This window comes from Colwellia sp. 75C3 (genome assembly GCF_002836255.1).
Classification (GTDB): domain Bacteria; phylum Pseudomonadota; class Gammaproteobacteria; order Enterobacterales; family Alteromonadaceae; genus Colwellia.
The window spans coordinates 287,408-345,078 of the sequence record NZ_PJAU01000061.1 but is presented as its reverse complement, the minus strand read 5'-3'; the positions used below and the strand labels follow the sequence as shown (position 1 = coordinate 345,078).

At 37.6% G+C, this 57,671-nt stretch carries 38 protein-coding genes and 1 pseudogene (2 of these 39 running past the window's edge); 20 read left to right on the top strand and 19 right to left on the bottom strand.

The features are described from left to right. Together CXF85_RS22620 and CXF85_RS22615 are read left to right on the top strand one after the other, a co-directional pair. On the top strand, positions 1–497 hold the 3' portion of the coding sequence (locus CXF85_RS22620) for a vWA domain-containing protein (RefSeq protein WP_101230906.1). 676 nt of this gene lie to the left of the window's left edge; only the last 497 of its 1,173 coding nucleotides appear in the window; its start codon lies off the left edge, out of view; the stop codon is at positions 495–497. Between the two features lie 72 nt (positions 498–569). Then, the gene (locus tag CXF85_RS22615) at positions 570–1,097 is read left to right on the top strand and encodes a DUF3750 domain-containing protein (protein WP_101230905.1); all 528 of its coding nucleotides are present in this window, start codon (positions 570–572) and stop codon (positions 1,095–1,097) included. Positions 1,098–1,684: 587 nt separating this feature from the next. Here CXF85_RS22615 and CXF85_RS22610 read toward each other — a convergent pair. The 4 genes from CXF85_RS22610 to CXF85_RS22595 all read right to left on the bottom strand — a co-directional run bounded on the left by CXF85_RS22610 (position 1,685) and on the right by CXF85_RS22595 (position 10,474). After that, positions 1,685–6,136 carry an FG-GAP repeat protein gene (locus CXF85_RS22610; protein WP_101230904.1) on the bottom strand — a complete coding sequence of 1,484 codons (4,452 nt, stop codon included), beginning with the start codon at positions 6,134–6,136 and terminating at the stop codon, positions 1,685–1,687. Between the two features lie 2 nt (positions 6,137–6,138). Beyond that, complete coding sequence (locus tag CXF85_RS22605; protein ID WP_101230903.1) at positions 6,139–7,083, bottom strand: CsgG/HfaB family protein; 945 nt, start codon at positions 7,081–7,083, stop codon at positions 6,139–6,141. Positions 7,084–7,086: 3 nt separating this feature from the next. After that, positions 7,087–8,034, bottom strand: coding sequence for a hypothetical protein (locus CXF85_RS22600; protein WP_232771311.1), 948 nt, complete (start codon positions 8,032–8,034; stop codon positions 7,087–7,089). 1,429 nt (positions 8,035–9,463) lie between these two features. Beyond that, entirely contained in the window at positions 9,464–10,474 is a 1,011-nt protein-coding gene (locus tag CXF85_RS22595; RefSeq protein ID WP_101230901.1) for a LacI family DNA-binding transcriptional regulator, read from the bottom strand. Between the two features lie 164 nt (positions 10,475–10,638). Between CXF85_RS22595 and CXF85_RS22590 the strand changes: the two genes are divergently transcribed. The 5 genes from CXF85_RS22590 to CXF85_RS22570 all read left to right on the top strand — a co-directional run bounded on the left by CXF85_RS22590 (position 10,639) and on the right by CXF85_RS22570 (position 16,687). Further along, entirely contained in the window at positions 10,639–11,682 is a 1,044-nt protein-coding gene (locus CXF85_RS22590; protein WP_101230900.1) for a UDP-glucose--hexose-1-phosphate uridylyltransferase, read from the top strand. Then, on the top strand, positions 11,682–12,854 hold the full coding sequence (gene galK / locus CXF85_RS22585; protein ID WP_101230899.1) for a galactokinase: 1,173 nt from the start codon (positions 11,682–11,684) through the stop codon (positions 12,852–12,854). The genes CXF85_RS22590 and galK overlap by 1 nt, the downstream gene beginning before the upstream one ends. Positions 12,855–12,957: 103 nt before the next feature. Further along, positions 12,958–14,532 (top strand): sodium/sugar symporter, encoded by a 1,575-nt coding sequence (locus CXF85_RS22580; RefSeq protein ID WP_101230898.1) that lies wholly within the window; start codon positions 12,958–12,960, stop codon positions 14,530–14,532. A 98-nt stretch (positions 14,533–14,630) separates the two neighbouring features. Then, positions 14,631–15,656, top strand: coding sequence for a UDP-glucose 4-epimerase GalE (galE, locus tag CXF85_RS22575; protein ID WP_101230897.1), 1,026 nt, complete (start codon positions 14,631–14,633; stop codon positions 15,654–15,656). After that, positions 15,656–16,687: an aldose epimerase family protein gene (locus CXF85_RS22570; protein ID WP_101230896.1), complete on the top strand. Its 1,032-nt coding sequence runs from the start codon at positions 15,656–15,658 to the stop codon at positions 16,685–16,687. The genes galE and CXF85_RS22570 overlap by 1 nt, the downstream gene beginning before the upstream one ends. 170 nt (positions 16,688–16,857) lie before the next feature. Here CXF85_RS22570 and CXF85_RS23245 read toward each other — a convergent pair whose 3' ends face one another. Beyond that, on the bottom strand, positions 16,858–17,031 hold the full coding sequence (locus CXF85_RS23245; protein WP_232771310.1) for a hypothetical protein: 174 nt from the start codon (positions 17,029–17,031) through the stop codon (positions 16,858–16,860). 54 nt (positions 17,032–17,085) lie between these two features. Here CXF85_RS23245 and CXF85_RS23240 point away from each other — a divergent pair, with 54 nt between their 5' ends. Further along, complete coding sequence (locus tag CXF85_RS23240; RefSeq protein WP_269801215.1) at positions 17,086–17,301, top strand: hypothetical protein; 216 nt, start codon at positions 17,086–17,088, stop codon at positions 17,299–17,301. Positions 17,302–17,756: 455 nt separating this feature from the next. On the opposite strand, the gene CXF85_RS23365 is transcribed toward CXF85_RS23240, so the two are convergent. From CXF85_RS23365 to CXF85_RS22545, 4 genes are all read right to left on the bottom strand, one after another. Beyond that, positions 17,757–18,287, bottom strand: coding sequence for a prepilin-type N-terminal cleavage/methylation domain-containing protein (locus tag CXF85_RS23365; protein ID WP_101230895.1), 531 nt, complete (start codon positions 18,285–18,287; stop codon positions 17,757–17,759). A 1,058-nt stretch (positions 18,288–19,345) separates the two neighbouring features. After that, on the bottom strand, positions 19,346–22,450 hold the full coding sequence (locus CXF85_RS22555) for an efflux RND transporter permease subunit (RefSeq protein WP_101230894.1): 3,105 nt from the start codon (positions 22,448–22,450) through the stop codon (positions 19,346–19,348). Continuing rightward, on the bottom strand, positions 22,447–23,778 hold the full coding sequence (locus CXF85_RS22550) for an efflux RND transporter periplasmic adaptor subunit (RefSeq protein ID WP_101230893.1): 1,332 nt from the start codon (positions 23,776–23,778) through the stop codon (positions 22,447–22,449). The genes CXF85_RS22555 and CXF85_RS22550 overlap by 4 nt, the downstream gene beginning before the upstream one ends. After that, a complete protein-coding gene (locus CXF85_RS22545; protein WP_101230892.1) occupies positions 23,771–24,418 on the bottom strand; it encodes a TetR/AcrR family transcriptional regulator in 648 nt (215 codons plus the stop codon). The genes CXF85_RS22550 and CXF85_RS22545 overlap by 8 nt, the downstream gene beginning before the upstream one ends. Positions 24,419–24,996: 578 nt before the next feature. Between CXF85_RS22545 and CXF85_RS22540 the strand changes: the two genes are divergently transcribed. Beyond that, positions 24,997–25,668, top strand: coding sequence for a response regulator (locus CXF85_RS22540; RefSeq protein WP_101230891.1), 672 nt, complete (start codon positions 24,997–24,999; stop codon positions 25,666–25,668). Here the strand turns inward: CXF85_RS22540 and CXF85_RS22535 are convergent. From CXF85_RS22535 to CXF85_RS23025, 3 genes are all read right to left on the bottom strand, one after another. Next, positions 25,661–26,506 carry an alpha/beta fold hydrolase gene (locus CXF85_RS22535; protein WP_101230890.1) on the bottom strand — a complete coding sequence of 282 codons (846 nt, stop codon included), beginning with the start codon at positions 26,504–26,506 and terminating at the stop codon, positions 25,661–25,663. The genes CXF85_RS22540 and CXF85_RS22535 overlap by 8 nt on opposite strands. Before the next feature lie 98 nt (positions 26,507–26,604). Further along, on the bottom strand, positions 26,605–28,653 hold the full coding sequence (locus tag CXF85_RS22530; protein WP_157829173.1) for a sensor histidine kinase: 2,049 nt from the start codon (positions 28,651–28,653) through the stop codon (positions 26,605–26,607). Between the two features lie 536 nt (positions 28,654–29,189). Then, positions 29,190–29,342, bottom strand: coding sequence for a hypothetical protein (locus CXF85_RS23025; RefSeq protein WP_198555743.1), 153 nt, complete (start codon positions 29,340–29,342; stop codon positions 29,190–29,192). 228 nt (positions 29,343–29,570) lie between these two features. On the opposite strand from CXF85_RS23025, the gene CXF85_RS22525 reads away from it, so the two are divergent. Next, positions 29,571–32,195, top strand: a complete 2,625-nt coding sequence (locus CXF85_RS22525) for a hypothetical protein (protein ID WP_157829172.1) — start codon at positions 29,571–29,573, stop codon at positions 32,193–32,195. Positions 32,196–32,374: 179 nt separating this feature from the next. Continuing rightward, the gene (locus tag CXF85_RS22905; protein ID WP_157829171.1) at positions 32,375–32,536 is read left to right on the top strand and encodes a hypothetical protein; all 162 of its coding nucleotides are present in this window, start codon (positions 32,375–32,377) and stop codon (positions 32,534–32,536) included. Between the two features lie 265 nt (positions 32,537–32,801). Here CXF85_RS22905 and CXF85_RS22520 read toward each other — a convergent pair whose 3' ends face one another. Beyond that, positions 32,802–33,509, bottom strand: coding sequence for a hypothetical protein (locus tag CXF85_RS22520; RefSeq protein WP_101230887.1), 708 nt, complete (start codon positions 33,507–33,509; stop codon positions 32,802–32,804). Between the two features lie 298 nt (positions 33,510–33,807). Continuing rightward, entirely contained in the window at positions 33,808–34,296 is a 489-nt protein-coding gene (locus tag CXF85_RS22515) for a hypothetical protein (RefSeq protein ID WP_101230886.1), read from the bottom strand. Between the two features lie 765 nt (positions 34,297–35,061). Here CXF85_RS22515 and CXF85_RS22510 point away from each other — a divergent pair. Both CXF85_RS22510 and CXF85_RS22500 read left to right on the top strand, forming a co-directional pair. Next, positions 35,062–35,718, top strand: a complete 657-nt coding sequence (locus tag CXF85_RS22510; protein ID WP_101230885.1) for a hypothetical protein — start codon at positions 35,062–35,064, stop codon at positions 35,716–35,718. 392 nt (positions 35,719–36,110) lie between these two features. Next, on the top strand, positions 36,111–36,428 hold the full coding sequence (locus CXF85_RS22500) for a hypothetical protein (protein ID WP_101230883.1): 318 nt from the start codon (positions 36,111–36,113) through the stop codon (positions 36,426–36,428). A 99-nt stretch (positions 36,429–36,527) separates the two neighbouring features. Here the strand turns inward: CXF85_RS22500 and CXF85_RS23445 are convergent. Beyond that, positions 36,528–36,773 (bottom strand): annotated as a pseudogene (locus CXF85_RS23445) (ATP-binding protein); the annotation flags it as partial. Positions 36,774–37,012: 239 nt separating this feature from the next. Then, a complete protein-coding gene (locus CXF85_RS22490) occupies positions 37,013–37,276 on the bottom strand; it encodes a hypothetical protein (protein WP_101230881.1) in 264 nt (87 codons plus the stop codon). Between the two features lie 413 nt (positions 37,277–37,689). Between CXF85_RS22490 and CXF85_RS22485 the strand changes: the two genes are divergently transcribed. Both CXF85_RS22485 and CXF85_RS22900 read left to right on the top strand, forming a co-directional pair. Continuing rightward, positions 37,690–48,654 carry an immunoglobulin-like domain-containing protein gene (locus CXF85_RS22485; protein WP_198555742.1) on the top strand — a complete coding sequence of 3,655 codons (10,965 nt, stop codon included), beginning with the start codon at positions 37,690–37,692 and terminating at the stop codon, positions 48,652–48,654. A gap of 71 nt (positions 48,655–48,725) precedes the next feature. Beyond that, the gene (locus CXF85_RS22900) at positions 48,726–48,902 is read left to right on the top strand and encodes a hypothetical protein (RefSeq protein WP_157829170.1); all 177 of its coding nucleotides are present in this window, start codon (positions 48,726–48,728) and stop codon (positions 48,900–48,902) included. Between the two features lie 349 nt (positions 48,903–49,251). On the opposite strand, the gene CXF85_RS22480 is transcribed toward CXF85_RS22900, so the two are convergent. Then, positions 49,252–50,121, bottom strand: coding sequence for a LysR family transcriptional regulator (locus CXF85_RS22480; protein WP_101230879.1), 870 nt, complete (start codon positions 50,119–50,121; stop codon positions 49,252–49,254). 102 nt (positions 50,122–50,223) lie between these two features. Here CXF85_RS22480 and CXF85_RS22475 point away from each other — a divergent pair, with 102 nt between their 5' ends. Together CXF85_RS22475 and CXF85_RS22895 are read left to right on the top strand one after the other, a co-directional pair. Continuing rightward, positions 50,224–50,817 carry a LysE family translocator gene (locus CXF85_RS22475; protein ID WP_101230878.1) on the top strand — a complete coding sequence of 198 codons (594 nt, stop codon included), beginning with the start codon at positions 50,224–50,226 and terminating at the stop codon, positions 50,815–50,817. A 51-nt stretch (positions 50,818–50,868) separates the two neighbouring features. Continuing rightward, the gene (locus CXF85_RS22895) at positions 50,869–51,051 is read left to right on the top strand and encodes a hypothetical protein (protein WP_157829169.1); all 183 of its coding nucleotides are present in this window, start codon (positions 50,869–50,871) and stop codon (positions 51,049–51,051) included. 253 nt (positions 51,052–51,304) lie between these two features. On the opposite strand, the gene CXF85_RS22470 is transcribed toward CXF85_RS22895, so the two are convergent. Beyond that, on the bottom strand, positions 51,305–51,817 hold the full coding sequence (locus CXF85_RS22470) for a YgjV family protein (protein WP_101230877.1): 513 nt from the start codon (positions 51,815–51,817) through the stop codon (positions 51,305–51,307). 123 nt (positions 51,818–51,940) lie between these two features. Beyond that, positions 51,941–52,513, bottom strand: coding sequence for a Crp/Fnr family transcriptional regulator (locus CXF85_RS22465; protein ID WP_101230876.1), 573 nt, complete (start codon positions 52,511–52,513; stop codon positions 51,941–51,943). 395 nt (positions 52,514–52,908) lie between these two features. On the opposite strand from CXF85_RS22465, the gene CXF85_RS22460 reads away from it, so the two are divergent. The 3 genes in view from CXF85_RS22460 to CXF85_RS22450 are tightly spaced (each overlapping or abutting the next) and all read left to right on the top strand, a layout consistent with a single transcriptional unit that may run on beyond the window. Then, positions 52,909–54,096: an efflux RND transporter periplasmic adaptor subunit gene (locus CXF85_RS22460; protein ID WP_101230875.1), complete on the top strand. Its 1,188-nt coding sequence runs from the start codon at positions 52,909–52,911 to the stop codon at positions 54,094–54,096. Beyond that, a complete protein-coding gene (locus CXF85_RS22455; protein ID WP_101230874.1) occupies positions 54,096–57,215 on the top strand; it encodes an efflux RND transporter permease subunit in 3,120 nt (1,039 codons plus the stop codon). The genes CXF85_RS22460 and CXF85_RS22455 overlap by 1 nt, the downstream gene beginning before the upstream one ends. Continuing rightward, a protein-coding gene (locus tag CXF85_RS22450) for an efflux transporter outer membrane subunit (RefSeq protein ID WP_101230873.1) crosses the window boundary here: on the top strand, positions 57,208–57,671 show its start. The gene runs 949 nt beyond the window's last position; the window shows 464 of its 1,413 coding nt (coding positions 1–464); the start codon lies at positions 57,208–57,210; the stop codon falls past the right edge of the window. Before CXF85_RS22455 ends, CXF85_RS22450 begins: the two co-directional genes overlap by 8 nt.

Here is a 57,671-nt window from a genome sequence, read left to right as displayed (position 1 = left end):
AACGTCATAACGCAGTAAAAGTATTAATGTTCTTTGATATTGGTGGCTCTATGGATGAATATATTCATACCTGCGAAGAGTTATTTTCAGCAGCGCACAGTGAATTTAAGCATTTAGAATTCTTTTATTTTCATAACTGTGTCTACGAAAAAGTGTGGCGAGACAATGAAAGACGTTACACCGAAACCATTGATATAGAAGAAATCATAAGAACCTTTGGCTCTGATTATAAAGTAATATTTGTTGGTGATGCCACCATGGGACCCTACGAAATAATTGCGCCAGGCGGAAGTGTTGAGCACTGGAATGAAAAACCAGGCAGTGACTATATGAATAGAATAACCAGTCATTTTACTAAAGTTGCTTGGTTAAACCCACAACCTGAGCCGCAATGGTCATATTATCATTCTATATCACTGATCAATCAGTTGATTGACAGCAAAATGTTTCCGCTAACGGTTGATGGTATAGGGCGAGCAATAAAAGAAATCAGCTAAGCCAAATATTGCAACAATCGAACAGTGTAAGGCAATTGAAATTTATAAATTAACCAGTGTATGGGAAGGAATATGAGATATTTTAGTATTATCTGCGTTGTCTTACTTATCAGTGCTTGTTCGAATAATGATTGGCGTACAGCGAGTAGACAGCCTGCAGGTATTGCAACGGCGCCAAGTGAAGACAACAGAGCAATTATTGAATTTTATGCGGCGAATGCTTTTAGTTGGCGTGGCTGGTTTGCTGTTCACCCTTGGATCGCAATTAAAGCAGAGAAAGCGACTGAATATAGTGTTTATGAGGTTATAGGCTGGCAAGTAAAACGTGGGTTACCTGCAATTAGGCAATATCAAACCCTTACACCAGATAGATACTGGTATGGCTCAAAACCTGATTTATTACTTTCGATTAAAGGTGATAAAGCCTCATTACTCATTCCTAAGATTCAGCAGGCTATCGCTCTTTATCCTTGGATAAATGAGTACAGTGTTTTCCCAGGCCCTAATAGCAATACTTTTGTCGCTTGGATAGGCCTTCAAGTCCCTGAGCTTGAATTAGAGCTTCCCTTTAATGCCATTGGCAGTGGCTACGCGGATTAACTGTCGTTTGAGTAAAGCAGTGTGCCTGTTTGCGATGTTATATATAATTACGTCATAAACAGGCACAACAAAAATCGAAGACTGACAGTTTTTATACTTATTATTCTTACATAAAAATCATAAATATTTCGATTTTAATTCATTTTATAATGGCAACAATCGTCAAATACCTTTTCAAGTGAACCTCTACTTTTTTGTACGCGAAACTATAGTGCTGAGTAATATACCTCTTATCTACTCGTAATTGGACAATTACATCTGTGCTCCCAATTGCATAAGCTACGAGTAACTAAATCAATACTTCAGCTTCTAGCCAGAGACATTAGCTTTTGAGTTACTAACGGCAGTTCAGAGCCTATAGCTGCCCTTAATAATATTACCTTTAATACTTTTTTTGCTAGCATAACGAATTAGATGCAACGAGGGACAACTTTTCGACCTTATAGATGACATAAATTATTTCCTAAGAAGTTATCACTTTTATGTTGCTAGACATACTAATGAATAGGGTTCAGCTGCTTAATAACACTTAACACTATTCTTATTCCCCTGTATTTTTATATAAAATTCTCTTTATATGATTAGAATTACAAGTCGTATCTAAATACGTCTTTCCTTGAAAGAACTAGCACAGCAGGATCTTTACCTGTTTTTAACAATACCTGATTACCAAACTTCCTAGTTTTAGTTCTATCCTTGGCTACAAGCTGTGATGAAAGCCGCCATTGATTATTGTATTTGGCATAAACAAACACCGAGCCACTTTGCCATATAGGTGTTTTAGAGTCACCGTTAGTTGGCTCACCTACCACTAAGGTATTTTCATTTACTGCAACAGAGCTGCCAAATGAAGAGTTACTAGAATTTGGCGCTAATATTTCTGTTTGTTGCCATTCATTATTTTGTATCGAAAAAATATAAGCTTCACCTATTCGTTTATCTCCTCCATAACGGTTACCGATAACTAAGGTATCATTCCATATAGCTAAAGCATTTCCGAAGTATTCAAAGTTGTGTTTTTGATCTTTTCTTTCTAGATATTTATCAGGTTGTAATATCTGCGTTTGATGCCAAGATCCTTCTTCATTTTTGTAGATTGATACTTTCTCCCGTGAACTAACCGCAGCCCAGTCATTCGTCATAACAACTTGATCACACCTTGCGTTTATTCTCTTTTGTTGGATCCACTTAATACCTACCTTTTTAAAACTATATATTCCATCTTGAAAACTACAAATCAACGCTTGTTTATCGGTTATGGCAACTGATATGCCAAATCTTCGGTTAGAAATAGCATCTTCGGGGTTCAGAGTTGAGGCTAACTCCCAGGCGTTTCCATTACGATGGTAAATTTCAACATATCCAGCGTTATTGACCTTTTTTGCCTTTTCAAGGGCTTCTAATATACTGTGATGTTCAGAGTCGCTATATTCTGGAAAATCAGTTTTTAATTGTGTTCGCAATTCCCGAGGATTATTGAATAAAGGGATCCCTTTAACCGATAGGTAACCTCTGTCGAATAATTGTTCGATTACGGTATTGAGGTTTCTTTTTTTCGCAAACCAAGCATTGAAGTCAGACTCTCTCAGTGGCCCAATGGCCGATTTTTGAGAAAAATCTTTAATTGCGAATTGTTGACTGACATCAAATTGGTATTCTTCTCTTCTAATTTCAAATCTAAGGCCATCGGCAAACATGCGTTCTATAATATTTTCAGGTTGCTGTAGTCGGTTAGCTTGAAAGGGGGAAACTTCGATTAAAGAGTACTTATCATGAGAAGCTGCTTCTACCACTTTATTTTCTTCAGGTTCTTTAATTCCAAGGCTTGTTGAAGTAGCTGACACCCATCGCATGTCACCAGATAACTTTCCGCCATTCCCAAAGGAAAACTTCTCTGGGTTTTTAGGATTACGGTTTCCTGAGTACGGGGTTTTTGCTGTGGTGTGTAGCTTCCATTTACGGGTATTTTCACCCAGACTATAATTTGTTTTACTGTTGTTATAGTAGAAATAGGCGTTATAAGCGTTAACAGTTTTATCGTCGTCAAAAGTTTTATAGGAACTTCTTGGACTATAGGTGATATATATTTCTGAATTTTCCTTATTTGAAAAAACTAAATAACCATTTTTATCAAAGCCCTGGTGGGCATAATCACCATTAACATGAGGCAAGTCGAAATTATCGATGTGGAAAGCACTTTTCCCAAAAGAGGTTAGTATTTTAGCTGACTGAGCTGAGTCACCAATATTGTGATACAAATAAGAAAAATCAATTGCTGTTTCTGCGGACAGCCCATAAAAGTCTGTAAAGTAAGGGAGATAACTTTCTGCAACTTTGATCTTGTTAGATTTTATCCGTTTTTCAAAAATACCTAATGCCAGCTTCATAAATTTTGATTTTTCAATGGGCACTATATTTCCTGAGCCCACGCTAGCGATCATTTCATCCTGCTCTTGTGTTATAAAAGGAGCAATTGGATAGGTGTTGGCAATTAAGTATGGATATACTTTAGGGTATTCTAGAGCTACTTCAGCGAGTAATGATTTTCGTAATAAGGCTATATTTTCGTTTTTAAACGCTAATTTTGCAAAAGACTCCATAGGGATCACGTAGTGTTGAGGTTTTGATAAACCTCGAGGATCTTCCATAAGCTGAATACAGTGTGCTCGTATGAGATCTCGATAAGCATACGCTATTCGCTTTGCATGTTCTTTTGATTTATCTGAACGCCTCTCATCAAGAAGCAAGTCCAACTTAGTTTTATATTTTTTAACAAAGTACGCATCAGAAACTAAAGAATGTTTAAACATTTCCGAAGTGTTGGCCTCGTGTACGCGATCTATTGCATCGGCGGCGAGGAATATCAGGCGATCTCTTTGTTCAATATCTGGTGTAACGTTAATATACCAACCACCACGTCCTGTGATATTTTTCGGTTTGGTATTTTCTACTATCCAAGAATTAATCATTTGTCCCGCACTACAGCGAGCTATTTCTGTTTGACATAAACTGTGACTAAGAAATATTAGCGAGCGTAAATAGGAGTTATCTAAAAATGCGCTTGAGGAAAAGCCATCTACTGCGATTTCAAGGTTGGATCGCCTTCTTTTTTGAGACTCTAATCGTACTTCGTCATAGATATCAATTGATGGTAATCTTGTTTTATCCATAATATAAACATTGCTTGCCATGCGGGCAATGTCGGAATGAATGACGGCTTCAGCATTGTGTTTATCTGTTTGAAAAGAATTGCTCTGCCACCCTGGGGTATAATAAAAATATCTAAGCTTCTCAAATATTTGAATGGAAATATCAGGTGAGAAATTTTCAAGTTTCAATTTTTCTGGACGTAAAAATACCTGCTTTGCGTACACCGTTTCATTAAACCTAGGATGGTTATCTCCCAATAAATACTTATTTTTGTGGAGCATCAGGTTTATCTGCTCTGCTTGTTCTGGTGCTACAAGCGAATAAAATGCCGATGCACTAATATTTTTTCGTAATTTCATCCGTTGCCTGCTTAGCCATCTAAAAGCTATATCTGAAGCACCCTCGGCTTGACTAATTAAAACCTCTCTCGTCATTTTATCTGCTGAGTCAGTGTCACCTTCTGCACTCTTAATTTTAGCAAGGGCAAGTTTAGAGAATTGATTACCTGGATTGCTTGCGTAAGATTGTTCTATTAATAATTTGGCGGACGTAATTATTTTAGGATCTGTAGTCGTAGTAAAGCCATTAATATCAAACTCAGAAAAGTCTCTTTTTCCTGAAAGGAGTTTTTTTATTGAGCTTTGTCCTCGCACACCTATCGCTTCAATAAGTAGCCTCTTAGACTCTGCAATATTTTTATCGGTAATATCACTATTAACGTTAGGTAAAAAATCGACAATGGTTTCTTTAATTAATAGGAATGCTTGATCCCAGTTCTCGGCATTTAACACCACAAGCTCGCGACCTTGCTCTAATAGGTCAATATACAAATATATTGACAGTGCATGCTCCGCATTAGGACCATTTACTCTGTATTTACCATGAATTAAATAATTAGTATTTGCTCTTCTGGATTCTTGGGACTTATCAGGAAATTGAAACATTCTAAGATATTCTTCGAAAAACAGCGGAAACATTTGTGTTCTAGATAAAATTGAATACTTATTGTCAGTGACAAACTCTTCTATGAGTCGATCTGTAATAACTCTCCCTTGGTTTAATTGAGTGTCGTTGTCGCTAACATCAATAAAGTGACCAAATGCAATCTTTTTTAGAATTGAAGTGGTTTGGGATTTTTGTACTAGTTTGCTGTTTGCTAACCATTGATGGACAAGGATAGTCGACTGTTTAATAGTGTCTTGAATAGAGTTTATCGAGAAGTCGAAGCTAGAGGCTCCTATTACTTGTCCTGTACTATTCTTAATTAGTTTCAAGCTATAAGAGTCAACGCCTGCTGACGAAAACAAGGAGCCAATCAATGTGAACTCTGAAAGAGGTAACTTTGTCAGTTCTGCTTGAGCTGTACCTTGTAGTTGGTTTGCTAAAATAAGTGATTTTTCATCAAAAAGAGCAGAAACAAGAGAACGATCTAGTAATTCTAATTTATCACTTTGAGCTAATTCAATCATCAGTAACGAACTGACAAGCTCGGCTTTATTCTCACCATCGTTGTTTGATTGACTATATTGAGCATAGCCAAATGTATGTAAAGCTATGCTTGGAGTTTCGTTAACGTCCTGCTTGGGTGCTACTTTGTTTTTACCGCCGCCCATATCGGGAGCTATTGCCGCCTCCAAGTTAGGTAATGGAGGCGTTTCAATATTTATTTTGTCAACCGATACATTTTTTTCAGTTTGGCTTGGTACGTTACCAAAATAATATGAGTAGGCAAGTGTTAGCCTTTGATGCACATCAACGCCACGATCTTGAAGAATAACCACGAAAACAAAAGCAATGATTACAAAAAAAGATAACGATCTAGCCAGTGGTGATTTTCCTATATGACGCTCTTTGTTGAGTTTATCCCTAAGTGACTCCGGTTGCTCCATTTTTATAAACCAGATAATTTAGGTAACATGCGCATCGCAATCTTCGCTGATGCTGTTGCAAGAGCTTTTTTTGAGGCAATCATTTCACTTAAATCAACTTCAAGTTCTGTTTGTCTGTCAACAAAGAGTATTTTGTTAGTTTTTCGATCAATAGCTTTGACTTCAAGCCTTGCTTTTACGCCAACAATATTCCCTTTACGTGTTGCAACCTCGGTAAAACCTTCCCCTACAATCAAAATATCGGATTTTTTAGCCTCAAGTGAATTTTTCTCGAATACATCAAAGCCAACTTTCGAAGAATAAAACATCATTTCAATTTCTGCCGCAGGGTCAATTGAAGCCTTATTAATATGGTGCTCCTTAATATTAATGGCTAAGCTTGGAAGGTTGGTAGTATTAACTTGTTTTTTTAATCTGGCTAAGTCGTCACTTCTACTTGTTGGCTTCGCTACCAATATTCCCGCGTTGGATTTGATTGTGCTCGCAATTTGAACGGATAGACTTTCTGCCAATGTAATAAGACTGTCGTCAACCTTACCCTTAACTGATGCACCTAAAACCCTACTCGTTTCAGTACCAATGATCTTGGAGACTATCATTAAATTGTCTCCTATTTCAAATACGGTGCCAGTAACAATTATTTTTGCGCCAGTTAACTGACCAATCTGATTAGCTTGTTGACTATTTACCATACCAGATAAATTAAGGGTGGCTTCATCTACGAGTTTATCCAGCTCTTCTCGGTCAACTAAAGTAATGTTTGGATCTACAACTAAGGAAGCAAAAATAACGTTACTAATCTTTTCTCCAATATCATTTAGGTTGCGCCCCTTTTCAACAAAGTTAAAAATGGCAGCAGGATAAACAGCGTTATCTTCAGTGGCGATGCTTGCATGGGAAACTAACGTTAAGATAAACGATGTAAATAGTAGGGCCATTTTTTTCATTTTTTATTCCTTTAATAATCTATTTTTTATATTTTTTGACTGGTTACTGGCGTAATTGAGTAGTTGACCAAAAATAATTTGTTTGATGGGATCTCTGTCTAATTGATCAATAAAGGGCAACATACAAATAATAAGTTTCCCTTGTGATTGATGATAATTCAAATGAAACCAATCCCAGCCCTCATGTTTAGACTCGACAACTTGGGCAGACACTTCTTGACGGTTGCTATTCAATATAATGTGATTGCTTTTTATACCACTATCAGTATCCCATTGATAGTTTTGGATATAATTAGGAATTACAGTTTCATTCGATAAAAATATACTTGGGGAACTAGCGCCTAAACCTGATGCAAGTTTAGACAATGGCAATGTTGCAGAAGCAGGTTGCAAAATAAGTAATTGATGCCCTTTATGAGCTAGTTCGATTAATACTGTCGGGAGACCTCTGTAATGGTTAATATCTACACCAACGCCTATAACAATAAAGCCTTTATCGGAGAAATTTATTAGTTTTGATCTAGATAATGTACTGTAAGGAATCTTTAATTTATCAAAGATGTTACTTGTTTGCCCTACAGGGTCGAATAACTGAATATTGAGTTTTTGATAAAAACTTTGTTTATGTAGAAATATATTTTCTCCATAAATATCCAGATCAAACTCATAATGCTCTTTGATCGTCGAGTCGGTACTGTAAACAGCGTCGATAATTAACTGAGCTTTTACCTTTACTCCTGATTTAACCGGCGGGGTTCTCAAAGGTAAATAGGCTTTCACGTTTTTTCTGGTATTTAGTCTAATAGACTTTACTCCGCTAGATAAAGTCCGCCCCAGTGAAGTTAGCTTCCAAGATATATCAATAAGTGAGTTTGGTTTAGCGGTCAACGTAATCGAGTAAGGGCTATTATCACTAGCAAATATGGCCCTGCCGTTATTTACAATATTCACTGTAAATGCTTGCGCTAGTGTGGGTATGAGAAATAAGAGTAGAGTGAATACTATCGTTAATAGAGAGCCTTGTTTGTTCATGCGTTTTCCCTAACTCATTTTTATTTTTATTAGCTGCGATTAAGTATATCAATAAAAAACTATACTCTAAGGCAGTTTAATGGGTACGTTTAAAGCGATCAGATGCACCACTTTGTTCTACTTCCATGTCAGTTTAAACACTATACATTATTATCGGTTTTATAGTCAGCTAACTTAGCGACCCACTTCCTTGGGTCAAAATATTGTGCTTGTATGTCGTGTAAGCATGTCGGAGTAAAATATTTGGCTAGCTATTAGCTTTTACTTGGTCATAAAGCTAATTAGAACTTGATTTTTAAAGGCTAATATCGGCGATTAGCGAACAGAAATCATAATATAATCATTGATTATAATGTTAACTTTACCATGGAAGAGCTGCCATTTTGATTTAAAGTCTTTATGACTGTTTTGGCTTAGTTGCTTGTCATAATAAAGGTAGGTTTACACCTTCTGAACACTGTAAACAGCCCAAGAAATTATTGATGTTAATGACTGCAATGTCGGATCACTTGTCGCTAGATAAGCCAAGGCTAACGTCCGGTTTCGTATCCAAGTTAACATAAACAGGGCTAATTTTGAGGAGTAATTTAGGTCAGAAATGTGGAAAAAGTGACGGTTAGCTCTAACTCGTTAAGGGGCACATTGCGCCTTAGACTTTTCTCACTAAACTTTTCTGCTACTTATTTTTATTTACTATCTATATGCTCAAATGAAATCATGAATACAGATAAGGTCGTGGCCAATATCACTCGAGCACTACAGAGTTTTTTTGAAATCCATTTGGACGCTTATTAAACAAAGCAATTAAAGCTTAGTAATAGAGGAAAAAATAAAATGCTTTTGAGAAAGGCAGGGGGTAGCTTTAATTTTATCTCTTGAACTTTATATTTCATAAGATGCTTAGCTGTGCATTTTTTGTCTAGCAAGTGAGTATATAGCCAAGTGACTTCAAAATGCTCGTTTCAGGGCGCCTGAGCGATTCATGATCAAGGCGTGTAGTTCATTAATGTTTATTCCCTTAATGAACTACATAACGATGAATGCGATTTGCTCCGAGGTCCCAGAATGGCTGATTTAGAAACGCTTTATCCATCGTTATTGATAATAACGCTACACGGATGGTGTTAATAGAGAATACAGGAGCATATTCTCCTGAATAACTATTATCTTCAAAGTGCCTCGCCTAAAGGCGTTTCTAATTCCAGCTGAATCCTGAGGTAGCTTGGGTATAAATAGAGTTATTTATTATAGCAGTAAATAGTAAATAGTATGGCAATGTTGTTTTATGATTAACTTTCAACGTGTTGATGAATTAAAGAAATAACTACTTTGCGACTAAGCAAAAAGATTAATTAACGTTAAAACTGGTTGATTCTCGCTTAACAAGCCTAGGAATATGTTTACAGCTTATGTCACTGTTGTTCATTGGCTGTTTTGAGATTAATTCAATGCCAATGTTGGCTGCCTGCATGGCCATCTGTTCAATAGGGTAATTCAGTGTACTTAGTTTTGGCCTTGAATATCTTGACAGTAATACATCATCAAAACCGAGTACTGAAATATCAGAGGGTACTTTAAAACCATTATCTTCTAAGGTAGAAATGGCGCCTATTGCCATGGCGTCGTTATAAACAAACAGTGCCGAAAAACTTTTTCCTGAAGCGAGTAGTTTTTGCGTGGCTATTTCACCCCCTTGAAGCGTAGGCTCACCGTATTCAATCAGATCGTCTTCAATATTAGTGCCCGCTGATTGGAGCTCACTTTGAAAGCCTTGCAGCCTGAGTAGTGGGTCGTCTATTTGGTGTTTACTGGAAACACAGGCAAAGCTTTTATGCGCTAATGCTAATAAATGACGTGCAGCTATTTTACCCCCCTCAAGATTATCTAACCAAACACAGCGTGGCGCGATTGCTTCAATATAGCGGTCAATGAGTACTAAGCCCGGCACTTTATTCGCTAATTCAATCAAGGCTTGATCGGATAGTTTTTTACTATGCACTACCATCACATCACATCGCCTTTCAATTAATAAATTGATGGCCTGCATTTCTGTTTCAGCACTGACCATGGCAGTACTTAATAATAATTGCCTGTTTTTTTGTCGAGCGACTTGCTCAACGCCATGCGCTAAAGAGGCGAAAAAAGGGTCTATTAAGTTGGGTATAACGACGCCCAGCGTAGTGCTTTTCTGGGTAACTAAAGCGCGGGCATTGGCATTCGGGGTGTAGTTTAGCTCTTTCATTACTCTTGATACTTTTTCAATAGTCGCTTTACTAACTTTGGGGCCGTTATTTAGTACACGTGAAACAGATGCTACTGAAACGCCGGCGATACGAGCTACGTCTTTTATTGTTGTCATAAGGGTAAATGATTACATTATTGCTTACTACTTGAGAGTGATGGCAATATACACTAATTATGGGCTTATCATCAAGTCAGCTTTAATTATAAACAAGTACTTGTACAATCAAGGGTAAACGTTTACCCTTTGTCGGTGTTTTCAATAATTGGACTTAAAATATTATGACTATCGAGTTTGATCCGACAGAACACCCGCATCGAAGATATAACCCTTTAATTGAAGAATGGGTACTGGTTTCACCTCATCGCGCCAAACGACCTTGGCAAGGTCAAGTTGAAAAACTTGATGAGCAAGAAAAGCCAGACTATGACAAAGACTGTTTTTTATGTGCAGGCAATACCCGCATCAATGGTGAGAAAAATGAAGATTATAAAGAAACCTTTGTCTTCACGAATGATTTTGCCGCAATAAAACAAGATACACCGATTGTAGTCAGTGATGATCCCCTTTTTAGAATGGCCACAGAGCAAGGTGAGAGTAGAGTTATCTGTTTCTCACCAGACCATAGTAAATCATTACCACAGCTTTCAATAAAAGAAATTACCAGTGTTGTTGATACATGGCAGAGCCAATGCGAGGAATTAGGGAAAACGTATTCATGGGTTCAGATTTTTGAAAATAAAGGCAGTGTTATGGGCTGCTCTAACCCACACCCGCATGGTCAGATTTGGGCGCAGCAACAATTACCAACCCTTGTTATGAAAAAGCAGCAAGCGCAGTTGAATTACTTAGCGAAGCAGGGCAGTAATTTGTTGCAAGATTATGTTGTCAGAGAAGTCGAAAATAAAGAACGTATCGTAGTCTCCAATGATGACTGGCTCGTTGTTGTGCCATATTGGGCGGCATGGCCGTTTGAAACCTTATTATTGCCACGTTTTAGTGTGTCTCGTATCACGCAATTGACGGATGAACAAAAACTATCGCTCGCCGATATGCTTAAGCAACTTACTATCAAATATGACAATTTATTCAATTGCTCATTCCCTTATTCAATGGGTTGGCACGGCGCACCTTTCGATGGTGAGCATCATGATGAATGGACATTACACGCCAGCTTCTTCCCGCCACTATTGAGGTCTGCCACAATTCGTAAATTTATGGTTGGTTATGAAATGATGGCAGAAGCGCAACGAGACCTAACTGCAGAGCAAGCGGCAAAGCGACTCCGTGACTTGCCAACAACTCACTATAAGGAGAGTAACTAATGAGTTTTCCTGTTTCAGATCAACAAGGCTATGAACAACAAGTACTTGTTAAAATCTTGTTTGAACAACAGTTTAAGCGTTCAGCATCGTTAGTTTGTCATGCTCCAGGCCGAGTCAACATCATTGGTGATCATACCGATTACAATGACGGTTTTGTGCTTCCTGCAGCGATTAATTACGGTACCACTATTGCGGCATCAAAACGTGAAGATCTGATAGTAAAAGTATACGCTCATGATTGTGAACAACAAATTAATGAGTTTAGTCTTGATGACATTACTTTTGATGAAGAAATGATGTGGAGTAATTATGTAAAAGGAACATTACAAGCGTTAATGAAAAAGCACCCTAGCATTAAAGGCGCCAATTTAGCGGTTACCGGTAATGTTCCACAAGGAGCAGGATTAAGCTCTTCAGCCAGTTTTGAAATTGCTATTTTAAAAGCATTTAGCCAACTTTACCAATTAGAGTTAACAGGTATTGATGCCGCGCTAATTGGCCAACAAGCAGAAAATGATTTTGTAGGCTGTAATTGCGGCATCATGGATCAATTGATTTCAGCTATGGGGCAACAAGGTCATGCCATGCTGTTAGATTGCAAAAGTTTATCTTTTGAAGACGCCCCTATTCCTGATGATTTAACGCTATTTATTATCAATTCAAATGTTAAGCGTGGTTTGGTTGATAGTGAGTACAATTTAAGACGTGAACAATGCGAAGCGGTAGCAAAATATTTTGGAAAATCAGCGCTGCGCGAAGTGACTTTAGCGCAATTAAATTTTGCAAAAGAACAACTAGAGCCAGAGCTATTTAAACGTGCTCGTCATGTAATTACTGAAAACACCCGTGCCGTAAATGCATTAAATGCTCTTAAAAACAATGATATGGTAACAATTAGTGCGGCAATGAAGGCATCTCATCTTTCGTTACGTGATGACTTTGAAGTCACAACCAAGGAAATGGATGGCTTGGTTAATATGATTGATAATGTCTTAGGTGAAAAGGGCGGCGTTCGAATGACGGGTGGCGGCTTTGGTGGTTGCGTTGTTGCTTTAGTACCTTTGGAACTCGTTGCACAGGTAGAGTCTGTTGTGAACAACAACTATGAAAATAAATTTGGTTTAAAACCGAGTATCTATCACTGTACGGCGACACAAGGTGCATTTAGATAAACCGGGGAAAATATAGATTCGAATAGAATTAAGATAAAACAATAAGCTAACGCAAAAAACAATAATAACTAGAAAATACACATAAAAATAAAGGGTTACAATAATGGAATTTACAAACAAATTGGGGACCATAGACAGTACAATTTTTATTGTCTATGTCATAGGCTTGCTGTGTCTAGCTTTGTGGGTTTCTCGCAATGATAAAAAAGAAGGCGCAAACACCGAAGACTATTTTTTAGCAAGTAAGTCATTACCTTGGTGGGCTATTGGTGCTTCGTTAATTGCTGCTAATATTTCAGCGGAACAAATTATTGGTATGTCTGGCTCGGGTTACGCGATTGGTTTAGCCATAGCTTCTTACGAATGGATGGCAGCCATTACCTTGGTGATAGTCGGTAAATACATGTTACCTATTTTCTTAGAAAATAAAATTTTCACTATGCCACAATATCTTGAACAACGTTTTGATAGCAAAGTAAAAACTACCATGGCCATTTTCTGGTTGGCAGTTTACACCTTTGTTAACTTAACCGCAGTATTATGGTTAGGTGGTATGGCTATTGAAACGGTAGCTGGCGTTGATTGGATGTTTGGCATGATATTTTTAGCCGTGTTCTCCGTTGCCTATTCTTTATACGGGGGGTTAAAAGCCGTTGCTTTTACCGATATCTTACAAGTAGTTTTATTAGTGTTTGGCGGCTTGTTACTGAGTTATTTAGCCCTAGATGCCGTTGCTGATGGGCAAGGGGTTTTAGCGGGTTTTGGTATATTAACCGATACTATGCCAGAACATTTTGACATGATTTTAAGTCCTGAAAATGATCACTACATGAGTCTGCCAGGTATTTCGGTATTACTTGGTGGTATGTGGGTGATGAACTTTAGTTACTGGGGTTTCAACCAATATATTATTCAGCGTGCTTTAGCCGCTAAAGACCTTAAAGAAGCACAAAAAGGTATCGCTTTTGCTGCTTATCTTAAATTATTAATGCCGCTTATTGTTGTATTGCCAGGCATTGCCGCGGTTGTACTTTACCCTACATTAACAACACCCGATCAAGCTTACCCTTCAATGATGGCTATGTTGCCTGTTGGCATAAAAGGTCTAGTTTTTGCTGCCTTGGTTGCTGCGATTGTCTCTTCACTTGCTTCAATGACCAACAGTATTTCTACTATCTTTACCATGGATATTTATAGCCGCTTTAAACCAAATGAGAGTCAACGCCATTACGTACATATTGGCCGTATCGCTGCGTTAGTCTCATTGTGTATCGCGTTAGTTGTTGCTCAGCCATTACTGGGTAAATTTGACCAAGCATTTCAATATATCCAAGAATTCACCGGTTTCTTTACGCCAGGCATTGTGGTGATATTTGTGATGGGTATGTTCTGGAAACGCGCCACATCAATGGGCGCATTATCAGCAGCCTTAGGCTCTGCAGTATTTTCGTTAGTGCTTAAATTTTCTTGGCCTGAATTACCGTTTATGGACCGTGTTGGTTTAGTCTTCTTACTTTGTTTAGCGCTGTGTTATTTCGTGTCTATGGCGGGTAAACCAAATACCACCGATAGCAGTGTTAGTTTAGACAAAATTAGCTTTGACACCACAAAGTCATTTAATGTTGCGGCAGTTGGTGTAGTACTTATCCTTACGGCTTTATACGCTACTTGGTGGTAATAAAAAACGTCAGTTTATAGTTATCAATAACGGGTCAATTGCAATATCTTTGCTAGGAAGAGGGATAAGCAATTGACCTTTTTTTAAAAGGTAAAAACATGAAAATATTAGTCACAGGTGGAGCAGGATATATTGGCTCCCATACCGTTTTATCGTTACTCGAAAATAACTATGATGTTGTCGTTTATGACAACTTGGTAAATTCAAGTATTGAGTCAATTGATCGTGTTGAAAAATTAGCGGGTAAAAAGGTTGAATTTGTTGAAGGTGATATCTGCGATAAAGACAAATTAAGTCAGGTATTCAAGCAATATAAAATTGATGCGGTAATCCACTTTGCTGCGCTGAAAGCGGTTGGTGAATCGACCCAAATACCGTTAAGTTATTATCAAAATAACGTCCATGGCACTGTTTGTTTACTGGAAGTTATGCAGAAAAATGAGGTAAATGATTTCATTTTTAGTTCATCAGCAACGGTTTATGGCGAAGAAAATGACATCCCCTATGTTGAAACAATGAAGTTGGGCACACCTTCAAGCCCATACGGTGCAAGTAAGGTGATGGTAGAGCGGATACTGGCTGATTTAGCACAGTCTGATGATAACTTCAGAGGGGTATCACTGCGCTATTTCAATCCTATTGGCGCCCACGAAAGCGGTACTATAGGTGAAGATCCAAAAGGTATTCCCAACAACCTGTTACCTTATGTTGCACAAGTTGCTGTCGGTAAACGTGAAAAACTGAGTGTTTTTGGTGATGATTATGAAACTAAAGATGGCAGTTGCGAACGTGATTATTTACATGTAATGGATTTAGCCCAAGGCCATGTAGCTGCTTTAGATTGGTTAAATCGCCATAGTGACTTTAGCGGTGTTGAAGCGTTTAATTTAGGCACAGGTAATGGCGTGTCAGTGTTTGCCATTCTAAAAGCATTCGAGCTAGCCACTAATAAAGGAATTAAGTTTGAAGTATCACCAAGAAGAGCGGGCGATCTACCCGCTTTTTGGGCTAATGCCAATAAAGCTAATAAAGAACTTAATTGGCAAGCCGATAGAAATTTAGAACAGATGATGGAAGATACGTGGCGCTGGCAGTCAAAAAATCCAAATGGGTACTTAGTTTAATGACTCAATTAGCAACAAAGTTGAATGAAGATTCAGAAGCAACGTTGGTAACTCAATTGGAAAGAATTATTTTGACCAATGACCATGGTATGTCAGTTGAAATCATCAATTTTGGTGCTCGTATTAAGTCAATTAAGTTTCCGGTAAACACTAAGCCGACGGAAATGATACTGGGCTATGCTTCGGCGCAGGAGTATCTAGATGATGAGTTTTATTTAGGCGCAACCTGTGGCCGAGTGTGTAACCGGATCTCAGCAGGAAAATTTCAACTAGATGGTAAACAATATCAGTTACCGCAAAATGATGGTGAAAATTGTTTACACGGTGGCATTGATAATTTTGCTTTGCGTTATTGGCAAATAGACAGCGAAAGCCTCACCAATACGTCAACTACTTTATTGCTAATTTCTCCCAATGGAGACCAAGGTTTTCCAGGCACTCTACATTTATCCATCACTTATCAGTTAAGTGAGGATAATGAACTCAGCATTGAGTACTTGGGCAATACCGATTTAGCGACTCCAGTAAATTTGACTAACCATGCCTATTTTAATTTGGGAGAGGATGACTGCCAATCACTCTATTTACAAATAATGTCTTCGGCAATACTTGAAAGTAATACAGATAATATCCCTACAGGGAATATTATCTCGGTATCACAAACAGATTATAACTTTAGAGAGCCCGTCTCTATTGGCGAACGACAGCTTAATACTGAAGATGAATCGCTTACATCGAAAAATGGCTACGACCATTGTTTTGTCCTAGATAACACCAAGTTTGAGCAACCTAAAGCGATTCTTACTTCACTGAAAAATCAAATTGCTTTATCTATATATACCGATCAATCAGCAATTCAGTTGTATACAGGGTATTACTTAAGTGGCCCGTTTAGCGCATATCAAGGCGTGTGTTTAGAAGCTCAAAATTATACAGATGCGGAAAATAATCGACATTTTCCCAGTAATATTTTGAAGCCAAGTCAGCAATATCAACGAAAAGTCATCTATAAGTTTGAATCAATAACTTAGAAACAAATCGAGTTGATAGCATTCATTTGAGCATAAAAAGAATAAGAAATATGCCATGTTATGTTAATAAATTAGATTAAGTGATTGATATGAATTAAATAGCAGAATCAGGCGTAACTATTGGTGTAGATCTTCTTGGAGGTTAGGCATTCACTATTGGCTAGTGGTAGCTAAAAAAATGGATTTAACAATGAAATAGTTAATCCAGTTGGTGATGCTGCTTTTGCTTTAATGCCTTTTGCTTTTATGCCTTTTGATAAAGACGTAAGAATTTGAATGGATTGCTCCTCTCCTTTTGCAATGTCGGGATTGATTAAATTAAAAGATAGCTTTGATATTGCCATTGGAAATGATCCTGACTTTGACGGTCATGGTATTGTGACTAAGAGTGCGGACTAATGAACTTTAATCATTATTTGGCGGTAGCAATCCATTATTTAATGTCGTATCGGCAGTGGCCTGACTGCCCTCAAATAGGTAAAACACTAGTATCTTCATCTTTAATAGATCGTGTCATTGGGAATTTAAATAAACCAATATGTGAAGTGCTTGTAGGGTTTAAGTTGTTTGTGGAAGGTTTGATGCATGAATGGCTCTTGCTGGACAACGGATAAGGATGGTTTTATTTTAGGACTGTTAGGAGCAGAGATCTTAGCCAAAACATGAAAAGATTCTCATCAGCATTATTTGTCATTAGTGCAGCGTTTAAGTGAACTCTATTATGTTCGCGTTGAAGCCATTGCTTCTACTGAGCAAAAAAAGGTATTAGCTAATTTACACTCTAGTGACTTAGCCATTAATCGCTTAGTCATGCTCCAGGTAATGGCGCGGCTATAGATGGCCTTAAGGTAACTACCGAAAATGGCTGTTTTTCAGCTCGACCATCGGGTACTGAATAAATTTATAAAATTTATGCTGAGGGTTTTATAGATCAAGAGCACTTGGCCCTAATTATTGAAGAAGCACAAGGCATTGTTAAAGCAATCTTTCAGTTGAAGAGATAGTTGTAATGGTTAATCAATGTTGATAAGACCATCCTGGCATTCTGAGGGCTCTTGCGCTGTAAAATCTATGAACATTCATTAAGTGTTATTATAGGTAGAGTAGTAGGGCCATCAACTTGTTTATAACTAAGCATGCATTTATCATGTAATTCAGTAGGTGGTGTATCTCCGAGATAGATAATAAAATGACCTCCAACCATAGTACTTGAAAAAGCATCATTATCTAATTCAATCAAATCATCCCAACTTCCTTTTGCTGATGTTGGTAAATAATTAGCTCGTGGGTAACCATATTTAATGGATAAATCAGTGCCATTAATATCCACCACTACTCCAGCACCAGCGGTCAAATTGTTATTACCTTTTATCACCGATTTAGCGTAAACCATTGCCGTTGCACTTTTAATTGAAGCTTCAACAGCTTGTAAAGTGGCGGTGTTTGCATCTTCTTGCAAATCAATAAATTTTGGCAAAGCCGTCACCGCTAAAATACCTAATATGATTATAACCACAACCAGTTCTATTAAGGTGAAGCCTGATTGACTAAATACTCCCTTTATATTTTGAGTTTCCAGTAAGTTAAATTTAGTTTTCATTATGTAACGTTTCTCAAAGATAAAGGCAATAAGCTACTTTTTTGTTATGAGAATAAAATAAAAGTAATGAAGTAACAAGCATAGTTTCTAACATACGAAATCAGTACCAACTTTATGGTATTAAGTTTTTATTTTTCTTTAATCCCACTTTATTAGCTGATTGTTAGAAATAGAAATTTGTACGCGGAGCTCATTATCTTCATTAAGTTTTGCTGTACTGTACTCTTACTTACATGGTGCATTACTTGATCTACTGCATAATGAGGTGTTCTCGCTAGACCTACCCATGCATTACGACTGGATTTTTTAGCGACATACAAACAGTGATCTGCAATATAAAAAACCTCAATTCAGCTAACAAGCCTGATTTCTTGTTCAAAAATGGGTAACTTGTAAAACCAATTGTACAAGTTTTCTTTAATATCTTGTTCTCAATGCACAGCTCAGTTCTATCTATTTAAATGATAACTTTTTAAAAAATGATCAAGGTATGTCTATTCACATGAAGAGCCGGAACAACTGTAGACCTTTTATTGTTCAGGTTTGGTATGAAAACAATACAAACGTGCATCTTAGAAACACCTGAGAATATAACATTAAAGCACTAACTCTACAGTTTATATCTCACTTTGGGGCACAAAGCGCCGTAGAAATTTGGCTGGTTTTGGCCAATTTGATTCAGCCACTACAGGAAAATAGTTAACGGTCAGGTGAATACAGTACTAGTAGTGTATTCACCATTACCACGAGAGGGTTTACTTATTTGTTCGTATTGAGGACATATAATACTCTTGATTACTAATTCAGCTCTCTGATTATAAAGTTAACATTCCTATCTCGACATTTGACGGTATTACAGCATGGCCGAAAATTTAATATCCGAAGATATCAATCACTCTTTTGATAGTGCTACTTTAATCCATATAAATTATCTAGCATGTAATAACATAATAATTAACTTCATTGTTTTAGTTCATATAACTTATTTTTAGCCTATTTTAGATAATTAACTTCATTGTTTTAGTTCATATAACTTATTTTTAGCCTATTTTAGATAATTAATTCAAATGATGTTTAGAAGTTAAACCAAAATCTTCTAATAAAACATATATAGAGGGAAGTACTAATAAAATTAAAAGTGTTGATATTGACATTCCGAATATAATACTTACAACTAAGGGTTGCACTACTTGTGCTTGCAAGTTGGTTTCAAGTAGCAACGGTAAAGTACCTGCTATGGTAGTTGCTGAAGTTATAAAAATGGCTCTAAACCTTTCTTTTGATGCGCAAACAGCAGCCTGATGTGTATTCATTCCCTCTGTCTGATGTTTTTTGATATAGGCGACTAGTAATATCGAATCATTTACCACAATACCAGCAAGTGAAATAAAACCGATCATACTTGGCATTGCTAAATCATAGCCTAAAAGAAAGTGTCCCCATACTACGCCTATTAATGCTAATGGTATTGCTAGCATTACTATAATAGGTTCAAAATAACTTCGAAATTGAAAACTAAGAATGATAAACACTCCAATCAACCCAAATAGAAACTTTTGCCCCATAGATTTTCCTGTTTCTGCGCCATTTTTTATTTCTCCCTCATAACTAACTGATATATCTGGATACATTTGAAGAATATTATCAATTGTAGTATCTCTTACCATAGAAATAATCTCGGATGTATTAGCAATTTCAGGGTTAATATCAGCAGTGACGGTCACGGTTCGTTCACCATTAACTCGATTTATTCTTGTCAATCCCCGCTCTAGGCTAAACTCTGCTAAAGAAGATAATGGTCGCTGGCTTCCATCATTTAAAGTGATGGGGTAGTTTTTTAGGTGTCTTAAACTCGATTTATCACTATTTTGTAACTGAACATAAATTTCAATATTATCGCTACCTCTTTGTACTTCTTCAGCTTTTTCTCCTAAAAATGCTGCTCTCAGTTGGTTAGCAATCGAAGTACCATCAACACCAAGCGATAAAGCACCTGGGTGTAACTTAACAACCCACTCTTCTTTACCTAAGCGGAGGTCATCCATGGTATTTGATACGCCATCAAATTTGTTTACGGCCTCTTTTACTTTAGTAGCAGCTTTCATTAGTGAATGAATATTTGAAGAGTGCAATTGAATATCAATAGCTCTGCCAGCAGGACCTATTTTAGGTTCTTTGAATGAAACAGATAAGATGCCAGGAACTTCATCAACAGCATCTCGCCATTTATAAATAAAATCAGCTAATTTGGTCTTTCTAGACTCCGCAGTGAGTAAGTCAACTCGGATAGTAGCTAAGTGAGAGCCTTGCTCAAAAGCATCACTATTACGATTAAATTCAACAGTGGTATGTTGCACTAGTTCTACTTTGTCTGGTTGTTCTGGGGTAAGCTCATCATTAATTTTATTTAATTGAGTTAAATAATGAGCTACCACTTGCTCCGTTTTAACCAAGGTGGTGCTTGGTGGCAGCAAAATCTTTACTTCAACTAAATCGCCTTCAAGATCAGGAAATGATTTAAACTTAAGAATTCCTCCCGCCATTAGGGCAATGGATACAAAAAACACAGCAAACACAAAGCCAACGGTAAAGTATCGGTTTTTAATACAGATTTCGCACCAACGTGGCAATACAGAATTACGAACGTATTCAAACCTTTTGTTAAACGCCTGCTTGAAAGTAAATTCATTTTTAGGGGAATTTTTATCTTTACGTAAAGAGTGAATTAGATGGTTTGGCAGAATATAAAATGCTTCAACAACACTGACAAACATTGTTGCTATTAATACAAGAGGTATGTCTTTTAATACTTGTCCAACATCACCGTTGATAAAAGCGAGACCGACAAATACGACAAACGTTGTTAAAAATGAAGAAAATACTCCCCCTGCAACTAATTTCACCCCTTTTATAGCACCTTCATTTATGTTGCCTTCTTTATCAACATGAGCAGCTATACTTTCAGCAATAACAATTGCGTCATCCATCAAAAGGCCAATTGCCATTAATAATGCGACGGTTGATATCATATTAATGCTGACCCCCATCAGAGCCATTAATGCCAAAGCACCTAGGAAAGATACGGGTAACCCCATAGATACCCAGAAGGAATAACGTATTGAAAAAAACAACCACATTACAAAGAAAACTAATATAAAACCTTGCCAAGCATTGCCGAATAACATGCTCAGTCGACCTTTAACAATTTGTGCGCTGTCTTGAGTTAATACTAAGGAAACCCCTTCTGGAGCAATTATTTGTGCTTTGCTAGTAAATGCCTTTACCACTTCAACTAAATTAATTGAATCTTGGTTTGTGTTTTTTTTGATATCAATGATTGCTGCGCGTTTACCATCAAATAAAATTTTCTCCTCTTCTAGTTCAAACCCTTCTGTAATATTTGCAAGTTCTTTCAGTTTTAATTGAGAACCAGATGTAGTGCTTTTAATTCCCAAATTCCCTAATGATTTTGCATCAAGTTGTTGCTGATCAAAACGAATCAAAATAGTTTTACCCTCAGAGGTAATATCTCCACTGGGTAGTTTAATATTTTGGCGCTTGATTAAACGAGCAACATCGCTCACAGTCAGGCCATATTGTCTTAATTTGTATTGTGAAAGTTCAACTTTCAGTTGATGATCTGAAAAACCTCTAATATTTACAATGGAGATACCCTGTTCTTTTTTTAGATTTCTTTTTATTATCTCTGCATATTCTTTTAGTTTAAAGTCAGCTATATCGGCTGTTATAGCTAATGAAATTAAATGTTGAACTTGTCCTAACTCTCTTACTATTGGTTTTTCAGCTAATTCTGGGAAACTCTCGATCGCATCAACCTCTGTTTTTACATCGATGAGTGCTTGAGAAACATTACTCCCTTCTAATATTTTTACTGTTAGGGTTGCTATGCCTTCCCTAGCTTCACAAATAACTTTTTCAACATCACTTACATTGTTAGCTGCTTCTTCCATTGGTAAACACAAAGTTTGTTCTATTTCTTCGGTGTTAGCACCGGGATAAACTACTGAGGCTTTAATTTTATTCGTTTTAACTTCAGGGAATGTTTCTCGGTTTAAATTAGGTAAACTAACTAATCCTGCTATGATAATAATCAACATTAACAGATTAGATGCAGTAGGGTGCTTAGCAAAAAAAGTTATCATTTTGATTGCCCCATTACTGTTCTAACGGTCATGTTTTCAATTGCAGGTAAAAGATCAGTTATAACAATCAAATCATTTACTGAGATAGTATTTTCAAGACTTGCATCTATTGCAGTATAACGACCCGATTCAAATAAAGGGTTTACTGGTTTTATCTTTAACGTATCACCTTCAACAATATAAATAGACCCCCCATGAATTGCCTCAGTGGGCACACTAAGTATTTGTTTTTCATCCCCCATTATCTGAACTTCTAAAAACATATCTTTCACCACTGGACTGTCGTTAATATGGTCCATGTTCTTCCAATCGTTTTTTATTTCTACGGTTAAACCTACGGTATTTCCTTGTGGATCTATACTGTCAGAAACGCGTGTCACTTTTCCTGGCCACTCTAAAATGTCATCACCGGAATAAAGTCTAATTTTCGTTTGAAGCTTCAGGCGTTTTATATCAGGAAATTCATTACCTTGTAATAATGAAGAGGAAATGGATTGACGAAAAAGTTGTTTGATATCTGTTATTGCAAACTGTGCATCTACTTCCATAGTGCCTATATGATCCGCCTGTAATAAGATAGATTGCTTATTTATGACTTGATCCATTACAGCGTTAACTTGAGTAATACGCGCATTAAATGGAATGTTAATTTGGGTTTTATCCAGCTTTCGTTTTGCTTCTTGAACACGAGATTGATTCACTTGAATTCGGGCCTGCGCAACATCGATATCATTGGGAATTAATTTTAAACTTGTTTCTAACTCTAGGACTTTTTCCTGCTGATCAAATACATTACTTTGCTCTTTATCAACTGAAGATTGTGAGATAGAGGCACTTTTCAGTAAGCCTTTCTTTCGTTTATATTCTTTTTCAATAATTCTCAGACGATTTATACTTAATTCAAGAGATAAGGTTTGTTTATTTTCCTTCAATGCTATTCTATCGGCGTCAGCAATAGCTGAATTCAGATCAAATTTTGCTTGTGCTAATTTTAATTGATAATCAACAGGATCAATTTTAAAAGCTACAGTACCAGTCCTCAGCATATTTCCTTCTTCAAGGTTAGGGTGGCGATAGATAACTCGACCAGTAACTTCCGATAATGCTTGCCAACTTTTTTTTGCATGCGCACGACCATAACCAGTTATAGACATTGTCAACTTACGAATTTCAGCCTTTTCTATTTCCACCAAAGGGGAAAATATAATGTCTTTCTTTAATTGGGGAGCTGGCTTTAATTTAACCATGATTATTAAAATGAGAAAGCCGATAAATGGAAGGATTAACAACCAGCGACGTTGACTAGTTGCTAATATCTTACTAAACATTACTTTCTCCATTAGTATCTTGCACAAAGAAACCACATTCAATTAAGCGAGTATTATGCACTATCATTTTTTCAAGAAATTCATCGTCATATTTAATTCCTTCCATCTCCCCCATTAAGTCTCTTGTATACCAAGGAAACATAATAAGCCCCATTAAAGAAATTCTAAATTGTATGGGGTCAACATCTTCTCTCAGCTTTCCTGCTTGTTTAAATCGTGTAAAAACCATATCAAATATTTTTAAATGGTCTGTACCCATTGTATTAATAAAGTAATTCTTACATACACCTTGGTTTAGCATCACTTCCTTAAGAAGTAGTATGGGAAACTCAGGGGACTGTTTTATCACTTCTACAAAACTACGAAAAAAGTCTTCTAAATTATTTAAATTTGAACTCTTAAGGTGATGCATGAAATTAGTCATAACCTGAGCCGTAACTTCCTTTACCATGGCCTTATACAAGCCTTCTTTATTGTGGAAATAATATTTAATCATGGCTGAGTTCACGCCAGCAGTATTAGCTAATTCTCTGATGCTAACCTTATCGTAAGCTTTTTTAATAAACATCTTACGGGCAGCATTAATTAATAATTGCCGAGCAACATTATCGTCTTTTAAAGGCCTGCCTACTTTATTCATTCCCTATATCCTTTTTATTTATATCAGAAACACTAGTTTATTAAGTGTAGAGGTATTATTTAATCCTGTGATTAAATAATACCTTTTATTGAAAAATTGACTAGAAAAAAAATTAATCAAAAGTCTGGTTATGATTAATTAAAAGTGAGACCCAATTAGCAATTTGGTTACGAAATAAGTATTATAAAAGTTCAAAGAATAAAATTTTAATCTAGTGGTGCAGACAACTGTGACGTGGTTAAAGTGTGGGGGGAGGGGGGCAATTTTTGCAATCATTTATGGTCTTAAAATACATCGTTTTACAGATAATGATAAGTGTTGAATATTAATTTTAAGACCTACTCAATATAAAATGTATCTCTGCCACTTAGGAAGAGATACATTTTATAAGTTTATTATATTTAATAATATTCTCTGTAATTTCACTAATTTAATCTACAGAAAAACTATTAGTAAACTTTAAGTACATAAACAAAGATTTTTGGGGGTGATAATGTTTAAATGTATGTAGATACTTTATATATAAAGATGATTTTCATTCCGAAATAGTTCAGAAAAGGATATTGAAATAGAAGATTATGATTAAAGTTTTAGTTGTTGAAGATGAGAGACAAATAGCAGCGCAAGTTGCCAAGTACATTATCCGTGAGGGTTATAAAGCTATTGTCTTAAATTCAGGTGAAATGGTTATTGAGACGGTAAAACAGGAGTTACCTGATATTATTCTTTTAGATGTAATGCTTCCAGTTAAAGATGGCCTTCAGTGCTGTAAAGAAATCAGAGAATTTTCTAATATACCAATTATTATGCTAACCGCTAAAAAAACAGAGAGTGATAGAGTTGTTGGTTTACAAGCTGGTGTTGATGATTATGTATGTAAGCCTTTTAGCGCTAAAGAGTTGATGCTTCGTATTCAAGCCATTTTAAAGCGCTCAGGTATAGGTAATAATCAAGAAACGTTGGGGTTACAATTAGATAAAAATGGTTTCTTTTTAAAATTTAATAAGAAAGAAACCAAGTTAACTAATTTAGAGTTTTCATTACTTGATCTACTTATGCAAAAGCCAGGTAGAATTTACTCTAGAGAACAAATAATAGCGCTTGCTTATAAGAACGAACGAAACATATCAGATAGGGCAATTGATAGTCATATCAAAAATATTCGAAAGAAAGTTCGTTCACTCGATATTGAAAACAATATAATTGAAACAACTTATGGTGCTGGCTTCCGCTTTGTCCCTATCAGCTAACATTGGACCACTGCAAAGTGTGTTTGTTAGCTGATAAATTGAATGACTCGATTACATTAAGCACTTTCCTTGAGTGTAATATCTTTTTGTGTCCAAGTTTATTTGGAGTTACAATAATTGTTTTTGATGACAAGGTGATATTTTCACTCGTGGTGAAAGGAATAAAGTCATCTTGAGTATCATGAATGATTTTAAGTTGGCCATCAAATGCTTTAAGTTTAGAGATAATACAAAGCTCTGCTATAGGCATTTTTTCTCGTCTATATATCTCATTAATTGTTCGCTTTATTAACAACTCATCAAAACCTGCGTGGTATGCTCGGTTTTGCATAAACTGATAGATGTCTATGATAGGAGATATTAATAAGAGGTCTTTATTGTATCTCTTAAACCATTGGCTATTGGCTATTACCGATGCCCCTAGGCCATGAGCAATAACCATATTTGGTGCAAAGAGGTTTGCAGATAAATCTTCAAATACCTTTATCATCTGAGGCAAGTTACTAAATTTCCCTTTGCTTTTACCGTGAGCTGGGAAGTCAAAACTAATTGTTGAGTAACCTTGTTCTGCCAGTTTTTGCATAAGCGGCCAAAAATCGAATGCACTACCAGACCATCCGTGAACTAACCAGATACATTTACCTTCACCATACCTATAAACATTTAATTGGCCATAACGGGTTTCAACATTAAATACTTTTACATGCTTTGGCCAATTTGAATGTTTTTTCTTCGGTTTAAATATTGCATTTCGTGCTATTTTAAAAGCTAAATTTGGGACTAAAATTCGCAGTGTTTGAGTACTTACTTTTGTCCAAAGCGTTTTTAGTTTTTTCATTATTTTACCTTTGATTCCATTTACTAGGTAATAAGTCTACAAAGTAAATGTGGATAAAATAGGGATAAAATAAAATATTAAACGGTTTACAGGGGGGATTAAAGGGGTAAGCTGATAACTATCTTAAGACCACCTAAACTTGATTTCTCAGCATGTATTGTTCCGTTATGTAATTCAATCAAACTCTTACATATAGCTAACCCTAATCCTGAACCACCAGTTTCTCTACTTCGTGAATTTTCAACACGATATAAACGCTCAAAAATAGCATTTAAGTCCTTATCTGATACTGCAGGCGCACTGTCTTCTATTGATAAGTAGAAGGTATTGCTTCTTGTTGTTGCTAATATGCTTACCCGACCTGGTTTGTCAGTGTATTTAATGCAGTTACTGAGTAAATTAGTCATAATTTGTTTTATTCTATCTTGATCTAAATTAATCATTAACTCACAGGGGAAGTCTTTTGTGATTTCAAAGGTGAGTTTGTTTTTATTAACTAATTGTCGTAATTCCTTTTCCCAAAGATCAAAGATTATATTAAGCTCAAAAGGCCTAACATTAAGTTGTAAGGCTCCCACATCCGATTGTGCTAATTGATGAATATCATCAATTAAGTATTCAATATCAGTAATTTTATTATCTAAAGCATCATAACTTGCCTGTACATCTTCTTCTAGATCGTCTTTAAGTGATTCAACTTGAAGTTTGAGTACAGTAAGTGGGGTGCTGAGTTCGTGAGATACATCACTAAGTAATTGATTTTTTTTGGCTAACAGCTCATCCATTAAATGATGTTTATGTTGTGCTAACTTTTTACGTTGTATTTGTAGATATAAAAAAACAATAAGAATAACTACGATAAACATAGTGGTAATTGTCACTATGGTTAGTCGTTGTTCTAAAATGATATTGTCTAGTTGATTTAAATTTTCATCAAATAGCTTTGCCGACTGAATGGCGGTTTGCTTAACAAAGTTGTTTTTTAATTGTCTTTCTTTATCGATTAATTCAAAAGCCGAATTAACAATGTCTGTAGGGTTATTAATCATCATTCCTTTAATGAGCAGCCGTTCTTTTTTAATGGGCTTTCTATCGGGGAACATGGTTTCCACAAGAGATAACATGTTGAAACTTTTTTCAATTTCACCTACGCGAAAATAAGCAATACTGAGTAATTCATAAGTGGCTTGCACATACGAAACATTCTGACTGTCATGTACCTCTTTTAGTCCCTCTTCTAAAAAAGAGGTACTCAATGGCCAGTTTTTCTCAAGTTGAGCAACTTTTGCAGACAAATAGTAAAACTTTAATTGGGCACCTTTAAATTGAGGATAACGAATATGCCATTGGGATAGTTGAGTTAAATGCTGCTTAGCTAAAGTTATATCTACTAATGCAATACTGTAATGAATCGCATTTAAAAGCATATTATAAGTAGAGTTGGTATCGGTGGTTTCACGAGAAAGGTTATAAGCGAGCATATTGTATTCATAGGCTTTATCGTAAATTAAGGCCCTAAAGTACAATGTTGATGCTTGGTTAAAAATGATTATTTTTAAGGAGGAGTCGAGTTGTTGATTTTGGGCTATATCGAAAGCTTCATCAAATAACGTAAGGCTTTTGGCAATACCATGTTCTTCATTTTGTAAACATTTTGCATAATAACTAATAGATTTAGCGGTTAAACTAGGATCTTTTAGTTCACGGGAGTAAGTTAGCGCTTGTTCACGATCTTCACAGCTTGTTGAGTTTTGATGATCTAAATTGGTAGACACGCGCGCACGCTCATGTAACAGATTAATTAATAACGAGGATATCGATAAATTATTAGATGAGTAGATATCTATCCCTTTGGTAAATGCAGCTCGTGCGTCACTCATCAAACGTTCTGTTTCTAAAGATTTCCCCAATAAAAACCAATATTCAGCCTGCTGATATGGACTGAATTCACTTAGCTCACGGTCTGCTTCCTTAAGTAAATTGATCTTTTGTAGGTTATCTTGCTCTGAGTGGATTTGTGCTTTTAGTTCAGGAAATGTTATGCGCATATAGCCGGGCATAGCAATATTGTTATGTTGTGCGTATATAGCCGGGGATAGCAATATTGCTGATAATGTTAATATTCTAATAATCTTGAAAATATTCAATGGTGCTTACTCAAGTTAAAGTGGATAATTATTTAAATTAGCATACGTTTGTCCACAGTTTGTTGTGAGGCTAGTTATGAGTTTTATCGAACTTTTTTATTCTACCTTGCCTAACTAAGAAGAGCCTTATTCTGCCTATTATTTCTGAATACTGCTTACGTTAACTACGAGAGGCCCCTTTTAGAGTAACTGGTAGCTCTATGATTGTTTTAATACTGAGGTACAATTAAACATCTATGTGATGTTTAAGTGAAGACTATTGCCATTCACCCTCGCTATGAGTTTATTCACAATGCGCGAGTAGTTAATACTCTTGGAGAGCATCATAGTTTTGTAGTTTTTTAAAGCATATTCTTTAGTTTCTTGATTATCTGTTGAGCTGTAATCAATTAAATCTATGATAACACGTTGAAGAATATTTTCGTCTGAGTTTGTAGAAAAGACTATTTCAATCAGACTATCGTAATTTTTTTGAGTAATGTGCCCTTTAAGGTCGTTAATAATTTTGCACGATCATAACCAGAAAGATCTGTTCTCTATTTAGCGGCGTTAATGGCTCTACTAATAATCGCATCATCTAATTCTATATCGCCTTCATGATTATTTATTGTGTGGATAGATCTAATAATTTCTGTCATTTCCTCAAAATTAGAAGGATCAATGTTTAGAGCTTGTTCTATTACAGCCAAGTTAGATCCCATCAATATAACGATGGTCGAACACCAAACCAATCAGAAAAAGAATACTGGCTAAATTTAAACTCCAAGTCGGTGGCCAAATAAGTTGCCCCTGCAGTTTTCCCCATAATTCCTCCTAAGTTTGTTGGTATTGTTACTGCTAATAAATAGTAGTTTTTACATTTAAGTCAATATGAATAATTATTTTGACGTAAATTATAATATGTCGTGGATAAAAATATGAACAATCAATCTAGGGTTATTAAAGGGTTAAAGGCAGAAAATTCAACACTGTGTTCTTTAATTATCTCACCTGTATTTATTGGAGTACATCATTCTATGAATAACGTAGTCACTATATGGCGATCCTTGCTTGTTTTTATGCTCTTATTGACTCTCGCTGCTTGTGGTGGAAGTGACGGCAATAACCTAGACCCCGAAAACGACATTAGTAATGACAGTTATACGATTTCAGGCGGTGGTGTAAAAGGGCCATTGGCTAACGCTCTTGTCATTGTTTACGCTATTGATACTAATCAAATTGGATTTAAGGGTGATGAAATAGCCCGCGGCAGCACCAGTAATAGTGCATCCATTACCGGGCTTGAGCTTCCCCTGCCTCTTAGTCCACCCTACCTTATGGAGTTTACAAGTATTGAGGGTGAGACCACGGATATTACCACCGGCCAGCTTCCCGTAATCACTATTTTGCGTACCGTTATCACAGAATCCTCATTAAGTAAGCAGCGACAGCGCTATGCTACACCACTAACCACCTTGGCTGTTGATGTAGCCATCGAAAAAGCAGACTCTGATGCTGCACCTTTTAACGGCAATAATGATCGAATAGTCTCTGTTACTGAATTTATTACAGCCTTACCCATCGCAGCTTCACAAGTCGTTTCAACCTTCGGCTTAGGTTTAGATGCCTCTGTTGATATTTTTGAAGCGACTCCATTGCTAAATGACTCCACTAAAACAACAAAAGAACTAGCAGATGTTGCTTCATATCGCGTGGCTATTGAAGCTGTAACAGCCATTACCTATCAAATTGGTCAGCAGGGCGTTGGCGTCAATGCCGATAACGTCATGGCTGATATTGTGGCCGATCTTGCAGATAATAATAGTATCGATGGCAGTATTGCTGCCAGCACTTTAAACGACTCCGCTTTACTCATCATGCTTCAAAATCCCTCGACATTAGCTATTCCTAATGATCCGGAAAATCGAACGGTTGAGGATGTACAGGCAATTTTGGTAGAAGAAACGGCGTTAACCGGAGTACAAGTTGATGTTAGTGAGCTCGAAGAGGGAGGAAGCATCGATGCAGTTGATGCTATCACCTTCGTGGGACTTAATTCTGATTTGGATAAAGATGGTGTCAGTAATATTGATGATGCCTTTGCTTTTGACCCAACTGAGTCCGCCGATGCAGACTTAGATAGTGTAGGCAATAATGCCGATACCGATGATGATAATGACGGTGTATTGGATGTTGATGATGCCTTTGCTTTTGACCCAACTGAGTCCGCCGATGCAGACTTAGATGGTGTAGGTAATAATGCTGATACCGATGATGATAATGACGGTGTGTTGGATGTTGATGATGCCTTTGCTTTTGACCCGACAGAATCCGCCGATGCAGACGGAGATGGTGTAGGCAATAATGCTGATACCGATGATGATAATGACGGAGTGTTGGATGTTGATGATGCCTTTGCTTTTGACCCGACAGAATCCGCCGATGCAGACGGAGATGGTGTAGGCAATAATGCTGATACCGATGATGATAATGACGGAGTGTTGGATGTTAATGATGCCTTTGCTTTTGACCCGACAGAATCCGCCGATGCAGACGGAGATGGTGTAGGCGATAATGACGATGCAGATGATGATAATGACGGAGTATTGGATGTCGATGAAGTTATTACAAATTTATACGCGTACTATAAAGATTATTACGCCAACAGCAGCTCGCAATTTTACTATCTAATTTATCAAGATGGCAGCTACGGTACGGTTAATTCCGCTGTAGATCTAAGTTATCTTTGTGATAATGGCAGTGGTGACACTGAATTTATCGCCCATTCTTCCAATGTTATGATGTTAGAGATCACCGCCTGTCACGATAGCGAAATGGAGCTATTTAGCTATGATTTTGAGAATCCAACTAAATACGTTTTTAACATCGATACGGCGGTGGGTAGCTTCGAACATTGGTATGGATCCCTTACTCCGGATACTTACGTTATTATTGAAACAGATTATAACGGTGTTCATTACCGGCACAGTATGGATGCTAGAGGCTTCTATAAAAGCGATAACTCTTATGCTAAATGTCGCTTCGAAAGTGTGCCTTATGTCATTAAAAACCTTGAAAACGATCGCATGACATTCTCAGTCTGTACCGATGTAAATGGTGTTGAGAATCTGGCTAATATGACACAGCTTGCAGCAGCAAGTGGTACGCAGCCCTATTTTCAGTTATTCACAGAGGATTGGGATTTGGTTTTTTACAAAGGTCGAATCGTTCATGCTGAGACGATCATAGGACACTATTTTGATCTGGGTGATGGGCCTGTACAGCATAGCTTTACATTTTTTGAAGATGGCAGTGTCAGTAATAGCTTAAGAAGTCACTGTCCTGAAGATGAAGACAATTGGGCAGCACTGACAACGACGGTGGACGGTATTGATTATCGTTATAGTGAAGAATGGTGTCAGTATGACTCAGGGCTTAGTGTGACGATTGACCCGTCTAGCGGCGAATTAAGTGGTACTACTGGTCGAGGCAACTTTTTGATTGATCTAGAAGGTCTAATGTATATCGATTGGGATGTAACCTTATACGCAGACCCCATTTAGTTACAGTAGAAACTTCCTGTGGCGCAGCAGTTGCACCCATATCGTTGGTTTGTTCGATGTTGATAGTTCAGACGGTGAGCAGTGGTATCGATTAACTGCCCCCAAGAGTGGCGAAATCAATGTGACAACTAAAGTGGCCTCGACTTTGCCAGGGACATTAAATCGTAACGTAGACGTCTATGTCACTATTTATGATGCGTGGTGGCGCCATCCTCGCTGATGATGCAGTTGGTGCGCCAGAAATCATTGACTGTACGGTACTAAAAGATACCTGTTATTTGGTTCTATTGGGTGGTGAATATAGGCGATGCTTTGGTCAATTTGGCTTATGCTGCGGATGACAGTGGATAGTTTTCCTTTATCTTGCCGAAAAATGGCACGGTGACAACCAGCGATTATCATTCTACCTTGCATAACTAAAAAGAGCCTTATTCTACCTATTATTTCTGAATACTGCTTACGTTAACTACGAGAGATCCCTTTTAGTGTAAGTGGCAGCTCTATGATTGTTTTAATACTGAGGTACAATTAAACATCTATGTGATGTTCAGGTGAATACTATTGCCATTCACCCTCGCTATGAGTTTATTCACAATGCGCGAGTAGTTAATACTCTTGGAAATCATCATAGTTTTGTAGCTTTTTTAAAGCATTTTCTTTAGTTTCTTGATTATCTGTTGAGCTGTAATCAATTAAATCCATGATAACACGTTGAAGAATACCTTCGTCTGAGTGTGTAGATAAGGCTATTTCAATCAGACTATCGTAATCTTTTTGAGTAATGTTGCCCTTTAAGGTCGTTAATAATTTTGCACGATCATAACCAGAAAGATCTGTTCTCTCTTTAGCGGCGTTAATGGCTTTACTAATAATCGCATCATCTAATTCTATATCGCCTTCATCATTATTTATTGTGTGGATAGATCTAAGGATTTCTGTCATTTCCTCAAAGTTATAAGGATCAATGTCTAGAGCTTGTTCTATTAGTTTATTACCTAGTTGGAGTCGGGCATGAGTCAATTTATCCTGAGAACGTTCAAAGTTTTTTACAGCATTTTTTCTCACCATAATCTCTGCGGGTTGTTCGGTTATATTACTCTCATTGGGTAGTTCGGTTATTTTAACATGCGATAAAGCATTATTTGTAGCTGGGTTGGGAGCGGGTAACAAACAGATTTTACTTGAATTATCTCCGAGCTTAACTGAAGGTGACGGTATTGCGAGTGAGGTAGCTGGCAGTGGTACTTGGTTTTTATAACCTAACCAAAGACCTAGTATGAATAAAGTGGCATGGCTTAAATATATATATTTCATATTATTTCAAATGGTTATATGTTTAAAAAGGTAAAAATAAAATAAACTTTATAATCAGCGAAACACGCTATTATAGTAGGCTGGGTATTGTTTTATTCTACTTTATTTAACGGCGTAGTTTAAATCTCAGGGGCTTGATGCCCCGTCTTACTATTTTATTTTTTTTTGATCGAACTTGTGGTTTTGATTGCAATGTTTAGAGTTTTATCGTTCCTTAATAAAACTCTATGGTTTTAAACTTTAGTCGTTTGGATAACTTTCTACCTCTAATTTATCTTCTTCGCGAGGTGTATTTTTCTTAGCAATTCTTGTCCCTTTTTCGAACTGTCCCTAAAACATCTACAAGTACACAAGCTTTTCCATTTGTCTTATACCATGCCCATGGTACACGAATGCCTGTTACCATATCATCCCTTCCCAAGGTGACAATGTTAGTAGCACTACTCCAAATATTATCAAGGTTGGTAGAATAATTAACTTCGAAGGAACCATGAACGACTTGTGTCTGTGAATCCATATACTTATCACCACTTTTATATTGAAATTTAAGATAAAGATTTTTTTCTTTACACTTAGCGGTATTTATTACTTCGTTTTGTGTCGAGAACGCACTTACTTTATCTACATCCTTATTGTCCCATGTGTCATCGCTAGGTGAATAGCAATACCATTTCACCTTGACCTTATCAGGCCTGTGATTTTCAATTTCAATTTTCCAGTCAGCAAAAGATGCTGTAGACGTTAGCATTGCTATTAACATGCCCAATATATTAAAAAGTTTAAACATAGTACCCTCATTGATTCCATTTAAGTAAACATCAAGTGTACAAAGGAAATGTGGAGAAAAAATGGATGAAATGAATGAATAAATTTTATTAACGTCATATGATGGCAAGTTATTAAGCACTACTATCACTAGTTTCAGAGTTGTAAATCAGGTTAATGCAACCGAGTCGAATCTTATTCATGGCGTCACTATCAGCTGGTTGCTGTTATTCGTTGTTTCAAGCTTGAGAAAATTATTTAGTCATATGTTAGCGGTATAGTGGCTTAACAGTAGTATTAATTAAAACTAAATAATTCTCAATTATATTATTTATTACAGGATTTTTTACATTATTTCCGCTCATAAGTCACTAACAAACGTGCTTGTGGCGGAAAAGTAACAAATTCACATGTGAAGAAAACAATATTCCTCCCTAATTCCTCCTAACTTCATTGTTATGCTAACGACAAATAGAGTACTTATTTACCTGTCTTAGTATCTAGAGAATTACATTATTATGCCTTGCTTCATAAATACGAGAAAACAGAAGCTAATATAGTGGCTCAAAAGTCGAAAGGCATAATTTTAGTTTCTTTATCAGTTAAAAATAAAGCAATGAGAACTTGTGAAAAATTCATCGCATAGGTCAACATTGATAAATATTTTAGTGCACTAGCTAGGTATGAGCAACGTTGTTGGAATTTGTTAAGTAACTGTATTTAAATTTTATATTCGATAAACTCAAAAGCCTACAAATTTTTTGGAGGCCATTTTAAGAAGTGATAAATGAAAAAAATAATTGTTGGAACAATTGCCGCGCTTAGTATGACGGTAGCAAATGCATCTTTAATCTCAGAAATTGACCTAATTAATTCTGGTAACACTGATGAATTTTTTAGTTTTATTGACAGTGAGACTTTGGTTACATCAATAATAAAGTATCAATGGATTAACGGTGACCCTGAGTTCGGTCATATGGCAATTCTAAGTGAAAATGATGAGGGTGAGCGAATTGGTATAACTACATTAGCATTCCCTAATGGTACTGAAAAAAAAACAGAAATTAAATATAACATTGATGGTATACATTCAGCAATAATCACTGACGATGGAGTATTGACTCAAGACGGGGAATCATTCAAATATTCTATGATGTTAAAGAATGATGGGATTTGGTGGCAATCAGATTCCTCACAGAATCAAGATAATTTTGATTTATTTGACTTTAAGTGGCTAACTGATACAAAACTTGAAGTATCAATAGTTGCAAATGATTATGGGATTAAATCCTTTCGATACACTATGAGTAATGTACAACGTTACGAATACGATAGCGTTATTGAGATTATTGAACCTGATGCGCCAGTTGATATACCAGAGCCGTCAACATTATTCTTGTTTTCGTTAGTTGGTATTCCTCTATTGATGCGTAGACTAACATAATCTAATTGATTTCCCCCCAGTTAAGAGGAAATTCACTTAATGGGGGGATTAAATGGTACTGAATTACGCACGAATGATATATCAAAAAGCAATCAACGGATCGGTGTGCAATTTAACGATTTAAGTTTACTAGATAACTTGAACATTGAATCTGCGGAAATTCAAATGTATCGATATGCTGGTTACTGGGGAAGTGACGCTGAGATGACAATAGACGCGGATACTATAACATCTTCATGGGAGGAATCTTCAGTTTTATGCTATTGCTAGTACTACGTATACTGATGCTGGAACCAGAGGTTGGCAATCATGGAATATTACTTAACCCATAATTTATCCACATTCTTAAAATAAAATATCAATTACTCTAATTTCATTTGACTGAATCCCTCATGACAAGACTTATTCCGACTGAAAGTAATAATTCACATAATTTAGAACAATTACACCAATTACATGAACGCAGACATGCCTATTCATCGGATATTTCACTTTATGAAAGACTCAGCTTGGCGCAAAAAGTTTCGGCTTGCCATTTACAACAATTTGGTTTTGAGTTGAAATTTATTCGAGGAAAACAGTTAAACTGTTTAGCTATTTTTATCTGTAATAAGTTAAGTGTCACTGTTGATGTTTATGGTGAAATTAATAGCTTTCCTCACTCTACTTTAGAGGAAGAAATTAAACGACAACTTGTTTCAGAAAAATAAATTACTTACCTTTTATGTAAATAAAAAATATAAGACCTCGACTGCCATGTTTTTCAATTACAAGAAAATTATCAGATTAAAGCTCCTAGTAATATTAGACTAAATAAGTAATTCTACAATGATTTTAACGAGACCTAAGCTTGAATGTTTAGCATGTATATTGCCATTATGAGCTTCAATCAAGCTTTTACAAATCGCCACCCCAAGTCCTGAACCGCCAGTTCCTCTACTTCTTGAGCCCTCAACGCGATATAAACGTTCAAATATGTTAGTTAAATCTTCACTAGAAACACTGGGGACGCTATCTTCTATTGATAGAACTAAGGTCTTATTTTGAGTTGTAGTAGTTAACTTAACTCTTCATGGCTTATCGGTATATTTCATACTGTTTGTCAGTAAATTAGTGATAATTTGCTTGATCCTTTCACGACCAAAATCAATAGGTAAACTCTCGGGAAGCACTTACTTATTTCAAAATCGAGTTTGTTCCTTTGTATCATTTGTGTGAATTCGTCTTGCCAAGTATCAAGTGTAATATTTAGCTTAAACGTATTGATGTTGAGGCTTATTGCGCCAATATCGGGTTAATCCAATTGATGAATGTCGTCGATTAAATGTTCAATGTCAGTAAGTTTATTATCAAGTGATAGTTTAATAAAGTCTCTTCGCTTATTTTTTTCAATATTTATAAGTTGATAACTTTCAATTAAGGCTTTGGCTGGATCATTTAATAAAAAGAATTGAAGCGGTAAAACTTCTTTCTTAATGACGACGCTAGCATCAAATTTCTTGCTGATTTGCGTGATTATATTTTTGCTGTCAGCTTGATTTCCATTGAGAAAACACATGAGCGCAAGCTGCTCATATGCAGCTTGGATATACCCATTATTACTAGTTAGTTTTTCATGACTAATTGATTGTTCAAGTATTTTATTGCACGGGCTATTACGGCGTGGTGGTAAGAGAGGTAAAACGGGATATCTTGAAACTCGCTATGTGATTTTGCAAACGTTGCAAGCTCATTTAAGTTATAAGTTGCTTTGTCGAACTCACCCATATCAGTGACTGCGACTGACAAGTTTATTGCTGGTCGGTCAAATTACAATAAAGCTTAATCATTTTCATACTTCAAATCAATATAGTTAAAATTTATCCCTAATTTATCCTAACTCTTTTTGTATCCTCAAGCTAATAGCTGGTTGTTGTCTCTTGGAAAAGGGATGTGTTGTAAGCAAAGGATTGAAATATGTGGTGGATGTATATGAATAAAGTAATGGTTTCTATAAAAGGTTTGTCTCGTCGAGTAACTAATCGTTTCGTTATGATAAGTTTATATCCACTCGTTATGTTTTTATCTTTAACAATCCACGCTGCAGAAACAACGGATGCAGGATTAGTTAACCACCGTTTAGATGTTTATTCAGTCTCTTATAATTTAGGAGATGGTCAATGTACAAATACGCCTAACTCTTTAAACGATGTCGACTTTACTATTACACCCGATGGCGAATACATCGCGACGAGCTTTTCACTGAGAAGTCCTGGTAATAATAACTGTGATGATTATTTTGCCGATATATTTGCCGGTGATGTTTATATATCTACCGATGAAGATGTTACTTTTTATATTAATTCTGATGACGGTAGTAAGCTTTGGGTTGATGGGAATTTAGTTGTTGATAACGATGGGGCCCATGCTGGTCAAGAAAGCAGCGGTACGCTTAACCTTAACCAAGGCTGGCACTACATAGAAGTAAAATATTTTAATAATGCTGGCAGTTATAATTTAACGATCAGTTATAACTCAACATCAATAAATGGTAAAACAGAAATTCCTAATTCCGCACTGCGTTTAGGTGGCGGCTTTGATACTGATGACGATGGCACCAGTAATTTTTATGACACAGATGATGACGGTGACGGCATAAGCGACATTAACGATCATTATCCATTAATTTCAATTACAGGTTATACCGACACTGATGGTGATGGTGCACCAGATGATTGTGCTACAGAATGTTTGGCAACAGGTATGCAAGCCGATACAGATGATGACAACGATGGCGTATTAGACGGTGTAGATGACTTCCCTTTAGATCCAATGGAATCATCTGATAATGATAATGACGGCACGGGTGATAACGCTGATTTGGATGATGATAACGATGGTATGCCAGATGAGTATGAAACACTGTACGGTTTTGATCCTTTGGTCGATGATTCATTGGAAGATCCTGACGGTGACAAAATTAGCAACGTGTTTGAATATAAGTCGAATACCTCGCCGATAGACGGTGCAGATTATCACACCATTTTACTTGAAGAATGGCAATCAGGCGGCACAACCACCTTTGATTTTCTGGGTGACGATCAAGGATCAAGTTCCATAAACCACATTGCACAGCAAGGAGAAAAAGCACTGGTGGTTGGCTCTCGAAGATCAAAAACGAGCCAAGAGATTGAAATAATTCGATTATTGGATAATGGTGAAATAGACACTAGTTTTGCCAACAGCGGACATTTATATATTTTGGATTCAGCGAATATATCGGCAAATGAATTGGTGGTATTTGACGATTTAAGCTTTGGTGTGTTGATCACCGGCTTTAGTGGCGACAAAAGATTTGAATTTCGAAAATATACCGAGGATGGGGTATTAGATCTAGGCTATGCCGACCAAGGCGTCATCACTATAAATGAAGACACTTTAAAATTTGAAAAAGTCGAATTATTAAACGACGACAATTTGATGTTTTCAGGTCAAGAAAATTACGACACGGCCATACTTGGGCGTTATCTTAGCGATGGTACTTTAGATACGTCATTTGGTATCAATGGCTTCTGGCGTACTAAAACCATACTTGGTAACTCAATTGTTAGAGCCGGTGCAGTGGCCCAGCAAGGCGATCATTTTCTGGTGGCAGTAAATGATCACATCGATGGCTATTTAGTACGTCTTGATTCACTGGGAAATCGGGACATGAGTTTTAATCAAAATATTGGCGTAGTCACTGTGTTTTATGATGATAGCGCTGACGACACTGTGAAAGATATTAAAGTAGGCATCAATCAGGGCTTTTGGGTTGTGACTCAGTCGAATAAATCCATGATTCAAAAATATTTCAGTGACGGTACTTTGAATACTAGCTTTGCTGACAGCGGTGAATTTAAATTTGATCGATCCCGTTATTTTAAACAAGCCCTGTTTACGGAAAACTATATAGGCATCTTATTCTCGGATTCACAAACACGAGTGACGGAATACCACTTGTATGACTTAGAGGGAAATCCAGTGTCTGATTACGGTCAAAATGGACAGTTCCAGTTTGTGCTTAATTATGATTTTCTTTCGGGTTCAATGGCCTTGGTTAATAAACACTTATGGTTAGTGGGCGGAGCAGGTTTAAGCGTTAACCCAGGATTTGAAGCTGAGTTTGCAAGTATCTGGTGGCTTGCCAAATTGTTACCAGATACAGATGGCGACGGCATTAACGATTCAATTGATATTGACGACAACAATAATAACCTGATTGATATCTATACATTGGCTGATATCAACGAGATTCGTAATAATCTAGACGGAACCGCCTTTTTTGGATCAAACGCAGGCTGTTTGTCGATTTGTAATGGTTTTGAGCTAATGAACGATTTAGATTTTGATACCTCGGGTAATGGTTATATTGATACCACGGATGATTATTGGACTACAGGGTTAGGTTGGTTACCTATAGGTGATAGTGCGAATAGAGGAAGTAATGCCTTTATCAGTATTTTTCAAGGCAATAATCACATCATTAAAAACTTAATGAGTAACCGCCCGGATGAAAATAATATCGCTTTATTTGGTTATACCTCGAATGGTGCTGAAATTTACAATGTAGGCTTAACAGGCGTTCGTATTGTAGGTAATGCTAGCGTGGGTGGTTTAGTCGGGGATTTAAATTATTCAAAAGTAAAAAATGTTTATGTGATTGGTTCGATTACTTCTGGTAATGAATCGGGCGGCGTTATTGGTTACAGCGAATACAGTGAATTATCAGAGCTTTATCATGTGGGCAATGTCACTGGTGCAGCAGACATGGGCGGCGTGATTGGCTACAGCGAATATGATATTTCAATCAGCCAACTATTCAACATTGGTAATGTCGTGGGTACGACTACTGTAGGTGGTGTTATAGGCACTAATTATGGAGTAGTTACTGATGTTTATTCCGTCGGTAGTGTGACAGGTACAAGTAGTGTTGGTGGTGTTGCTGGTTATATGAATGGCGCAGAGTTACATCGCGTTTATTCAAGCGCTTCTGTTCAAGGTGAGACAAAGACAGGAGCTATCATTGGGTGGATAAATGGTGCCGATAATCTCTTTAGTTCCAGTTATAGCATACCGCAAGATGGAATATCCCCCATCGGTGAAAGTGAGATCATCGATACCAGTATTTCTTTAAGCCAAGCACAGATGAGTTGCCCTCAAAGTGCAGCAGATGCCACTTGTTCTCCTGTAATTTATAATGATTGGGACGATGCTACGCCAGTTTGGAACTTTGGTACAAGCAGTGAACTTCCTGCCCTAATCCTCAACGGTAAAGCTTTTCATGTCGGAGATTTTGATAATGATGGCGTAGATGACAGTATCGATAAATTCCCATCACTTTCAATTACAGGCTTTTCCGATACAGACGGCGATGGCGCACCCGATAACTGTGATGCTACCTGTTTAATTACTGGAATGTCAGCTGATCTTGATGATGACAATGACGGCTATTTCGATACGCAAGAAGTCGGTAATACGGCTCCGGAGATTACTGAATCCAGCCCTTATGCAATCACCATCGATGAAGACAATTCCCCTACAGCTTTTGCCCTAATGTTAAATGCTTCAGACATCGATGCGGATACACTTACTTGGTCAATTATTTCTCAAGGCGAAAATGGTATCGCCAGTGCCCAAGGAGATGGGTTATCTCAAACCATTTCTTATGAACCAACCGAACATTATTACGGTATCGATTCGTTTGACGTTCAGGTTAGTGATAATACTGGTGGTTTTGCACGTATTACGATTAATGTAACAATAAATTCAATTAATGATATACCAATCTCTAAACCTAGGATTGAAACTGGAGGACCTTACGGCGAACCATCTGAAGGTAAAACGCTTAGTTCAAGCACATATCGACTTGATGATATCGATGGCTTAGGAGAGTTAACATTAGTGTGGCGTAGTAATAGTGTTGAAGTTGGGCAAGGTGGAGAATATAAACCTCAAATGTCAGATATAGGTAATACCTTAACGATTGAAGCACAGTATACAGATGGTGCAGGTTATTCTGAAGTCGTTATTTCTAATCCTACGGGTGCCATAGGTATTAATTTAGAGGGTGATTATGATAATGATGGATTACGCAACGAAGAAGAAGTGGCTTTAGGCACGGACATGTACAATGAAGATTCTGATAATGATGGCGTAAATGACTCAAACGATGAATATCCGCTGATTTCATTGAATGGCTTAACCGACACTGACGGCGACGGTCTACCCGATACCTGCGATGCGGCCTGCATTACGTTAGGTATGAAAGCGGATGTTTATGCCACAGGTATTATTAAAGTCAATCCTTTTTCAAGCTGTGATGCACAAAATGATGTGTGTGGTGATACGTGGGAAAATGCATTTCCATATTTACAAGATGCCTTAACTGCCACTACCGCCAATACACAAATTTGGCTGGCACAGGGGATTTATTATCCCGATGATAATCAAGCGGGTGATTTACAAGATGATCCAACCGCTGCTTTTGTCTTCAAACAAAATGTGGCGTTAATTGGCGGATTTACCGATGCTGGCTTTGCGGAAAATGTCAGTGATGCAGACCCGGAACAATTCATTACTGTACTCAGCGCCGATATCACCCAAGACGATACCGTAGACGCCAATAACATCACCGCGAGTTATAAAGACATTGTGGGCAGCAATGCTTACAGCTTGATTCGAGACAGTTCACACATGAACCACTTTAGCGTGCAAGGGGTCACGTTAACGGGGGTACAGGGCGATACCGATAACGCCAATGCTTACGAAAATCAATCGGATTCAGCTATTTCGATTAACCACAGTGGTGCCACGCTTAAACATATCGAAGCCTACGGCAATATCAGTCGTTATGGTTCCGTGTTATCTACCTATAACAATAAAAACTGTACGTTAACGGTTGAAAATTTATATGCCACCAATAATTCCACCCACTTAGAGTCAATTATTCATCTAAACGGCAGTGAGTGTGAATCGAATAATTTTACCAATGTGACGTTAACGAACAATCATGGCTATGCTTCGGCGTTCTATTTTTATAGTGTGACAGAAGATGTAAATCTTAACTATGTCAGTGTACTCAATGAAGATACTTTGTCAGATGAATACGGCGACGCCATCACTTCAGAAATTGAAGGGGGTGCAGGAGAATTAAGTATCTCAAATTCAACGTTTTACAAGGTGGGGGGAATTGGTCATGAATACAGCAGTTTAAATGTCAGTCATTCCACGTTTGTTGAAACTCAAAATCCAATCACAGCATGGTTGAACGATAAAGAAGATGCGTACATTAAATTTAATAGCTTTATTAATAATACTGCCACACGTAATTACAGTGCGGGTATTTATTTTAACAGTGGTTCATTAGATCTGTTTGCCAATGTATTTGTTGGGAACATATCTGGCGATTCTGCAGATAATCTTTATCTTAATAATGGCGCAAGCATGACAGATTCTGGTTATAACTTTTTGTCAGAGCTGAACTCAAGCAATGGTGGCTTTATCCACGATGAGGGCGACAATGTATTCACTCACTTTGATTCAGGTACCAGTGTGGTATCAAACGATGCGATTAATACACTTATTAGCACCACGTTAGCTGACAATGGTGGTGATACATTAACATTATTACCGATTAACGGCGGTGCGCTAGTGGATGTTATGCCCGCAATAGAGTGTATGTTTACCAACGATCAACGTGGAATAATACGTGGATTCAATCAAGCGTGTGATTTAGGCGCGGTAGAAATTTCAGCCCGCGATATTCTAGACACCGACGGCGATGAAATTGCAAATGAGTTCGATACTGATGATGATAATGATGGTTATCCAGATGTCAGCGATGACTTTTCTCTTGATGCAACTGAATGGTTAGATACTGACGGTGACGGTACAGGTAATAATGCAGATAACGACGACGATAATGATGGTATTATCGATAGTCAAGATGGCGCGCCATTGGATGAAAATATTGGCGATATCATCGCCCCAGTTATTAGCTTAACGGGTAACACGTCAATGACCTTAAGTGTTGGAGACAGCTACGTTGACCCCGGTTTTGTAGCCAATGATAATGTTGATGGTGATATTACGGCCAATGTTGTGGCTAGCGGAGCGGTGAATACCGTCACACCAGGCACCTATACCTTAAGTTATAACGTTACAGACAACGCAAATAATTCAGCGCTGACTCAAACCCGTCAAGTGACGGTACAAGATATCTCTGCCCCCGTGATCACGGCACCGAACAATATTATTGTTGCCGCGGTTGATGCTTCAGGTACACCTCAGTCAGCCATTGAAATCAGTACGTTCTTGACTATTGCGCATGCAACGGATGCGGTTGATGGCAATGTCGATGTAGTTTATGACGCACCTGATGTGTTCCCACTGGGTGTGACCACGGTTTACTTTGATGCAGTTGATTTATCAGGAAATGCCGGTAGTGCGCAAGCGACGGTCACTGTGGTTGACCAAACGAAACCAGTGGTGACCTTAACGGGTAACACCTCAATGACCTTAAGTGTTGGAGACAGCTACGTTGACCCAGGTTTTAGCGCGCTTGATAACGTTGATGGTGATATGACGGCGAATGTTGTGGTGGGTGGTAGCGTTGATACCTCAACAGTGGGCACCTATACCATTACGTATAACGTTAACGATGCTGCCAGTAATGCTGCTATCACGCTAACACGTCAAGTGACGGTGCAAGATGTTGAAGCGCCTGTAGTTATCACACCTAATAATATTATTGTTGCAGCGATGGATGCGTTTGGTACGCCAATTTCTAATACTACTATAAGTGCATTTCTTAATGCGGCCAATGCGAGTGACTTGGTTGATGGTCTTGTTGAGGTAACTCATGATGCACCTACAGTGTTTGAAATTGGTACAACGACAGTCACCTTCAGTGCCGTTGATAGTGCAAATAATACCGGTACAGCCCAAGCGACGGTTACCGTAGTCGACCAAGGTCTGCCTGTGATCACCTTAAGTGGCAATACGTCTATTACCTTAAATGTCGGCGATAATTATACCGACCCAGGTTTTAGCGCGCTTGATAATGTTGATGGTGATATTACTAACACTGTTGTGGTCGTTGGTGAGGTTGATACGTCTAACGTTGGCACCTATAGCATTACGTATAACGTTAGCGATGCTGCCAGTAATGCTGCTATCACGCTAACACGTCAAGTGACGGTGCAAGATGTTGAAGCCCCTGTGGTTATTGCACCAAACAATATTATTGTCGCAGCAGTTGATGCGTTTGGAACGCCAATTTCGAATGCCGCTATCAGTGCTTTTCTTAGTGTTGCTAATGCCAGTGATGAAGTCGATGGTCTTATAACAGTAACTCATGATGCACCTACAGTGTTTGAGATTGGTACAACGACAGTCACCTTCAGTGCCGTTGATAGTGCAAATAATACCGGTACAGCCCAAGCGACGGTTACCGTAGTAGACCAGGGTCTGCCTGTGATCACCTTAAGTGGCAATACGTCTATTACCTTAAATGTCGGCGATAATTATACCGACCCAGGTTTTAGCGCGCTTGATAATGTTGATGGTGATATTACTAACACTGTTGTGGTCGTTGGTGAGGTTGATACGTCTAACGTTGGCACCTATAGCATTACGTATAACGTTAGCGATGCTGCCAGTAATGCTGCTATCACGCTAACACGTCAAGTGACGGTGCAAGATGTTGAAGCCCCTGTGGTTATTGCACCAAACAATATTATTGTCGCAGCAGTTGATGCGTTTGGAACGCCAATTTCGAATGCCGCTATCAGTGCTTTTCTTAGTGTTGCTAATGCCAGTGATGAAGTCGATGGTCTTATAACAGTAACTCATAATGCACCTACAGTGTTTGAGATTGGTACAACGACAGTCACCTTCAGTGCCGTTGATAGTGCAAATAATACCGGTACAGCCCAAGCGACGGTTACCGTAGTCGACCAGGGTCTGCCTGTGATCACCTTAAGTGGCAATACGTCTATAACCTTAAGTGTCGGCGATAATTATACCGACCCAGGTTTTAGCGCGCTTGATAACGTTGATGGTGATATGACGGCGAATGTTGTGGTCGGTGGTAGCGTTGATACCTCAACAGTGGGCACCTATAGCATTACGTATAACGTTAGCGATGCTGCCAGTAATGCTGCTATCACGCTAACACGTCAAGTGACGGTGCAAGATTCTTCGGCAATTGATAGTGATGGTGACGGCATATCGGATCTTAATGATGCCTTTCCGTTAGATGAGTCAGAATCAGTCGATACGGACTCAGATGGCACAGGTAACAATGCGGATACTGATGATGATAACGATGGTGTTGAAGATAGTAATGATGCTTTCCCATTAGACATTACTGAATCAATAGATACTGACAGTGATGGCACAGGTAACAATGCGGATTTAGATGACGATAACGATGGTATTTCTGATGAAGATGATCTGTCTCCATTAAATTCAGAGTTAGGTGATGACCAAGTACCTGTTATTGGCAATGTTGAAGTATTAACTTTTGAAGCCTTAGGAGAATTCACGCAAATTGCGTTAATTGCGCCAGAGGTAACGGATAACAATACAAATGCTCCAACTATTACGTCTAATATAATTAATGCTTTAGAGCTTGGTGAACATATCATTACATGGACGGCAGTTGATTTCGCGGGTAATCAATCGATGAAAACGCAAACAATATTTATCGAAGATACTACCGCCCCTGAGTTTTACGTATTAAATGTGTTAACACTCAATAGCAAAGGTCGCTTAACGGAGGTTTCAGCTGAAAGTAATAATGTTGCTATTGACTTAGTTGATGGCGAATTATTAGCAACGCCGATGGGAGTGACTGTGCTTCAATCTGGTCATCATGAAATTGAGCTAACAGCAGACGATTTATCGGGTAATAGAGCGAATACCACATTAATGGTTGATATTTTACCCGAGGTGAGTATTTCCGCTCAACGAAATGTTGAAGCTGGTGGTACATATCATGTGCCCTTTAATTTGAGTGGAGCAGCACCAAGTTACCCCGTTGATGTCCTTTATCGTGTCTCACTGAATAATGAGGTGTATGACGAAGAGTCAGCAAGCATTGATATTGGCACAGAAGGTGAGTTCACAATCACTCTTGATGCTGAGTTAACGTCAGCTGATGTCGTCTCGATAAACGTGGAATCATCAACTAATGCTTTTGTTGGTGAGGCTAATCATACCCAGTTAATAGTTATCGACAATAATGTAGCGCCATTGCTTGATGTTGAATTAAATCAAAACGGTGAAAGTGTCAGTGTGGTTGACCCAGACAACGGTACCGTGACGATAACTGCAACGGTATTAGATGTTAATCAAAAGGATACTCATGCATTGACTTGGGGTGTTGAAGAGAGTGCATTTTTTGATGAAGCGAGTGATAACAATATACTCACTTTTGAAATTAACCCTGAAAACCTTGCAGAAGCCATCTATGCAGTTGTGATTACTGCAGCGGAAAATAACACAGCAGAAAGTTTACAGGTGAGTCAACGTATTCAATTTGTTGTTGAAGAATTAGTAGCACTTGATACCGAAACGGATAGTGATGGTGACGGTGTTATTGATAGTGATGAAGGTTACGGTGACAGTGATGGTGATGGTATTGTTGATTACCTTGATGATGATAGCAATATAACTCGATTAGCTATCGGTGAAAACACAGAGCCGATGCAAACAAGCGCCGGATTAACAATGTCATTAGGCTCATTAGTAGCATCTAAAGGTTCCAGTAGTGAGGATGCAAGTTTAACCGTTGATGATTTAGCCGCTTTAGTGGGGGATGATGCAGCAGATACACAAGACAGTCATTTTGAAGCTATAACTCCACTCTATAACTTCACAATTGCAGGTTTAACCAAGCAAGGCGATTCAGTTGCTGTTGTTATTCCATTAGAGACTGATACATCGCTTCCTTTTGGTGCGGTATACCGTAAGTACAATACCGTTAACGGTTGGTTTGCTTTTGTTGAAGATGAAAATAACAGTGTTAGCTCTTCATTTGTCGATGAAAATGGCAATTGCCCGCCAGCTAATGACGTGAGTTATAACCGCGAATCAGGGGTAGGCCTAGTTGAAGGCGACAACTGTTTTCAACTTATCATTGAAGATGGTGGTCCGAACGATGCTGACTTTGAAGTGAATGGTTCAGTTGAAGATCCCGGTGTCATTGCAATAGAGCAGCAAAACAACTCACCAGAAATAATATTAGTAGAAAACGTGGAGGTTGATGAAGAAAGCCAAGTGACCCTTGATGCATCTAACAGCATAGATGACGACGGAGATACCTTAACGTATAGCTGGGTACAATTATCAGGCACATTGGTTGAACTAAACGATTTAACGAATAGTCAACTCACCTTTATCGGTCCATCTGTTTCAAACGATGAAGTTTTGAGTTTTGAGTTAACCTTAGATGATGGCATTGATAGCAGTAGTCAAACCGTAACAATCACCGTTAATCAAGTAAATAAAGCCCCCCTTGTGAGCATTGATGTACATTCTAATAGTGGACACGAAAATACAACGCTAACGCTTAACGCGACAGGAAGTGATTCTGATGGTGATGCGCTGAGTTATCAGTGGATGCAAATATCAGAAGCCGAAATAAGCTTTGATAATGTTATCAATGCTCAAGTCACTATTATGTTACCTGAAGTAAGTGCTGATGAAATAATAGAAGTAGCAGTGACTGTTAGTGATGGAGATACATCAACAACATCAGTCACAAATTTCACTATTAGTAATGTAACAGAAGTTATCACGGTAACGCCTGATAAAAGCAGCAGTAAAAGTGGTGGGTCTATGGGCATGTTATTGCTACTTATTATCCTTATTAGATTGAGAAAGCCAATCTATACAAAGGTTGCAGCATAACTCTAAGCAGAGTGAAGTTCTTAACATGTAGGTTAAGTACTTCATTAACCTTTTAAATTAAGGATAAATGAATGACAAATAAAATTTTCTCCGATATTAAAAATCATCCTGACTACAATGCCACAATCGAAGAGGTTATAAATAAGGACTTTGATGAAGCGGTGATGGCTGAAGCATTTCGACGCACGGCAAGAGAATCCAGGGCTGAAGCGTTATATGTCCTATTAAAATTGAAATCAATTAAATAGAATGTTTGCAGTTAACAATGCTTTACTCAATTACTATAAGATCTGATTCAACCTAGGATAAGAAGCCATTCTTTTAAATATGATGAAAAGAAAGTCAAGGCGCTTTGGGGGCGAAAGCGAGTTAGAGTAATTAACCTAACGTCAACTATCCCTGAACATAGTTGACGTAAAAATAGAGTTGTTCGCTCTAATAATTAGGAATTATTTGAGGCAGAAGTGTGCATTAGCGGTGTTCAATTTATCCAAAGGTGACAGCTTTAATAAGGCCGAAATATTGTGGCTGAGGTAAATGTAATTAGGCGACATTGATGCTAGAGACTTCCCAGTTACTTCTTCTCAAATAAGTTGGTTAGGTTAAAAATTCTAATAAACGTTTTGAACTACTATTTTGAAAGACATTATTCGGCCAAACTGCATAGAGAGAAATCGGTTCAACTTGCCAATTGGGTAGTAATTCTACTAAGGTTTTATTTTCAATTTCTTTTTCGATTAAATAATCAGGCGGCGTTGCTATACCTGCGCCATTGATACATAGCTGAGTCATAGCTTCAACACTATTTACACTGATATTACTTTCAAAACTAATTTCACATTTTTCACCCTCAGTGTTTACTAACGTTCTGTGATTAGGCAGCATGTCTAATTTTATCCAATGCCATGTGGTTAGGTCTTGAGGAGAAGTAGGGGGGATGTTTTCTTTCCAATAAGCATAGGAACAAACCAATTTTCTCTTAATTTCTCCGATCCGTTTAGACTTCAAATTACTGTCATGCATTGTCCCGGCTCGAAAGGCTAAATCAATACCTTGATGTATTAGGTCTTGCCTGTCGTCGGTATAAAATAACTTAAACTTCAACAAAGGGTGTAACTTACTAAATTGCGCTATTTTTTTGCTTATGTTCGATTTGATTAAGGCTGAAGGTAGCGTCAGGGTTAAAGAACCTCTTAACTCTTGTTGTTCTAGCACTACTTGATTTAATCCTTGCTGTGCAGCTTGGATCATAGTTAAAGCATACTGATACAAGACAGTGCCTTCAGAGGTTAATGACAGTTTTCTAGTCGATCTGTAAATTAACGCCGTACCGACAGACTTTTCTAACTGAGTCACTTGATAGCTAACGACTGAAGGCGAAAGTTTTAGTTCTTTTGCAGCAGCTCGAAAAGATCCCAGTTTGACTGTTTCAGCAAAAATAGCCATTGATCGTAATTCATCTATCATGTGACTCTTTATTAAAGTATTTAGAACAGTGTAAATTGATTCTATCACCTTATCCAAGCAATGGAATGGATATATAGTTTACAAAAAACTAAAGGAAAAATTATGTCGTTATTAATTGCAATGTTTTCATTCTCATTGGCTATGTCAATCTCTCCGGGTCCAGTGAATATGGTGATTGTATCCTCAGGAGCAAGTTATGGAGTACGTAAAACCTTTTCATTCGTATCTGGTGGCACGATTGGCTTCACGTCGCTATTACTCTTTATCGGCTTAGGGTTTTATAAAATCATCGATTTGTATCCATTACTGCTTAAATATTTAGCTATTGCAGGTTCATTATTTATTGTCTATATGGGATATTTAATCGCATCCTCAAAGCCTGAGTTAGATATTGAGCAACAAAAATTACCAACGTTTATGCAAGGTTTCCTTTTACAATGGCTAAATCCTAAAGCATGGGTTGCGAGTGTCGCTGGTGTGTCGTTATTTTCAGTGCCAAACAATAGCCAAGTATTTTTAACCTTTGCATTGGTATATTTTTTAGTCTGTTATCTTTCGCTTTTTTCTTGGTCTGTTCTAGGGGATAAAGTAACAATACTGCTAAATAGTCCGTTAAGGTTAAAGCTGTTTAATAAACTAATGGGAGGATTACTGATTGTGACCGCTTGCTTTTTACTCTATTCACAGTTTAATTAAAGCCAATATACCCTAGTACTGAACGTTAAGTTTAAGGTTTATTGTGTTGAATTGACTATCACAGACAGATATTTCCACACTAGCGATATTTCAGGCTGCGCTGAAATGTTATTAGAAGATTCACCGGACACCTACTTGGGCGTTACGGTCCAAGAATCAATAGAAATGGTCCGTTCGGTTATCCCTGCTAACATTGAAATCCGACAAAATATTACCGGTGAATGTCTTAGCTGATGCAGTTTTAGCTTGTATTAACCTATTATTCTATGCCGACAATGACTGGTGAAGATCTTTTAAAGTACTGTTAGCCATTCGTCAGTATTTAGTAAAACCAGTTAAACTTGGATTATTGGCTCAAGCTATAGCGGGCTGTTTAACTACAAATATCACTGCCAATATGACAAGCGTAGAGCTGATTCGGATACTGAAGCTTTAATTATAGGAGGGAGAAACGGCACTTTTATTTGATTAACTTAACGCTTAGTAATTAACGAGTACATTTCGTTAAATTTGGCTTTATGTAAAACCGATAGTAGCCGAAAAGGTTACTGCTAATAAATAAAGCTTCCATAATTACAGCCGTAGGAGAGTTGACTAGATAATTATGCAACAACCAAAAGCTAGTGCCAACAATCATCAATTGTCTTAGTTTTTTATCCTTTGGACAAAATGCCGCTATCGTTTGCATAACAGCCCCAACACAACTTATAAGACTAACCACGCCATTGAACGTATAAGCGGTCACACATAATGAACACAAAATAAAAATCAACATGACGAATGTTGATGTTGTGAATATGCTAGAGAAATAACGAATAACAGCTACCGCCATTAACCCCGCAGCCGTATATTGTTGAAGTAAAACAAAGTGGCTACAAATTAGGACTCCGGCAATACATAAGCACCCAACTATTTTACGACGGTCTTTAAATTGAAATGAGGCTAAATCAAATAATATTGCAATACCAATTAACAGCTGTGATATAAAAAATGCTGACATCTTTATTTTTCCATTAAGTTATAGATTGGATAAAATTAAGAAGCGCATTATGGGGTAAAATTATTTCGAAAGAGTTAACTTAAGTTAATGCAGTAAACTGCATATCGGCTTACAGATGTCGTATCAGCGATTATTAATTCTATTTTTTATTCTTGATAAACTAATGGGACTAATTCCAATATACGTAGCTAATTGAATGTTGTTAAGGCTAGATATCCACTTCGGGGCATATTCAAGTAGGTGTAAGTAACGCTCTTCAGGGGTTTTTAACAGTAAAAATATTTCTTTATCTTCTTTGTAAAGTAACTGTTGTTGGAGTAATTCAAGCTTTGCGGGTAACCATTCGGGTAAGTTGAGTAAATTTAAAGGCACTCTAATAACTTCAGAGTGGTTTAAAGCATCAATTTGATAGGTCGCTGGAGATTTAGTTAGCCAAGCTGAATATAAAAAACTCATCTCACCTTTAAAGTAATACTCCTTACAGTGTTCACTTCCGGTATTAGAATAATGAGCAGCTCTTAATATTCCAGACAATATGAAATAGCCATACTGCTGTAGTTCACCTTGACGTAATAATACATCGGTAGCATTGATTTTTATAAATTTAAACTGTGGTGAAGCTTCACTTATAATGTCATTTTTAATATTGAGTTTTATAAAATATTCATGAATTGTTTTTAGTTCTTTGGGATTCATAGGCTCGAATTATAAGAGGTATAGTTTCAATTATATTAAATTACTATGGAAATACTACTGAAAAAATCAAATGCTTTGTTCCTAATATAAAATGTGAATGAAGAATGTCTGCTTATTGCTGAATAGTTTATTAGCTCTGGCTTCAGGTTAAGTAGAATCGTCTCTATCGAGGTTTTTTCGTTGAAAGTTTCACTATAAAAAGATGTGTATGGTTCGTTACAAATTCACATCCAGAATTATTCTGTACATCATCACTTATTCTGTCTACAAGAATACTTTGATTAGTAACAACTTTCATCTAATCTAGAGCCAGGGTGATAAATGTTATTAGTATATTTTATGCTATGATATCGTTAAGTTTATTAAAAATGTTCAGCTGGTTTTAAGGAAAATTAATGCCAAAAATATATCGTTATTTCATGATATTACTATCATGTTTCTTGGTGGGTGCTTGCGAACAAGAAAAAATAAAGCCTATACCTCCGAAAGTAATAGTTAAGCTAGTAAAACAAGAAACAGTGCCTGTTTATGGCAGTTATATTGGTGTTACTCGGGCTTCTTTAGATGTTGAAGTAAGAGCAAGAATAACCGGCTATGTTGAGAAAGTAGAGTTTGTAGAAGGAAGCTGGGTAGAAGCCGGAGAGTTGTTATATTTGATTGATGACAAGCCATATATAGCAAAAAGAAAACAAGTTTTAGCACAACTTGAAAAAGACAAAGCAGCTTATGAAAAAACAAAACGTGATGCCATACGTTTAAAACCCCTTTATGAACAAGACGCCGCTAGCCAACTAGATTATGACACTGCAGTGTCAAATCAAGAACAAGCAAAAGCATCAGTGATGGCATCACAAGCCAATGTAGATGAAGTTGATTTAGAGTTAAGTTATACCCAAATTAGAGCGCCAATAAGTGGAATGGTTGGTGGCTCTCTAGCCGATATTGGTGCTTTAGTTGGCACAGGAGGCATATCTTTACTTACTACAGTCCAACAAATTGATCCTATTTATGTCAATTTCAATATGTCATCCCTTGATTATTTAAATGCCCGTAGAAGAATGAATACTTTGCTAGAAAAGAGGCAAGCAGAGGAGCAGGGCAAAGCTTTAGAGGGGTTTGTCAGAATTACACTGCCAGATGATAGTGAATACCGATATTGGGGTGATGTTAGCTTTACCGATCCTAAAGTTAATCCGAAAACGGGTACCTTTAAAGTTAGAGCTGTGCTGCCCAATCCTGATAGTGAATTATTACCTGGCCAATATACCAGTGCACGAATTCGTTTAAGTGAATATAGCAATGCTGTAGTGATCGAAGAAGAGGCTATACGGGTAGAGCAGGGAGGTATTTATGTCATGGTAGTAATGCCTGACAATACCGTTGAACATAGATTCGTTATGGTTAAGCATTATGGTGAACAAGGTTTAGTTATTGAATCTGGTTTAACTAAAGGTGAGCGAATTATCATTGCAGGGCAACACCGAGCTCGTCATGGCCAATTAGTTGAACCCTTGACCCAAGCTGAATATGAAGCAGATCAAGAAGCAAAACGAAATGCTAAAAAAGTAGTAGGTGAACTATAGTGTTTTCTCATTTCTTTATTAAAAGACCCATCTTTGCCAGTGTTATCTCTATTGTTATCGTCTTAACTGGCCTAGTGTCACTTTTGGGATTACCGATAGATCAATATCCTGATATAGCGCCTCCACAGGTAAAAGTATCAGCATCATTTTCGGGTGCTACGGCAAATGTTGCGTCTGAATCGGTTGGCGTACCACTTGAGCAAGAGCTTAATGGCACACCTAAGATGTTGTATATGGAGTCAAAATCGACAAACTCTGGTAGCACAAATATTACGGTGACATTCGAAGTCGGCACTGATGCAAATCTAGCGGCTGTGGATGTACAAAATACTGCGAGCCAGGCCGGTGGCGACTTACCGGTAGATGTACAACAAAATGGGGTGACGGTTTCAACAGAAAGTTCAGTTGAGCTATTAAAAATAGCCTTAACGTCTAGTGATGATAAATATAATGATATTTACCTAAGTAATTATGCATCAATTAATATCCAAGCCGCGTTAAAGCGAATTCCAGGCGTTGGGCGAGTTAGAAATACCGGTGCTCGTAGCTATTCTATGCGCATTTGGGTTAGACCTGATCGCATGGCGGGTTACTCACTTACCGTGACAGATGTGCGTAATGCCATTAAAGAACAAAATAAAGAAGCAGCGGCTGGTAGCATTGGTGCTCAGCCTATGGACGAATCCATAAAATTGAACTTTCCTATTAACGCTCAAGGGCGTTATAACAAAGTTGAAGATTTTAAAAACATTATGGTTAAAGTGGATCCGGACGGCTCAATTATTCGTTTACGTGATATTGCCAATATTGAGTTAGGCTCTTCTGCCTATACCTTACAATCAAAACTCAATGGTCAATCAGCAACGATCTTACAAATTTATATGTTACCTGGCTCAAATGCCCTTGAAGTAACCAAACGAGTTAAAGCTGAAATGGCAAATTTAGCCGCTGCTTTTCCTCAAGGTATGGATTGGGTTAGCTTTTATGATGCTTCTGAATTTATTGAACTATCGATTAACGAAGTGAAAACAACCTTATTTCAAGCGCTACTCTTGGTTATTTTAGTGGTTTATCTCTTTTTACAAAATTGGCGGACAACCTTAATACCCGCTTTAGCTGTGCCAGTCTCGATAATTGGTACCTTTGTTGCCTTAGCAGCGTTTGGCTTAACCATTAATACCATAAGCTTATTAGCGTTAGTACTAGCCATAGGCATCGTGGTTGATGATGCAATAGTGGTCGTTGAAAGTGTCGAAAGAATTATTCAAGAGGAGAAAAAGTCGGTTTTAGAAGCAACTAAACAAGCAATGTCAGAGCTGTCGGGCGCTTTGGTGGCAACCTCATTAGTATTAGCCGCAGTGTTTGTTCCGGTCTCTTTCCTCGCCGGTATTACTGGCATCATGTACCGAGAGTTTGCTATTGCTATTACGGTTGCTGTTTTAATTTCAACACTGGTCGCACTAACCTTGAGTCCTGCACTTTGTGTACTTTTTTTGAAAGAGAACCAGCAAGTTAAACCTAACCGATTTTTTAATTGGTTTAATCAGTTAATAGATAAACTAGCGCTTAAGTATACCAATGTAGTGAAACTGACTTGTTTTCATGCGAAACGCAGTTATTTAGCGTTTCTTGTTATGCTAATAGGTTGCTGGTTTATCTTTTCTAGCTTACCGACCGGCTTTATTCCGCAAGAAGACCAAGGCCGTTTTTTTGTTGATATTAGCTTACCTGACGCAGCAACAGTAACGCGAACTAATAAGGTCATTGAACAAGCAGAGAGCTACATCTTGGCGCATGATGCCGTGGCTTATTCATTCTCTTTAGCGGGTGAAAATAGACGCGCAGGTAGCGATCAAGCAAATGGTCAGTTAGAGGTGATTTTAAAGCCTTGGTCGTACCGCGCGGATAAAGACTATAGTGTTGAGCAAGTGTTAGAAGAACTTAGAGTGACACTTGAAAGTATACCTACCGCACAGTTTAATGTTTATCAGCCGTCAGCAGTATCAGGGGTTGGCAGTGGCTCGGGCGTTGAGTTTGCTCTACAGGATAGAAGCGGAGCAAACTTTGAAGGTTTAATGGAAACATTAAATGTCATCATTGATGAGTTAGGTAAACAGCCTGAAATAGCAAAAGCTTCTAGCCCAGTTCAAGCACAAGTCCCGCAACTTTTCTTAGAAGTAGACAGAGAAAAGGCTATGGCACTGGAAGTACCTATTGCTGATATTTATAGCACTATGCAAGTGTTAACAGGCTCTTCAGTTATCAATGATTTTAATCTCTTTGGTCGAGTGTATCGAGTGAAGATGCAAGCGGATGAGAGGTTTAGGGCTAGACCGAGTGACTTAAATAATTTCTATGTAAGAAGTGGCAATGGCGCTATGGTGCCGATGAATGTATTAGCAAAAATCACTCTGACAACGGGTCCTTCAGCAATTAACCGTTATAACTTATTTTCCAGTGCCAATGTAAATGTTTCTCCTGCAGAAGGTTACTCTAGTGGTGATGCTATTGCGGCTATAGAAAGAGTAACTGAACAGTTACTTCCTCCAGGTATGGGTTATGAATGGACCGGATTAACCTATCAGGAAATACAATCGGCGGGTCAAATGAATACCGCGCTGCTTTTAGCGGTGATATTTGTTTTCTTATTTTTGGCGGCGTTATATGAAAGTTGGACGTTGCCGTTGGCGGTCTTGTTAATTTCACCTATAGCAATGCTGGGAGCCAGCTTAACGGTTTGGATGGTTGGTATTGAAAATAACCTGTTTTTCCAAGTTGCCTTTATTGCCTTAATCGGCTTAGCGGCAAAAAATTCTATTTTGATAGTGGAAGTCGCTAATCAGCTGTATCGTAGCGGTCTATCGGCTCAAGAGGCTGCCTTTAAAGCGGCGAGTGTTAGGTTTAGACCAATTATGATGACAGCAGCCTCATTCATTTTAGGTGTTTTACCCTTAATTCTAGCTGCGGGACCCGGCTCTGTCAGTCGACAATCAATATCTTACCCCATTTTAGGCGGTATGATATTAGCAAGCACGCTGGGTATTATCCTTGTACCACTATTTTTTATCACGGTGACACGTCTCGTTAAAGTAAAAATAGCAGGAGATAACAATGAATAGATTGTTAAGAATTTCATTATTATCACTTTCAGTATCACTTTTGTTAAGCGCTTGTACCTTAGGTCCTGACTTTGAGAAACCAGCATTATCTGTTGAAGATAACTTCCAAGGTACCGAAGGTTATAACGTAACGGAAAGTACCGCTTTCATCAGTTGGCAACAGGCTTATCAAGATCCAGAGTTACAACGATTAATTGCACAAGCATTGGCACAAAACTATGATTTGGCCATTGCTATCTCACGTATCAAAGAAGCTCGGGCCCATGCCAATATAGCTGACTCCGCTTTTTATCCTAGCCTTGGCTTACTGGTGGAAAGTGAGCGAGTTTCACAAGGAAATTCCTCCGATTATGATGATGCTCATCAGTTGAAGGGACAGTTATCTTGGGATCTTGATTTGTTTGGGTATAACCAACGAGCTAGTGAAGCTGCATGGGCTGAATTAAACGCATTGGG

Bases quoted from the DNA above. Each gene is read 5' to 3' on its own strand.
- CXF85_RS22555 (WP_101230894.1), bottom strand. From the start codon at position 22,450: ATGATAACTTTTTTTGCTAAGCACCCTACTGCATCTAATCTGTTAATG.
- CXF85_RS23365 (WP_101230895.1), bottom strand. From the start codon at position 18,287: ATGAAAACTAAATTTAACTTACTGGAAACTCAAAATATAAAGGGAGTA.
- CXF85_RS22610 (WP_101230904.1), bottom strand. From the start codon at position 6,136: ATGGAGCAACCGGAGTCACTTAGGGATAAACTCAACAAAGAGCGTCAT.
- CXF85_RS22615 (WP_101230905.1), top strand. From the start codon at position 570: ATGAGATATTTTAGTATTATCTGCGTTGTCTTACTTATCAGTGCTTGT.
- CXF85_RS22540 (WP_101230891.1), top strand. From the start codon at position 24,997: ATGATTAAAGTTTTAGTTGTTGAAGATGAGAGACAAATAGCAGCGCAA.
- CXF85_RS23240 (WP_269801215.1), top strand. From the start codon at position 17,086: ATGAACTTTAATCATTATTTGGCGGTAGCAATCCATTATTTAATGTCG.
- CXF85_RS23245 (WP_232771310.1), bottom strand. From the start codon at position 17,031: ATGGCAATATCAAAGCTATCTTTTAATTTAATCAATCCCGACATTGCA.
- CXF85_RS22500 (WP_101230883.1), top strand. From the start codon at position 36,111: ATGACAAGACTTATTCCGACTGAAAGTAATAATTCACATAATTTAGAA.
- CXF85_RS22550 (WP_101230893.1), bottom strand. From the start codon at position 23,778: ATGTTTAGTAAGATATTAGCAACTAGTCAACGTCGCTGGTTGTTAATC.
- CXF85_RS22510 (WP_101230885.1), top strand. From the start codon at position 35,062: ATGAAAAAAATAATTGTTGGAACAATTGCCGCGCTTAGTATGACGGTA.
- CXF85_RS22605 (WP_101230903.1), bottom strand. From the start codon at position 7,083: ATGAAAAAAATGGCCCTACTATTTACATCGTTTATCTTAACGTTAGTT.
- CXF85_RS22580 (WP_101230898.1), top strand. From the start codon at position 12,958: ATGGAATTTACAAACAAATTGGGGACCATAGACAGTACAATTTTTATT.
- CXF85_RS22480 (WP_101230879.1), bottom strand. From the start codon at position 50,121: ATGATAGATGAATTACGATCAATGGCTATTTTTGCTGAAACAGTCAAA.
- CXF85_RS22460 (WP_101230875.1), top strand. From the start codon at position 52,909: ATGCCAAAAATATATCGTTATTTCATGATATTACTATCATGTTTCTTG.
- galK (WP_101230899.1), top strand. From the start codon at position 11,682: ATGAGTTTTCCTGTTTCAGATCAACAAGGCTATGAACAACAAGTACTT.
- CXF85_RS22470 (WP_101230877.1), bottom strand. From the start codon at position 51,817: ATGTCAGCATTTTTTATATCACAGCTGTTAATTGGTATTGCAATATTA.
- CXF85_RS22515 (WP_101230886.1), bottom strand. From the start codon at position 34,296: ATGTTTAAACTTTTTAATATATTGGGCATGTTAATAGCAATGCTAACG.
- CXF85_RS22595 (WP_101230901.1), bottom strand. From the start codon at position 10,474: ATGACAACAATAAAAGACGTAGCTCGTATCGCCGGCGTTTCAGTAGCA.
- CXF85_RS22535 (WP_101230890.1), bottom strand. From the start codon at position 26,506: ATGAAAAAACTAAAAACGCTTTGGACAAAAGTAAGTACTCAAACACTG.
- CXF85_RS22490 (WP_101230881.1), bottom strand. From the start codon at position 37,276: ATGTGTTTTCTCAATGGAAATCAAGCTGACAGCAAAAATATAATCACG.
- galE (WP_101230897.1), top strand. From the start codon at position 14,631: ATGAAAATATTAGTCACAGGTGGAGCAGGATATATTGGCTCCCATACC.
- CXF85_RS22475 (WP_101230878.1), top strand. From the start codon at position 50,224: ATGTCGTTATTAATTGCAATGTTTTCATTCTCATTGGCTATGTCAATC.
- CXF85_RS22590 (WP_101230900.1), top strand. From the start codon at position 10,639: ATGACTATCGAGTTTGATCCGACAGAACACCCGCATCGAAGATATAAC.
- CXF85_RS22570 (WP_101230896.1), top strand. From the start codon at position 15,656: ATGACTCAATTAGCAACAAAGTTGAATGAAGATTCAGAAGCAACGTTG.
- CXF85_RS22905 (WP_157829171.1), top strand. From the start codon at position 32,375: ATGTCACTATTTATGATGCGTGGTGGCGCCATCCTCGCTGATGATGCA.
- CXF85_RS22545 (WP_101230892.1), bottom strand. From the start codon at position 24,418: ATGAATAAAGTAGGCAGGCCTTTAAAAGACGATAATGTTGCTCGGCAA.
- CXF85_RS22485 (WP_198555742.1), top strand. From the start codon at position 37,690: ATGAATAAAGTAATGGTTTCTATAAAAGGTTTGTCTCGTCGAGTAACT.
- CXF85_RS22525 (WP_157829172.1), top strand. From the start codon at position 29,571: ATGAACAATCAATCTAGGGTTATTAAAGGGTTAAAGGCAGAAAATTCA.
- CXF85_RS22900 (WP_157829170.1), top strand. From the start codon at position 48,726: ATGACAAATAAAATTTTCTCCGATATTAAAAATCATCCTGACTACAAT.
- CXF85_RS22520 (WP_101230887.1), bottom strand. From the start codon at position 33,509: ATGAAATATATATATTTAAGCCATGCCACTTTATTCATACTAGGTCTT.
- CXF85_RS22465 (WP_101230876.1), bottom strand. From the start codon at position 52,513: ATGAATCCCAAAGAACTAAAAACAATTCATGAATATTTTATAAAACTC.